Source organism: Stappia sp. 28M-7, from assembly GCF_014252955.1.
Classification (GTDB): domain Bacteria; phylum Pseudomonadota; class Alphaproteobacteria; order Rhizobiales; family Stappiaceae; genus Stappia.
On record NZ_JACMIA010000001.1, the window covers coordinates 1,584,283 to 1,638,979 of the forward strand.

A 54,697-nucleotide genomic window follows, 5' to 3' on the forward strand; every position below is an offset into this window, starting at 1 on the left:
GCTTGTGGAAGGTGACGGTGCAGTCTGCCGGGAGCTTTGCTTCCACATAGGCGCGGAAGGCGGCCCGCACCTTCTCCGGATCCTGGTCGCCGACCAGTCGGAACGAGATCTTGGCATGGGCCTGTGAAGCGATGACGGTCTTGAAGCCGGCACCGTTGTAGCCGCCCCAAACGCCGTTGATCTCGCAGGTCGGGCGCGTCCAGATCTGCTCAAGAGCGGTGCGGTCCTGTTCGCCCGCCGGATACTTCAGATCGACGCCGCCGAGGAAGGCCTCGTGGTCGAAGCCGAGCTTGTCCCACAGCGCGCGCACGTCCTCGGGCATCTCGATGACGCCGTCATAGAAGCCGGGCAGGGTCACCTTGCCGGTTTCGTCGTGCAGGCCGGCGAGAATGTCGGCCAGCACATGCAGCGGGTTGCGGGCGGCACCGCCATACATGCCTGAATGCAGGTCCTTGTCGGCGGCGGTGATGGTGATCTCTTCCCCGACGAGACCGCGCAGCATGGTGGTGATGCCGGGGGTCTGGCGATCCCACATGCCGGTGTCGCAGACCAGCGCGAGGTCGCAGGCGAGCTCGTCCTTGTTGGCGGTCAGGAACGGATGGAGCGACGGCGAACCGGACTCCTCCTCGCCCTCCAGCAGCACGGAGACGGAGACCGGCAGCCCGCCGGTCTCGGCGATCCACGCGCGGGCGGCCTCGACGAAGGTCATCAACTGGCCCTTGTCGTCCGCGGAGCCGCGGGCAACGATCATCTTCGAGCCGTCCGGGCGGGTCACGACGGCCGGTTCGAACGGATCGCGCTCCCAAAGGTCGAGCGGATCGACCGGCTGGACGTCGTAATGGCCGTAGAACAGCACATGGGGGCCTGCCTTGCCGTCTTCCTTGCGGTGGCCGACGACCATCGGGTGACCGTTGGTGTCGCGCACGCTCGCCGGGATCCCGATGGCCGTCAGTTCGTTCGCCAGCCAATCCGCTGCCTGTCGGCAATCGTTCTTGAAGGCCGGGTCGGTGGAAATGCTCTTGATGCGAACGAGGTCGAAGAGACGGGCGAGCGAGTCGTCGAAATCGGAGTCGATTCGAGACAGGACCCGGTCGAGATCGGACATGGTAGGGCTCCGCTGCGAGAGGATGCCCGCGGGCCGACAGACCATGGCAAGGACTGCGGCCGGCGCGCTGGTGAGGGAACCCAGCATGGACACAGATCGGCGGTCAAGGCAAGGCGCGGCGCGGTCCCGGATCGGGACCCGCCGCGCCTTGGGGCCGGGGAGGGTCACGTCCGTCAAGCTGGTGTAAATTCCTGGATGGCCTGAGGGCATGATCAGGCGGCTTTCGTGGTTATGCTGAGAATGGGGTCGATCTCCTCCTTGTCGATCTCGGCGAAGGCCTCGACCATCATGTAGCGGCTCGAGGTCTGCCATTCGTCGTTGGCTTCGAAGAGCACGGCGCCGATCAGGCGCATGATTGAGGCCTCGTTGGGGAAGATCCCGACGACATCGGAGCGCCGCTTTACCTCCTTGTTCAGGCGCTCGATCGGGTTGGTGCTGTGCAGCTTGGTCCTGTGCTGGCGCGGGAAGGACATGTAGGCCAGCACGTCATGCTCGCTGGCGTCCATGAGATCGGCCAGCTTGGGCCAGCGCGGGCGCAGTTGTTCGGCAACCTTGCGCCAGGTTTCGCCCGCATGGGCGCGGTCGGGCTGGTCGAAAGCCTGGCGGATCGCGGCGGCGACAACGGTGTGTTGGCCGCGCGAGACGTGGGCGAGAGCATTCCTGATCCAGTGAACGCGGCATCGCTGCCAGGTCGCTTCGAACACCCGGGCAATGGCTGCCTTGAGGCCGGTGTGGGCATCGCTGATCACCAGCTTGACCCCACTCAGCCCCCGGGCGCGGAGGGAACGCAGAAACTCGGTCCAGAAGGTCTCGGCCTCTGAGGGCCCAATGCCCAAGCCGATGATTTCCCTTCGGCCCTCGGTGTTGGCCGCCACCGCAATTATGGCCGCGACCGGCACGATGCGCCCGCCTTGGCGGACCTTGAGATAGGTGGCGTCGAGCCAGACATAGGGCCAGTCGCCGGTGAGCGGCCGGTTCAGGAACTCCCCGACCCTGTCATCGATATCCTTGCAGAGCTTCGAGACCGTGCTCTTCGATATCCCGCTGAGCCCCATGGCCTGCACCAGCTCGTCGACGCGGCGGGTGGAGACGCCGCCGATCCAAGCCTCCTGGATCACCGCCACCAGCGCCTGCTCGGAGGTCTTGCGGGCCTCGAGGAAGCCCGGGAAATAGCTGCCCTGCCGCAGCTTCGGCACCCGCAGGTTCAGCGTGCCCAAACGGGTATCGAGAGCGCGCTCTCGATACCCGTTGCGCCAGGTCGTGCGTTCACCGCTGCGTTCATGCCGGCCGGCGCCGATGATGCCTTCCACATCGGTCTCCATGATCAGTTGCAGCACGGCTTCGGCAATGCCGCGCAAGAAGTCGCCCTGATCGTGCTTGGCCAGAAGCTCGGACAGGTCCATGTTCGTCTTGGTCATCGGGGTCTCCGTAGGGGCCGTGGTTGAAGTCGCCAAACTCCACCTCGAACATACACCTCGATGGCCACCTGGGATCACACCGCCGACGGCGATGAAATTACACCAGCTCCTCGGACGCTAACCCGGGGAGGCGGCCGCTTGTGGAAAGGCCGCCGCGCGGATGGCGCGGCGGCGTGTTGTCGGCGTCCTAGTAGTTGTTGACGGGCGCGCATGCTCCCGTGACATCGGCATTGGTGAGTGCCTCGCCATTCAGTACGAAAGCACTGCCGGGCGACTGCGTCAGGCTCGTCGGCATGAAGGGCGAGCGGCCGCAGGCCTCGGGCGTTCCGGTGACCGTTACGGAGCCGTTGAGGTTCTCGAAGTCGCCCATCATCCAGAAGCCTGCCCGGCCCGCCTGGTCGATCTCTACCTTGTCGAAGGTGAGTGCGTCGGAGGGGTTCAGCATCTGCATCAGCTGGATGCCGATGACATCGACATTGGAAATCGAGATGTCGGTGAAGCTGGAGTCGCGGATGCCCATGATCATCATGCCGCTGTTGGTGGCCCCATTGATGGTCAGGTTCTGGAAGTCGTAGCCGTGGTTGGACTCCGAGCCGACGATGATCGACCAGTCGCCGCTGAACGAGCTGATGTTGATGCCGCTGCGCACGCCGAGGCTCGGCAGCGCGCCGATGCCGGTCAGCACGGAGTTGCGGTAGCCGATCTCGCCGGAGGCGACGAAGGCGGCACCGTCCGCAGTGGTTTGGGCGATGTCGACCGCATCGAGATCGGCGCGGTGGACATAGTGGAACACCAGGCCTTCCTTCGCCGTGTTCGAGATGTCGACATTCGCGAAGGTGAGGTCCTGCGAGACATTCGCGAAGATGCCCATGCCCACCCGATCGGCGGTCACGTTCTCGACCGTGACGTGGCTCGCCCGGTTAAGGCGGATGCCGACGCCGACCTCGGTGTCTTCCGGGCTGAAGTTGCTGAAACCGTCCGCCGTGTCGAAGGCGATTTCCGACAGGGCGACGCGGGCCACAGTGAGGTCCGAACCGTTCTGGAAGTTGATGCCGGTGCCGGCCACGTTCGAGATGCGCAGGTCCGTAAGCGTCACTCGGCTGGCGCCGTCGGATGCAACCGCGGTGCGGCCGCCAGACAGCGAGAAGCCGGAGAGGACCGTATCGTCCGCCATCGCGAAGAGGTCGCGTGACGCGTCGATGCCGTGAAGGCGGGTGTCGCCCACCCGCAAGGTGCGGCCGGTGAGCGGATTGCGCACGTCGAACGCGCCGGCGATCCGCTGGTTGGCGGCAAGGGTGATGGTGTCGTCGATCTCGATGACCGTGCCGTTGCCGTTGACGAACACCTGCTGGCCGGGGGTAGCGGCCTCGATGGCCTGGCCGACATTGCCGTTCGCCGGGTCGATCACCACCAGGTTGTCGAGCGTCGCGCCCGTGCGGGCATCGACGCCCGTTACCTCGGCTCCAAACGCTCCGGCCTGGGTTACCACGTCCACGTCGCGAACCACCGTCTCGGTCATCCGCCGCTGAAGCGCGGTCAGGCGCGTGCCGCGCTCTTCCTCGCCGATCGCGCGCTGCAGGGGCAGGCGCAGCCGGGCGCCGAAGAAGCCCTGCGAGCCGCGCGGACTGTCGTACTGGTACTCGGCGAGCAGGCTGACGCGGCTGCCCTCGAACAGGACATCGTTCATCCGGTATTCGGCGCGCACACGCGGCCCCCAGACGGTTTCCGCCTTGTCTTCCCAGAAGGCGTAGCCGCCGCCATGCAGCCAGAATTCGTCGCGCCCGTCGCCCAGCAGGTTGAGGCCGGTGAGGACGCCCGCCTCGATATCGAGGCCGCGCATGGCGCGTTCCTCACCGCCGCGCACGGTGATCGAGCTCGGGCCGACCCGCGCAGTGTCATGGGAGGCGAGCTGGTGTGTCGTCTTGCCGACCGGCAGATAGGCATTGGCGCGCAGGTTGAAATGCTCGGTCATCAGCTCGGCGCCGAGCGTCACCTGCAGGAAATGGTTGTTGTACTGGGATCGGCGGTAGTCGAGGAAACCGTAAGCACCGACGATCCAGCGATTGTCGATGATCTGGCGGATGCCGAGACCGGCATTGACCTCCTGCGAGCCGGAGGCGCCGAACGTGCCGCGAATGTCGGTGTAGATCAGCCGATCGAAGGTCTGGTACAGCGGGACGAAGAGGGTCGTCTCTCCGGTGCTGGAGCGACCAGTCGTGCCCGCCTTGCCGCCGACTTCCAGATGCGGCCCCCACAAGGGCGCGCCCACCCCTGCAGGATCAACCTGCTGGGCATCGGCAATCGCCGGGGCGAGAAGAAGACCGCAAAGCGCAGTGGACAGCGCAGTGGCGCGCAGGAGCTTCGATCTGCTTGACGTCATGCCTAACCTTTTCCCGGACAGGCGGACGCGCGGCGCCGGACGCGCATGCCCGGTCGCAGCGCGAAATGTCCGCGCGGTCTCTTGTTGGATATTTGGGGACGGGTTCAGCCTGGCTGCGTGTGCTTGCTCGGGCGAACCGGATCTCGGGAGCCGCCTGTCGGGTGGCTCGATGGGGCAGGCATAGGACCTGCAAAAACATGAGTCAATTATTCATATTATGCCAACAAAGGCCTCCGGCTTTTTACCGAAGGCAAGCCGCTGATTGCCGTCGCGGCGAGGCCGGCCCCGCCGCCGGCGGGCCGAAAAAGGATCTGTGGAGAGTTCCGGGCCCGGACCGGAGCGAGGGCCTAGAAGCCCCGCTTGATCGAGCCCAGGACGCCGCGTGCCAGCGCCCGGCCGAGTGCCGAGCCCAGCGAACGCACGACCGATTTCACGGCAGCGTCTGCCACGCTGTCGGAGCGCGAGCGGCTGGACCGGGTCCGGCTGCGGCTGGGTGCCGGGGTGGGCGAGGTGCCGAAGTCGGGGATCTCGAAGCCGGAACGGGTGCGACGGGGCGAGCCGCGCCGCTCGATCTCCTGCTCCTCGCGCGCCTTCTGGCGCTCTTCCATCCGGGCTGCCTCTTCGGCCCGGCGCTTGAGCACTTCGAAGGCGGAATCGCGATCCACGGTCTCGTCGTAGAGATGGCCGACAGGGCTCATCGTGATGATCTCGCGGCGCTCGCTCGCGGTGAGCGGCCCAAGCCGCGAGGAGGGCGGCCGCACCAGAGTGCGCTGGACGATGGAAGGAACGCCTTTGCCTTCCAGCACCGAGACCAGCGCCTCGCCGACGCCCAGCTCCATGATGGTGCGCTCGGTGTCGAGATCCGGGTTGGGGCGGAAGGTTTCCGCCGCCGCGCGAACGGCCTTCTGTTCGCGCGGGGTGTAGGCTCGCAGGGCATGCTGCACCCGGTTGCCGAGCTGTGCCAGAACCGTGTCCGGCACGTCGAGCGGGTTCTGGGTGACGAAATAGACACCGACGCCCTTGGAGCGGATCAGCCGTACCACCTGCTCGACCTTTTCCAGCAGCGCCTTGGGCGCCTCGGAAAACAGCAGATGTGCCTCGTCGAAGAAGAAGACCAGCCGCGGCTTTTCCGGGTCGCCCACCTCGGGCAGTTCCTCGAACAGCTCGGACAGCAGCCACAGAAGGAAGGTGGCGTAGAGGCGCGGCGCGCCCATCAGCTTATCGGCGGCCAGCACCGAGACGACGCCGCGCCCGTCGCGCGTGGTGCGCATCATGTCGCGGATATCGAGCGCTGGTTCGCCGAAGAAGGCATCGCCGCCCTGGCGCTCGAGCATCAGCAACTGACGCTGGATCGCACCGACCGAGGCCTTCGAGACGTTGCCGTAGACGCGCGACAGCTCCGAAGCCCGCTCGGAGACATGCGCCAGAAGCGCCTGGAGGTCCTTCAGGTCGAGCAGCAGCAGGCCCTCGTCGTCCGCCAGTTCGAAGGCAACGTTGAGGACGCCTTCCTGCGTCGGATTGAGGTCCATCAGGCGGGCGAGGAGCAGCGGCCCCATCTCGGAGACTGTGGCGCGGATCGGATGTCCCTGTTCGCCGAACAGGTCCCAGAAGATCGTGGGGAAGTCTTCGTAGATGTAATCGCCCGTGAAGCCGATCTGTGCGGCACGCTTTTCCAGGAAGTCCTTCCTCTCGCCGCTGGCGGCGATACCGGACAGGTCGCCCTTCACATCGGCACAGAAAACCGGGACGCCTGCATTGGAAAAGCCCTCGGCGAGGATCTGCAGCGAGACGGTCTTGCCGGTGCCCGTGGCGCCGGTGATCAGGCCGTGCCGGTTGGCAAGCTTCAGCGTCAGATATTCCGGCTTGCCCGATCCGCCGATGAAGATCTTGTCTGCGTCCTGCACTGCGTGCGCCTCCGCTGCCGCCGTCGGCCCCTCCGACGCTTCGAAAAACCATGTAACCCGCAGATCGCGCTGTGTATAGCGGTTGTCGCGGTGCGCGCTCTCGTGCCAAATTACCGGCCAGACGCCCGATGATTCCTCTGGGGGGACACATGGACGAACTTGTCAGCCGGATTGCTGCGGCTGCTGGCATCAGCGAAGACCTCGCCCGTCAGGCGATCGGTATCATCCTCAACTTTCTCGATCGCGACGGCCCGCAGGATGCGGTGGCCCGGATCGTCGATGCCCTGCCGGGCGCTTCTCAGCTGATGGCCGAGCAGGGCGGCGGCGGTGGCGGCGGGCTGCTCGGCAGCCTTGCCGGAAAGCTCGGTGGCAGCATCGGCGGCGGAATGGGAGCGATGGCGGCCCTCAACGAGCTGACCAATGCGGGGCTCGACATGGGCGAGGTGCAGACCGTCACCCGCGAACTGGTGCAGGCCGCGCGCGAACACGCAGGCGCCGATGTGGTCGATCGTGTGGTTTCCTCGATCCCCGGCCTCGGCCAGGTGCTCTGAGCTGGCCGTGCTGTGCCGCGACCGGTTGTCTTGAAGCCCGGCTGCTGGTGCCGGGCAAGTCTGGAGGTGCGAGATGTCCTATTCCATTGACGAGATTGAGGGTATCGGCCCGGTTTATGCGGAGAAGCTGCAGGCGGTCGGTATCAAGACTACCGATGCTTATCTGGAGCGGGCGAAGGATCCCAAGGGCCGCAAGGCGCTGGCCGAAGAGACCGGGATCGATGACAAGCGCATTCTCAAGTGGGCCAACATGGCCGACCTGATGCGCATCAGCGGCGTTGGCGAGGAATATTCCGAGCTTCTCGAGGCCGCTGGCGTCGACACGGTCAAGGAGCTCAAGCACCGGGTCCCGGCCAATCTCCATGCCAAGATGAAGGAAGTGAACGAGGCCAAGAAGCTCGTTCGTCAGCTTCCCAGCGAGTCCGGCGTGGAGAAGTGGGTGGCGCAGGCTAAGGAACTGCCGGCGATCATGACCTACTGACGGACCTCGATCCGGCAGATTTCAAACGCTCCGGTCCTTCGTGGGCCGGAGCGTTTTTCGTTTCCGCCAAGGAGCGGCTCTGCTGAGCCCGCCCAGGGCGCTCAGGCCAGGGCCAGCAGGCCCTGCAGATCGGCCAGAACGGCCACCGGCGGCAGGTCGGAATACTCGTCGGCGGCACCGGTGCGGTTGATCCACACGCCGCGGAACCCGAAGGCGGTGGCGCCTGCGATGTCCCAGCGGTTGGACGACTGGAACGACACCGCCTCGGGATAGATGCGGAAGTGGTTGGTCACCAGCTCGTAGACGTCCTGCCTGGTCTTGTAGGTCTTCAGCAGGTCGGTGGAGAACACTTCGTCGAGCAGGTCCTCGATCCCAGCGGCCCGAACGGCAGCCTCCAGCATCGCCGGCGAGCCGTTGGACAGGATCGCCAGCCGGTTGCCGTCGTCCTTGAGGCGCTTCAGAACGGTGGGGACTTCCTGGTAGCAGTCGAGCTTCCAATAGGCGTCGAGCAGCCGCTGGCGCAGGTCCGCATCGCTCTTTCCCGTCATCGCCATCGCCGTGTCCAGCGCCTGCTCGGTCAATGACCAGAAATCCAGGTAGCGGCCCATCAGAGCGCGTGTCCAGGAATATTCGAGCTGCTTCTGCCGCCACAGCGTCGACAGGCTTACAGCCTCCGGGCCGAGATCGCCGGCATGGCGGCGCACCGCCGCGTGCACGTCGAACAGCGTGCCGTAGGCGTCGAAGACATAGGCGGAGACAGGGCGAGTCGCGGAATGGGACATGGGCTTGGGGCCTTGGCGGGTGGGGCGCCCGGCATCGGGAGCCCTCTGGCGGCGCTGCCGCAATTTTGTTCAGCTGCCAAGCAAACAGCCAACCCGGCCCGAGGTCAAGGCTTCTTGTGCGCCGCACAAGAAGCCGGCTCAGGACGTCTCATGGGTTCGTCGGGGTGGTCCGTGCGGAAGCGAGCGAAAGGCAGCCCGCTGCGCAACATCATTCCCTAAATTTGGCGTAGCTGGATCGATTTGGACGGTGGCGCGGTGTGTGCGGAACATTTCGGTCCTTTTCCCGCGCGCGTGCGGGAGGGCCTTGACCTTCGCCGGCGAAGGGCGTTCGATCCCCACCAATCGCGCCAAGACGGATCGGGAGCAGAAGATGAGCGAATGGTCGCAAACCTGGAACTGGATCGACGGTAACTGGATCGAGGGCAATGCCCCGATCATGGGTACGCGTACCCACGCTTCATGGCTGGGCTCGTCGGTGTTCGACGGCGCGCGCGCCTTTGAAGGCGTGACGCCGGACCTCGATCTCCACTGTCAGCGCCTCAACGATTCCGCGGTTGCCCTTGGCCTCAACCCGGTGATGAAGGCCGGCGAGATGATGGAGCTGACGCAGGACGGCCTGTCCCGTTTCGCCCCCAATACGCCGGTCTATGTGAAGCCGATGTACTGGGCGGAAGGCGACGGCATCGGCACCATCGCCGGCGATGCGGCCTCCACCCGCTTCGCGCTCTGCCTGTTCGAGGCGGCTCTCGCGCCGAAGGATGCGGCGATCTCGCTGACCCTGTCGCCGTTCCGCCGCCCGACGCTGGAGACCATGCCGGTCAATGCGAAGGCCGGCTGCCTTTACCCGAACAACGCACGGGCCATCGTCGAGGCCAAGTCCCGCGGCTTCGACAATGCCATCGTGCTGGACATGCTCGGCAACGTCGCGGAGCTGACCACGGCCAACGTGTTCATGGTCAAGGACGGCGCCGTCCATACGCCGGCCTGGAACGGTACGTTCCTCAATGGCATCACCCGCCAGCGTATCATCAAGCTGCTGCGCGACGCCGGCACCGAGGTCTACGAGCGTACGCTCGGCTATGGCGACTTCCTGGATGCCGACGAGATCTTCTCGACCGGTAACTACAACAAGGTGGTTCCGGTCAAGCGGATCGAGGATCGCGAGCTGCAGCCGGGCCCGGTCGCTCAGCGCGCTCGCGACCTCTATTGGGAATTCGCCCACGGCTGAGCGGTTCGTGTGAACCGGACGGAATGATTGGAGCGGCGGTACGGCGAGGGTTGTGCCGCCGTTTCATTTTGCCTGGACGCGCGCCGGTCGCGGTCCCGACAGCGGGCCGACCAGCAGCGCTGCCAGCACCAGAAGGGCGGCGGCGGCCATCGACGGCCAGTAGAAGCTGCCCGTGGCATCGGCGATCAGGCCCGCCAGCGTCGGGCCGACCATCTGGCCGGTGCCGAAGCAGGCAGTCATCAGCGCCATCACCTTGCGCGGGTCCCCGCCGGCAAGGCGCCGTCCCTCGATCAGTCCCAGCGACGTGATGCCCATGAACGTGCCGCCGAGCAGGACGGCGGCCAGCGCCATGCCGGCGAGGCCGGAGAATGTCACGCTGGCGGCAACGCCGATGGCCTCTGCCAGGCAGGCGAGCGAGAAGGCCCAGGCCCCTCCCAGCCAGGCCGAGACCCGGCCCCAGACCCAGACGGATCCGGCCGCGGCCAGCCCCACCGCTGCCCAGGCGGGCGCCTCGAACGGGGCCAGCGTTTCCGACTGGCGCAGGATCGAGGTCAGGAAGGTGGCGGTTACCACATAGCCGATGCCGAACAGCGCATAGGCGATGGCGAGGCGCACAAGGGCAGGCGAGATGCGGGCGCGTGCAGGCGCTGCACTTGCCGCGGGCGAGGCGGTCATGCGCGGCGCCCGCGCCACCACGAAGAGAATGGCGCCCATGCTCAGCACTGCCGACACCAGGCCGCAGGCGGCCCACAGGCCCTGCCAGCCCGCGCCTTCGCGGGCCAGCCAGCCGACTGTCGCCGCCGACAGGGCGATGCCGATGCCGACGCCGGAGAAGAAGAACTGGGCGAGTTCGCCGCGCCCGGCCGCTGCCAGCCGGTCCAGCACCAGTGTGGAGCTGAACACCAGCACGCCGGCACTGGCGATGCCGCCGAAAAACCGCACCAGCGCGAGCCAGACGAGGCCGCCGTCGACCGCCATCAAGGCGGACGTCGCCGCGCTGCCGGCCAGGCTGAGCAGGAAGCCCGTGCCGATCTTGTCCTTGCTGACCGCCATCACGGCCAATGCGCCGATCAGATAGCCGAGATAATTGGCCGAAGCGATGAGTCCCGCCTGCGAGGCAGACAGCGGGATGGCTTCGCTCATGAAGGGCAGCACCGGCGTCAGCGCGAAGCGGCCGATGCCCATGGCGGCCGCCAAGGCGCAGAAACCGCCGAACGCGAGCAACACGGGGGAGGGGGCGGTGGTGCGTGGCTTGGCAATCATGCGGGGAAGAGCCTTGCGAAGCTTGGCAGGGAGGCGGGAGGCAAACCTAGCGCGTGAGACGCCGGGCCGGGAGGGGAAATCTGTCTGAGCGGCGAGAAAGCGGTGAGCGGGCGGTAACCGTGGAGGGCCCTGCGGCAACTGACGATGGAGAGGTCGGGAGGTGTCAGGGCTTTGGGAAAAAGGCGCATATGCCCGTTGCCGATTGAAGGTCGGGTGCCTATTTTGCCTTGTGTGACAGGCAGCCGACGCGATTTGCGGAAGGTTGCCCGCAACCCGGACCGACCGTCATCCGGCTGTCGGACCGAATGTCTTACAACCCACGCAGGCCGTCGCGGCAACGGCGCCCCGGCTTCCGCCTGCGAGTGTCGGCCGTCTGGCCGGCATCATTCTTTCGCCCCCGCCCTGAGGAGGTTTCCATGGCTTTTGAACTCCCGGACCTGCCCTATGCCTACGACGCGCTTGGCCCCTATATGTCGGCCGAGACGCTCGAGTATCACCACGACAAGCACCACATGGCCTATGTGACCAACGGCAACAACCTGCTGAAGGATTCCGGCCTTGAGGGCAAGTCGCTGGAGGACGTGGTCAAGGAGAGCTTCGGCAAGAACGCCGGTCTCTTCAACAATGCGGGCCAGCACTACAACCACATCCATTTCTGGAAGTGGATGAAGCCGAATGGCGGCGGCAACAAGCTGCCGGGCGGCCTGGCTTCGCGCATCGACTCCGACCTCGGCGGCTTCGACAAGTTCCGCGCGGACTTCATTGCCGCCGGCACCACGCAGTTCGGCTCCGGCTGGGCCTGGCTGGTGTTGAAGGACGGCAAGCTGGCCGTCACGAAGACCCCGAACGGCGAGAACCCGCTGGTGCACGGCGCAGTGCCGCTGCTGGGCGTCGATGTATGGGAGCACTCCTACTATATCGACTACCGCAACGCGCGCCCGAAGTACCTCGAGGCCTTCGTCGACAACCTGGTCAACTGGGACTATGTCGACGAGCTGTTCCAGGCCGCGTCGTAAGGCTTTACGCTCCGGCTCAAACGAAGAAGGCGGGTCCTCGCGGACCCGCCTTTTTTGTATCCCGGCCGGAACTTGCGGCTGTCGGCTGGTTCAGCGCCGGCTGCACTGGGCAGTGAAGACCAGCGTGAGATACCCGGAAATGTGGTTCAGGAACGCCCGGCACTCGGCCTCCGTCTGGAAGCAGCCTTCGCGCGAGAACTGGATGGTCCTCAGGTCGACGCTCTTGCGGCCGCCGACGATGCCGCGCCACGGTCCGGCGGACGGATTGCGGCAGTCGGCGCGCGACCCATAGGTGCTCGGCACATAGTCTTCGTCATAGGTGGGGGCAAAGAGCAGGTCGCCGATGAAGCCGGCCTGTGCGGGCACAGCCTGGGACAGCGCGAGCGTCGCGGCCAGCGTCAGCGCGGCGGCGCGGCCGGCCATGGATCCGGTCTTGCGGAACGAGGCACTTGAAGCGGACATGAGGCTCCTCGACGGGTTGTTCTGTTGGTTTTCGGGCAGTTGGCGCGTGGCCTGGACAGGTCCCGGATTGCCCGCCATCTGGCGGAAGGACTGGGGCGGAATCATGGTAGCTCGGCCACGAACGCGAGCCTGTGAAGGCCGTTCTAGCCACTTTTCGTTTAAGGCGGGTTACGCGCCAGCGCCCAAACCAAGCCCCTGATCGGCATGGCCATCGAGCCCAGCGAGGAAGCCAGCGATCATTGCGACGGTCTGTGCTTCGGCCTCGCGGTGGGGATTGTGACCGATGCCGGGCAGCAGCACGGCGCGCCCGCGTCCCTCGGCGATGCGGCCGGGATGGGCGGGCGAGCCGAACTCATCCGCATCCCCGTGGATGGCGAGCAGCGGGCAGGCGACCTTGTCCAGCGCCTTGTCCTGCGTCCAGCCGGCGAAATCCGGCGACAGCCAGGTTTCGGTCCAGGCGTCCACCACCCAGCGCGCCTTGTCGTCGTGGTAGCGAGCAAGCCGCGCCAGTTCTTCCGGCTGTTGAAACGTAGCGCGCGCGACGCGGATGCCGTCCAGCGTGCGATCCTCAATGAAGGCCTGCGCGCCCATCGTGATGACGGCAAGGCAGGTCTCGCGATATCGGCCGGCGGTCTCCACAGCCATTCCGCCGCCGACGCTGTGACCGCAGGCGATGAACTGCGTAAAGCCGAAAGCCTCGCGCAGGAGCGGGAGGGTGTCGCGTCCCTCCGCCTCGATGAAGTCCGCGGGCAGCGCTCCGGGGAAGGCGTCCGAGCGTCCGAAGCCGAGCCGGTCATAGGCGATCACCGGACGACCTGTCGCCACGGCAAGCGCTCGCGGAAAGCTGCGCCACAGATCGACGGCGCCGAGGGAGTCGTGAAACAGCACGATCGGCGGCGGCGCATCGTGGAGAGAGGCCTTTTCCCACCACATCCGGGCGAAGATCGCGCCGCGGCCGGTCTCGATCCGCAGGTCGTGGGCAAGAGTTGGATCTGTCATGGCAGGCATCGCAGTGGGGGAGGGGGAACGGAGCGTGCCCCGCACATAGCCGAGGTGTGTGAACCTGTCCACGCCTTGCCTCTGGGTTCCTGCTCCAGGACCGCCAACCTGTCGCAGGCCGGCACCTTGCCGGATGTAGATGCGATCCATTATATTCGGATAATAGAAATTAAAAGGGTTTGACTGTCGGGGGCGTGGACGCCTTCCGGTCCGAGCATGAGAAAAGGGGTCGCTTATGTCGATGATCACCACCAATGTCGGCAGTGCCGACCGGATCGCCCGCATCGTCGTCGGCGTGGCGCTGATTGCCTTCGCCCTGTTCGGTCCGGCGGAGATCACCTGGAAGTGGATCGGCTGGATCGGCGTCGTGCCGCTGCTGACCGCATTTCTGAAATGGTGCCCGGCCTATACGCTGTTCGGCGTCAACACCTGCGGCCGCTAGGGCTGTCGGGCCTCAAGGTCTGCCCGCAGCCGCACCACCCAGTCCCGGCTCTTCGCATCGGCCAGCCGGGCGACGTCCGGCACGGCAGTGTTTGCCGGAGACGGGTCGAGGCCGAGGGCATCGAGCACAAGACGCAGCGTTGCCGGCGGGTCGGCCGAAAGGGCCTCATAGGTAAGTCGCAGCGGCGCGATGCCCTGGTCCGCGAACCAGTTTTCCCAGTCGCGATCCGCCGTTGCCATTGTGTCGTGAGTGCTGCGCAGCAGCTCCGTGTCGTAGACCGGTTCGCGCGGCGGCGACAGGCGTTCCAGCTCCGTACCGTCCGAGGCCCTGTGCCACAGGCCGCTCTGCTGCGCCTTCACGTAGGACACCGCCTGCGCCGCCTTGTCCAGACGGGTCAGGTGAATGAACAGCGTACGGCCGAAGGCCGCTTCGAGGCGCGCATGGTCGCTCGGGCGGCTAGGGTGCAGGATCGCGAGCTTGTCGCGGAAGAAGGTGAAGCTGTGCCGCTGCAGACGGACCCCGAAGACGTCGGTCCCGCCGCGCCCCTCGTCGAGGGCGGCGGCGAATATCTCGGCGAGAACCTCGTGTTCGTCGCGGTCGGTATCGGCGGAAAGCTCGAAGCGCTCCAGCCAGTCGTCCAGCGATGGCTCATGGAAGAGCGAACTCGGCCGACCGGCGATGCCTGTCGCGGCCAGAAGCCGGCACAGCAGCGTGCTGCCGCTGCGCGGCGAGGTACAGATCACGTAGGACTGGAAAGGCGTCATCTGGCGAAAGGCAGGTCGAATGCGGGAGAAGGACTTTTGCCGCCTTTCGTGACCGCAGTGTGACGTGCCGTGCTCGCACCCCCGTCTATCTGCGGAAAGTGAGATCGACGGTGCCGACGGTGATGCCGTATTTGCGCACATCGGCGGTGTTGCGCACGGTGCGCGCGTCGACCCGTGTAAGCGTGTCGCAGAAGCGCACGGCCACCGGTCCATCCGCGGTGGTCAGTTCCGCGGCATAGTCGAAGCGGATGCTTGCTCCGCCGGCGGTGATCGTCACCGGGTTCAGCACGTCGGACCGCGTGCCGATATAGCGGTTTTCCGCCACCTTCTGGAAGAACCAGACCTTGGTATCGCGCTCGCCATCGGCGAAGCGGAAGTCTTCGCGCAGGCGCAAGGTAAAGGTCTTCGGGTTCCAACTGCCGTGGGTCACCACGGTGAAGGGGCGGCGGATACCGGCGATCCGGCTCTCGAACACGCCTTCTCCGACCGTGCGGCCTCGGAAATACTCTTCAAGAACCAGCGGTTTGTCGGCTGCGCGCGCAGAACCGGCAGCCAGCATCGGCAGCAGAAGCACTAAGGCAAGAACCGCCGCGACGGCGGAAATGTTGGCGCGAGCCGCCTCGCGGCAGAAGATCAGCGCGGGCATGGAAACCTCCGTAGTCGGCTGCAGGGCGGCAACCTGCCGCCCTTGATGCCGTTTACGGTGTCATGCCCGCGCCGGATCGCTGTTTAGCCTGTCGCGCCCGCCACCTTCAGCGCGAAGGCATAGACGAGGGCCACTTCCTTGAGCCGGTCGAACCGGCCCGAGGCGCCGCCGTGACCGGCTTCCATGTTGGTTTTGAGGAAGAGCGCTGCCTCGTTGCTGCGCCGCTCACGCAGACGCGCAACCCACTTGGCCGGCTCCCAATAGGTGACGCGCGGGTCGGTCAGTCCGCCGACCGCCAGGATCGGCGGATAGGCCTGCGCCGCGACATTGTCGTAAGGCGAGTAGGCGGCAATCGTCCGGTAATCGTCCGGCGAGGCGATCGGATTGCCCCATTCCGGCCATTCGGGCGGCGTCAGCGGCAGCGTGTCGTCGAGCATGGTGTTGAGCACGTCGACGAAGGGCACCTCGGCGATGATGCCGCCGAAGGCCTCTGGCGCCATGTTGACCACCGCGCCCATCAGCATGCCGCCGGCCGAACCGCCCTGCGCGACGATCCGGTCGGGCGAGGTGAACCCCTCGTCGGCCAGATGGCGGGCGGCGGCGATGAAGTCGGTGAATGTGTTCATCTTGGCCTGCCGGCGGCCATCCCGGTACCAGCGGAAGCCCTTGTCCTTGCCGCCGCGGACATGCGCGATGGCATAGACGAAGCCGCGATCGACGAGCGACAGGCAGTTGGTGTTGAAGCTCGCCGGGATGGTGATGCCGTAGGAGCCGTAGCCGTAGAGCAGGCAGGGCGCGCTGCCGTCCAGCGGCGTGTCCTTGCGGTAGAGCAGCGACACCGGCACCGTCTCGCCGTCGCCGGCCGGCACCTGCAGGCGCCGCGTCACATAGGCATCCGGGTCATGGCCGGACGGCACTTCCTGCGTCTTGCGCAGCGTGCGCTCGCGCGTCTCCATGTCGTAGTCGAACACCTGCGCCGGCGTCGTCATCGACGAGTAGGAAAAGCGGATGCGGTTGGTATTGAACTCGTAGCCGTCGGTGAGGCCGAGCGAATAGGCCTCCTCGTCGAAGGCGATGGCATGCTCCAAACCGTCGGCGACGCGGCGCACGACGATGCGCGGCAGCCCGTCTTCCCGCTCCAGCCGCACCATGTGCTTGGCATAGCAGGTGAAGGAGAGGATCAGCCGGCCCTCGCGATGCGGCACCACATCCTGCCAGGCTTCCGGGCCGGCGCCCGCGCGCAAGGCGGCGAGCGGCAGGCTCATGATGCGGAAGTCTTCGGCGCCGCCATGATTGGTCAGCAGCAGCAGCGTGTCGCCGCCGTCGTCTTCCACCGAATACTCGGTGCCGGTTGCGCGCGGGGCGACCGTGAGGGGGGCTTCCAGCGGGGCATCGGCCGGGATCAGGCGGACCTCGGACGTCTCGTGGTCGTGAATGTCGATGGTCAGGAAGCGGCCTGACTGGGTCTTGCCGATGCCCATGAAGAAGCCCGGATCGGCCTCCTCGTAGACCAGCACGTCACCAGCCGGATCCGTCCCGACCTCATGGCGGAACAGCCTGGAGGGCCGGTGATTGTCGTCGAGGCGCACATAGAAGAGATAGCGGCCGCAGGCGGACCAGACGCCGCCGCCGCCCGTGTCCTCGATCCGCTGGTCGAGATCGCGCCCGCTGGCGAGATCCCGCACGAGCAGGGTGTAGAACTCCGAGCCCTTGTCGTCGAAGGCCCAGGCAAGGCGCGAATGATCGGGCGAGTGCGACGCGCCGCCGAGGCGGAAATAGGCCTTGCCGCTCGCTTCCTTGTCGCCGTCGATCAGGATTTCCTCGGCCTCGCCGCCGCGCTCGGCTGTCTCGCGCGCCATCCGGACGAGGCGCGGATGCTGTCCGCCGGCCACATAGGCAAAGCCGTAGGCATAGGGCCCGTCGGCCATCGGCACGCTGCTGTCGTCTTCCTTGATCCGCCCCTTCATCTCGGAGAACAGCGTCTCCTGCAGGCCCTTCGTGTCGGCCATGCCGGCTTCCAGGTGGGCGTTCTCCGCTTCCAGATAGGCGCGGATGGCGGGGTCGAGCGTGTCGGGTGCCCGCATCACCTCCTGCCAGTTCTCCGCCCGGAGCCAGTGGTAGGGGTCCTCCCTGACGATGCCGTGGGTGGTCAGGGTGAGGGGGCGCTGTTCCGCGCGCGGCGCCGGCGCAGCCGCGGCATCGGAAAGGGGGCTATTGGGTGTCTTCAACATGGAGCGGAGGTAGGCGCTTTCATGGGTCTTGGCAAGGTGGCAGCGTGCTGCGAAACGGGGGCGCGCGTCATTCCGAGTGACCGGTGCACAAGCGTGCCCATGTGTGATAAAAGCGCGCCCATGAGCGACAGGTCCACAACGCTGCAGCCGTCCGCGAAGACGCGGACGGAGCGCCCGCGCCTTTACAAGGTGCTGCTTCTCAACGACGACTTCACGCCGCGCGAATTCGTCGTGGCGGTGCTCGCCTCCGAATTCCGGATGAGCGAGGACGAGGCGGTGCGGGTGATGATCACCGCCCATCAGCAGGGCGTGTGCGTCGTTGCCGTCTTCCCGCGCGATGTCGCCGAGACCAAGGCGACCCGTGCGACCGAGGCCGGGCGTGCTAACGGCTTTCCGCTGCGCTTCGAGACCGAGCCGGAGACCTGACCCGTCAGTTGGAGCGCAGGTAGAGCCGGTCGCTGGACAGGTCGAGCACCATCCGGTAGCCCAGTTCCTCCAGCCGGCGATGAGTCTCGCGGCCGTCCGGCGCACCGGCGAAATAGCCCTTGCTGAATTCCATGTAGATCAGCGTCGGCCGCGCGGAGCCAAGGCTCGACAGCACGGCGGCTTCCGCACCTTCGATATCCATGTGCAGCAGGTCGATGGCGGCGATGCCGAGCCCGGCGCACAGCGTGTCGAAGCGACGTCCCTCCACCTGCGTCGCCGCCTGCTGCGCCACATGCGAAAAGCGGCTGCGATAGGTGTCGGTATGGGCGTAGATCGAACCCTGGCCGAACACTTCACCGTCGATGGTCGCCGGGTGCCAGTCGACCGGCCCGTCCGTGGCACAGGCGGCGTAATTCAGCACTTCCACCCGTTCGCCGGCGAGATTGCCGCTGACCAGCGCGAAACGCTGCGGGTCGGCCTCCACCGTCACCACCCGGCAATCGGGAAAGGCGCGGGAAAAGCGGAAGGCATCGCCGCCGTCGAAAGAGCCGAGATCGATGATCGCCTTCGGCGAGATGCCGAGTTCGCCGAACCAGGCCGGGTTGAACCGCGAGTGGTAGAGTGTACGGGCGCCGCCGGCAGCCATCACCTCGTCATGCCCGTCTATCAGCGGCGGAGACATCAGTCCGGCACGGCGGGCGCGGAAGCGATTGGCAAGTTTGCGAAGGCTCACGCAGCGGACTCCTGACAAGGGGTTCCTGCGTTCTATAGCGCATGTGGCCGGGCGGCGACATGATGAATCGGCCCGCGCCAGTACCGCATGCGTCGGATTCTGAAAGGATTTTCGGCTCCCGCACGCCGCCTGGTCATTGCGGCGGGCAGACGACGTCCCCTGCGCGCACTGCCCCCACGCCGTCGATGGTCACGTCTGACGAGCCCACGACAACGCATCCTTCTGCCGGTGCGACGAACCGCACGGCCGGCTCGCCTTCCACGAAGACGCCCGGGACCGGCTCGAACAGACCCGGCGGGCACGCGGCCACGTCCGACAGGCGCAGTGCCGGGCGGCCGTTGATCATCACCGACGAGGCACCCGTTACGGCACAGGCCGGCATGTCCTGCGCCACGGCTGGCAGGGCGGGGGGTAGCAGTGCGAGAGCCAACGCGATCCGTATCGTCATGTGGCGACTTTGTGGTGCCCCCTTACGATGGTCGAACATACCGCTGTCCTCGAAAGTGCCATGTGCGCGTCGCGTGACGATCAGCCCTGTGAGGCTGCCGCGACGACGCCGCTCCCCGCGCAATCATCGATCCACGGCCTAGGGTTCAGACTCAATCATAGCCAGAATGCGACGAGTGTTGCGAGTGCGACAGCGGACAGGAAGTTCCTGGCGAGTTTGTCGTAGCGGGTTGCGACGCGGCGGAAGTCTTTCAGGCGGCAGAAGGCGTTTTTGATGAGATGGCGGCTCTTGTAACGCTTGGCGTCGTAGCGGAGCTTACGTTTGCGATTTGAGCGGCCTGAGATCACACGGCGGTCATCGACGCGCCGCGCGCCACCCTTGTTCCTCGGCAACAACGGCTCGATTACCGCCCATTGCTCATCGAAAAGCCAAAACAAGCGATCTCCAAACCTCCAATCCCGTGATTGGAAGCCTTGATTCTGATTTGCTACATCAAATCAACCAGATCAATGGGTTTTGACCCTAGTCGCTTTGATTGTTTTGGTTCAATTGAATCGCGTATTGGCGACTACCTGTCGGTCGTGCGCTCGGTGACCTCGCACCTGTCCGGGTTGCGGGCGTTCTTGCGGCACTTGTCCATCGCGACCTTATCGGCGCGGGCCTGCGTACGCTCGCCGACGCTCCAGCCGCAGCCCCTCATGCCGGTAATGGAGAAGGCACGGCCCTTCGCAAAGGCCGAATATTTTACCTGCTTGTACTTCATGCGGAAGCGCTTGAGACTGAAGGTGCAGCCGTAAAGGGCGCGCTGGGTCGGGTCGACGCCCGGAAAGTCGGGGTCGTTCCAAGATTTGGCAGAGGACGAATTCTGCGCCATGGCGCTGCCCGTCGAAATCGGCGTCATGAACGGCCCGCAGGCAACGACAAGTGCCGCAATGACGAGCGTCGGGATGGTCCTTGATGTCTGCTTCATGGAAGTCTCTTGTGAATTCAATGATATGAATGGAAGAGAGTTTCAATGCAAACGGCCCTGCAAGTAAAGCGGGAAAATGAGCCGCATTCAGTCAGGCGAGACGGTCCAAGGCCCTTGCCGGCCTGAAAGTCGCCTTTGCAGGCTGAAAGGGGGGGGCGGGCGCTTCGTGCGCCCACACGCCTTAGCGCCCCGGGCGACCGCTCTTTTTCGGGCGGCCGCGGCGCTGGCGCTCTTCCGCTGGGTCTTCGTAGGAACCGGCGCCGATCTTGCCGCGGACGACCGGCTTGACGTCGTCTTCGGGGGAACTGCCCGGCTTCTTCGGCAGCGCGCCCTTGGACAACGGCACCTCGGTGCGTCCGACGGTCATCTCGTCCAGCGTGTTCTTCCGCACTTTCGAAGCGCTCGGCATGTTGGCGCTGGCGCCGTATTTCTTCTCGCCCCGGAAACCGCCGCTGCGATCCTCCACCGCTGACTGGCGGGCCAGCGGATCGTCGGCCAGCGCCAGCTCCGTCTCCTGCAGCCGCTTGATCTCGTCGCGCAGGCGCGCCGCGGTTTCGAACTCCAGGTCCGCGGCGGCCTCGCGCATCTTCTTCTCGAGGTCCTCGATATGCGCCTTGAGATTGTGGCCGACCAGGTTGCCGCTCTCGGCGAAGCCGGCATCGACCGTGACGTGATCCTGCTCGTAGACTGACTGCAGGATATCGCCGATGGACCGGCGCACGGTCTCCGGCGTGATGCCGTGTTCGGCGTTGTAGGCCTCCTGCTTCTCGCGACGACGGTTGGTCTCCGCAATTGCTCGTTCCATCGAGCCGGTCATCCGGTCGGCATAGAGCACGACCCGGCCGTCGACGTTTCGCGCCGCGCGGCCGATGGTCTGGACCAGCGAGGTCTCGGAGCGCAGGAAGCCTTCCTTGTCCGCGTCGAGAATGGCGACCAGCCCGCATTCGGGAATGTCGAGGCCCTCGCGCAGCAGGTTGATGCCGACCAGCACGTCGAAGGCGCCGAGCCGCAGGTCGCGGATGATCTCGATGCGCTCCAGCGTGTCGATGTCGGAATGCATGTAGCGCACGCGCACGCCGTTCTCGTGCAGGTATTCGGTGAGGTCCTCGGCCATCCGCTTGGTCAGCACGGTGACGAGCGTGCGATAGCCCTTGGCCGCCACCGCGCGCACCTCGCCCAGGAGGTCGTCGACCTGTGAGGAGGCAGGACGGATGTCGATCTGCGGATCGACGAGGCCGGTCGGACGAATGACCTGCTCGGCGAAGACGCCGCCGGATTCCTCCATCTCCCAGGAGCCGGGCGTCGCCGACACGCAGACCGTCTGCGGCCGCATCGCGTCCCATTCCTCGAAGCGCAGCGGCCGGTTGTCCATGCAGGAGGGCAGGCGGAAACCGTATTCCGCCAGCGTCGCCTTGCGGCGGAAGTCGCCGCGATACATCGCGCCGATCTGCGGAATGGTGACGTGGCTCTCGTCGGCGAAGACCAGCGCGTTGTCCGGCAGGTATTCGAACAGCGTCGGCGGCGGCTCGCCGGGATTGCGCCCCGTCAGGTAGCGCGAATAGTTCTCGATGCCGGCGCAGGAGCCGGTCGCCTCGAGCATCTCCAGGTCGAACAGCGTGCGCTGCTCCAGCCGCTGCGCTTCCAGTAGCCGGCCATGCGCGTTCAGCTCTTCCAGCCGATGCACCAGCTCCGATTTGATCGACTTGACCGCCTGCGCCAGCGTCGGCTTCGGCGTCACATAGTGCGAGTTGGCGTAGATCTTGACGCTTTTCATCTCCGCCGACTTCTGCCCCGTCAGCGGGTCGAACTCGGTGATCGCCTCGATCTCGTCGCCAAACATCGAGATGCGCCAGGCCCGGTCTTCATAGTGAGCCGGGAAGATCTCGACCGTGTCGCCGCGCACCCGGAACGTGCCGCGCTGGAAGGCCGCGTCGTTGCGCTTGTATTGCAGCGCCACCAGATCGGCGAGCAGCTGGCGCTGGTCCATCCGCTCGCCCACCTCGATGGCGAAGGTCATCGCCGTATAGGTCTCGACCGAGCCGATACCGTAGATGCAGGACACCGAGGCGACGATGATCACGTCGTCGCGCTCCAGCAGCGCCCGGGTGGCCGAGTGGCGCATCCGGTCGATCTGCTCGTTCACCGAGCTTTCCTTCTCGATATAGGTGTCGGTGCGCGGGACGTAGGCTTCCGGCTGGTAGTAGTCGTAGTAGGAAACGAAATACTCGACCGCGTTGTCCGGGAAGAACGACTTGAATTCGCCGTAGAGCTGCGCGGCCAGCGTCTTGTTCGGCGCCAGAATCAGCGCCGGGCGCTGGGTGCGGGAGATCACCTGAGCCATCGTGTAGGTCTTGCCCGAGCCGGTGACGCCGAGCAGCACCTGCGTCTTGTCCTGGTTCTCCAGGCCTTCGACCAGATCGGCAATGGCGGTGGGCTGGTCGCCGCGCGGCTCGTATTCGGAGACGAGCTTGATCGGGATGCCGCCCTCGGACTTGGCCGGCCGCTCAGGGCGGTGCGGCACCCAGGCGACACCGTTCTTGTGCAGCGGGTTGCCGGAGGTGATCAGGTCGGTGAGCGCCTGCACGGTGGCGGTGTGCCCGGTGGTGCCGTCCGACATTTCCGGCGCCGGCTTCTTGCCTTTGCGCGCCTTCTTCGTCTCCGCCACCTGCTTGGCCAGCAGCGCCTCGGCTTCCTCCAGGCTCATGTCCAGCCCGGCGACGGGGTTGAGTCCGCCGGCCGCGCGCTCGCGCGGATTGCTGCTCGAGCCCATGGAGGTGCCGCGCGCCGAGCGTGCCGGCTTGGCCTGTTTCGCGGCGGGGCGCTCCTTGCTCTTCTCAGCCGGCGCCGGTTCGTCCTCGGTCAGCTGCCGCGCCCAGTCCGAAACCGGACCTGTCAGCGGCGCGCCCTCGAAGGCGGCCTGCGGCGCTTCGCCGAAGCCTTGCGGCGCGGCATCGTCTCGCGCGTCTTCGGCGCGGGCCTTGCCGGAGGAAGACGCGGAAGAGGGAGAGGAGGAAGTGGGTCGCTTGGCCATGGCGGCAATATGGTCCCAAAGCCGCGTTTGGGAAACCCCGTGTTCCGGCTTTGTCCGCCGGAAACCCGCACCATGCTGACACAACGGTGTCAGGAGCGCGGAGCGGCTGGGGGAGATCTCAGCGCTTGGGCGCGGTCAGCGAGACCATGGCACCTTGCGGGTCGAGGCAATTGATGATCCAGGAGCCGCCGGGCACCTCTATCGGGCCGTTGACCACCTGGCCGCCAGCGGCCTTGATCCGCTCGGCGGCCGCGTCGATCGCCTCGACGTTGATATAGTAGTTCCAGAAGGGCATCGGCATGTGGGGCATCTTGGTCATGATGCCGCCGGTGCTGCGGCCGTCGACAGCGAAGCACTGGTAGGTGCCCATGGCGCCCATGTCGACCGCCATGTCCTTCTCCCAGCCGAACATTTTTGAGTAGAAGGCGAAGGCCGAGTCGCCGTCGCCGGCATAGAGCTCGCTCCAACTGAATGTGCCTGGCGAGCCGGCGGGGGGCGCTGGCGGCATCGAGCCGTCCATTGGGTTGGGCTTGAACAGGCAGACTACCGCACCCTGCGGATCCGCCAGGACGGCAAAGCGGCCGATATTGGGGATGTTCTGAGGCTCGACGATGACCGATCCGCCTTCGGCGGTGAAGGCGCGCGCCTTGGCGTCGATATCCTCGACCGCGATATAGCCCGACCAGTTCGGCGGCACCTTGCGGTCGAGCATTTCCTGGGTGAGCTGTATCATGCCCGCCACGCCCATGTCGAAGCCGGGGACCTTGAACAGGATGTAGTCGAACCCGGCGGCGCCGGTGACCTCGGCTTCCCAGCCCGCTACCGCGCCGTAGAAGGCCTTGGCGGCTTCGATGTCGGTGGTCAGCAGCTCGTACCAGACGAAATTGCCCTGCATCGTCCTGTCCTCCGTCGTTCGAGTCGGGCTTGTTGTGCTCCTTAATTAGGTTGATATCAACATTGATGTGTCGCGACAAGGCCTGCCCTCACGGCCGGTTTGCATGTCACGGTTCACTGCCGTTCATTGTCCCTCCCTATTGTGTCCGTCATTGTGGCCGAGGTTCATGTCCGGCCAGACGAGGTCGCGCACGCGCGCCTTCAGGACCTTCGCTTCCGGAAAGCCGCCATCGGCCTTGCGGTCCCAGACGGTCGCCCCGTCGCAGGTGATAGTGAAGGTTCCGCCGGTGCCGGGCACCAGCGTCACGGAGCCGACCTCCTCGGAGAAGGTCGAGAGCAGTTCCTGCGCCATCCATGCGGCACGCAGCATCCAGTTGCACTGGCGGCAATAGGTGATCGTCAGGGCGGGCTTTGGCGTGTCGGTCATATGTGTCCGGTGAGGTTCAGGGATGGGAGAGGGGCGGCGGGATAGGCTCCGCCGGCTCGTGCGGCGGTCCCTTTGGCCGCGGCTCTGGCTGGCGCAATTATCGCTCTGGGCGAAGCGGGAGCAAGCCCGACCTGTCCGGAACTGTCCCACAACTGGAGCGGCGCGCGCCCTTCAGCCTTCCAGATCCCGCTTCAGCCAGGCGAGGAAGTCGCGGATCGCCGCCTCGTCGCGGCGGCAATAGGACCATTTTCCCTGCCGCCGGACGGTGAGGAACCCCGCCTGCCGCAACAGGTCGAGATGCCGGCTGGCGGTCGGCTGGGCGATCCCTAGAGCCTCCGCGATCAGCGTCATGCAGACGCCGAAAGCGACCGGATCCGCCGAAGCCTGACCGGAGAAATGCGCCGCCGGATCCTGCAACAGGCGCAGGATCGTCATGCGCACGTCGCTGGAAATCGCCCGCAACTGGGCCTCGCGCAAGGCATCTGCCGGGGCAGGGGTTGCATCATTCATGCGCCTTATCATATAGTCATTTCGCTAAATGTAAATATGATGCAATGACCAGGGAGGGCCGGTTGATGCGTCTCGATCTGCCGAACACCACCATCGTCGATGGCTCCGCGATCCGCTGGGGACGTGCGGGCGAGGGGCCGCCGCTCGTCGCCATCCACGGCACGCCGTTCTCGTCTCAGGTCTGGCGGCGCATCGTGCCGCATCTGGCGCCGCATTGGACGGTGTACTGGTTCGACCTTGCCGGCTATGGCCGCTCGGAGATGCGCGAGGGACAGGATGTCTCGCTCGGCGTGCAGAACCTGGTTCTCGCCGCGCTTCTGCAGGAGTGGGGGCTGGAGCGGCCGCATGTGCTGGCCCATGATTTCGGCGGCGCGACGGCTCTGCGCGGACACTTTCTCGACGGACTTTCCTACGCCTCTCTGACCATCTTCGATGCGGTGGCGCTGGCCCCCTGGGGTTCGCCCTTCGTCCGTCATGTGCGCCAGCACGAGGCCGCCTTTGCCGGCATGCCGGCCTACATGCACGAGGCGCTCGTCGCCGCCTATCTGCAGACCTCGGCCCACCGGGGGCTCTATGAGGAGGCGATGCGCATCTATGCAGAACCCTGGACGGGAGAGCGGGGCCAGCCGGCCTTCTACCGGCAGATCGCCCAGATGGACCAGTGCTACACCGACGAGGTGGAGAGCCTCTATCGTCCGCTCGACTGCCCCGTCACGGTGCTGTGGGGCGAAGAGGACGGCTGGATCCCGCTGGACAAGGGGCGCGACCTTGCCGGGCGCATCTCCGACCGGCCTCTGGTCGTGATACCCGAGGCCGGCCATCTGGTGCAGGAGGACTGTCCGGAAGCCATCGTTGCGGCGATGCTGCGACAGCTGCCGGCCGCCTGACGCGCGTCAGGCCTCGTCTTCGTCGAGATGCAGCGCCGTGCCGTTCATGCAATAGCGCAAGCCCGTCGGCGGCGGGCCGTCCGGAAAGACGTGACCGAGATGGCCGTCGCAGGTACCGCAGCGCACTTCCGTGCGCACCATGAAATGCGAGCGATCCTCGTATTCGCGCACCGCGTCCGGCGTCACCGGCTCGAAGAAGCTCGGCCAGCCGCAGCCTGCGTCGAACTTGGTGTCGGAGCGGAAGAGGGGCGTGCCGCATCCCGCGCAGGAATAGAGCCCGCCGCGAAACACATTCCAGTAAGGGCCGGTGAAGGGGCGCTCGGTGCCGGCCCTTCGCAGCACATGAAACTGTTCCGGTGTCAGTTCGGCCTGCCACTCCTCGTCGCTCTTCTCGAGTTTCTTGTGCTCTGTCGCGTTCGACATGTGCGGACTCCGTTAATGAAGTGACAACCCCGACAAGCAGAAATAGGAACCGCCAGCCCCTGCGACAATAGGCTTTGTGATCGGGTCCGAAAACTGTAAGGCCCCGGCCCTAAATCGCTTGCCCGGCCTGTTGTGCTGGTTATATGTGAGGCAAATCTTCATGAACACTGGCGTAGCATGGGCTGATTCGTCAGATCACCCGGCTGTTGGGCCCGTTTCATATCTTTGGGGAGGAACATGTCGATCACAGGCCCTGAGGCGACCTTCGCCGCCGTCCTCGCTCCCTTCGCCGCGGCGGCGATTGCTCCTTTCGCGACGCGATTGCTGGGAGCCAATGCGGCCTGGCCGCTGGCTGTCGTGCCGGCGGCGATCTTCCTGTTCTTCGCCGGCCTCGTGCCGGAGGTCGCAGGCGGCGCCAGTTTCACCCCCGCCGTCGACTGGGTGCCGGCCTATGGCGTCAGCTTCTCCTTCTATGTCGATGGCCTGTCGACGCTTTTCGCCCTGCTGATCTCAGGCATCGGCACGTTCATCATCCTGTATGCCGGCGGTTATCTGAAGGGCCATCCGCATCAGGGCCGCTTTCTCTCCTTCCTGTTCCTGTTCATGGGCGCGATGCTCGGCCTGGTGCTCGGCAACGACCTGATCACGCTGTTCATCTTCTGGGAACTGACCTCCATCACCTCCTTCCTGCTGATCGGTTTCGATCATCTGCGCGCCGCCTCGCGCCGTGCTGCGCTGCAGGCGCTGGTGGTGACGGGCGGCGGCGGCCTGCTGCTGCTGGCCGGTTTCCTGATGATCATCGCGCTGACCGGCGTTTCCGACATGGCCACGCTGGTTGCCGGCGGCGATATCCTGCGCGAGCAGGCGCTCTATCCGCTGGTGCTGCTGCTGGTGCTGGGCGGTGCCTTCACCAAGTCGGCGCAGTTCCCGTTCCATTTCTGGCTGCCCAATGCCATGGAGGCGCCGACCCCGGTCTCCGCCTTCCTGCACTCGGCGACCATGGTCAAGGCCGGCGTCTACCTCCTGATGCGCATGCATCCGGTGCTCGGCGATACGGCGATGTGGACGACGATCCTGCCGATCTTCGGCGGAACCACGCTGCTGGTCGGCACGCTGCTCGCCGTGCGCCAGACCGACCTGAAGCTGATGCTCGCCTACACCACCGTCGCCTCGCTCGGCCTGCTGGTCATGCTGACCGGCACCAGCTGGGACAAGGCGATCGAGGGTGCGGTGCTCTACCTGCTCGCCCACTCGCTGTTCAAGGGCGCACTGTTCATGGTCGCCGGCACGATCGACCACGAGGCCGGCACCCGCGACGTGACGAAGCTCGGCGGCCTGCGCAGCGCCATGCCGATCACCTTTGCCGCCGCCTGCCTTGCGGCGCTGTCCATGTCGGGCCTGCCGCCCTTCGTCGGCTTCATCGCCAAGGAATACCTGTATGCCGGCACCTGGGGTGCGACCGGCGCGCATCAGGCGGTTACCGCCGTTGCGGTGATCGGCAACGCCCTCATGCTGGTGATCGCCGCTGCCGTGGCGCTGAAGCCGTTCCTCGGGCCGAAGGTCGAGACCCCCAAGCATGCGCATGAAGGGCCGGTCCTGCTCTTCGCGGGGCCCGTGGCGCTGTCGCTGGCCGGTCTTGCTGCGGCCGTGATGGCGCATGCGACCGGCGTCTACTTCATCTCGCCGGTGGTGTCCTCCGTGCTCGGCACGGCAACCGAGGTCGAGGTCCACCTCATCCCCGGCTATATCGGCGCGGCGCTCATCCTGTCACTGGTGACCGTCGCGCTGGGCATCGTCTTCTATCTCAAGCTCGACACGCTGCGCGCCGCCATGGCCCGCACGCTCGCTGCGATCGGCTGGGGCCCGGACAAGGGCTTCGATCAGGTGATCGCCGGCATCGTGTCCTTCTCCGGCGGGTTCACGCGGATCGTCCAGGGCGGGCGGATGGACGTCTACATGACGCTCACCTTCCTGGTCACTGCGCTGGCCCTCCTGGTGCCGCTTACGCTGACCGGCAACTGGCCTTCGGTCGCGTCGATGCCGGACTTCCGCTTCTACGAATGGGGCATTCTGGCGATCGCCGCGAGCGGCCTGGTCGCGGTTCTGGTGGCCAAAACCCGCCTGACCGCCATCGTCTCGCTCGGCATCCAGGGCTTTGCGGTCGCCGTCATCTTCATGCTGTTCGGCGCGCCCGACTTGTCGTTCACCCAGTTCATGGTCGAGACCCTGTCGGTGGTGATCCTGGCCCTGGTGATGACGCGCCTGAACCTGCGCCCGCGGGACCATCGGCCGATGGTGCCCAGGATCGTGCAGGGTGCCATTGCCCTCGGCGTCGGCGTCGGTCTGGCCGGTCTATTGATGCGGATCACCGAGCTGTCCTTCGATCGGTCCTTGTCGGACTTCTTCGAGGCCTACAGCCGCACCATCGCCCACGGGCGCAACATCGTGAACGTGATCCTCGTCGACTTCCGCGGCTTCGACACGTTCGGTGAGATCGCCGTGGTCATGCTCGCCGGCCTGTGCGTGCTGGCCCTGATCCGGGTGCGACCGAAACACGCGCGGGAGGAGGCGCTCGACCGCGCCGCCGGTGACGAGGCGCTGCAGAAGAGCGGGGAGGCACGCCTGTGAAGACGGTCATCTTCCGCACCATTGCTCCCTATCTGGCGGCGCTGATGGTGCTTTTCTCCATATTCGTGCTGTTGCGGGGCCACAATGAGCCCGGCGGCGGCTTCATCGGCGGGCTGATCGCCGCCTCGGCCTTTGCGATCTACGGCATTGCCTGCGGCGTCGCTGCCGTGCGCCGGGCCATCACGTTCCACCCGATGAGCATCTCCGCCTCCGGCCTCTTCCTCGCCGGTCTGTCGGGCCTGCCCTCGCTGTTCACGGGCCAGCCCTTCATGACCAGCCAGTGGTGGTATGTCCACATGCTCGGCGTCGAGGTGCCGCTGTCCACGCCGCTGTTCTTCGACATCGGTGTCTATCTCGTGGTCGTCGGCTCGATCTCCTCGATTGCCCTGGCCCTCGAAGAACGGGAGAGCGACTGATGGAAGCCGCCTTTGCCATCCTTATCGGCTTGTTCTTCACGGTTGCAGTCTATCTGCTGATGTCGCGTCAGCTGGTGCGCGTGCTGCTTGGCATCGCCATCCTCGGCAATGCGGTGAACTTGTTGATCTTTACCTCCGGCCGCTTGCTGCGCGAAGTGCCGCCGGTCATCCCGGAGGCCCTCCAGGTTCCGGAGGGAACGATCGCCAATCCGCTGCCCCAGGCGCTGATCCTGACGGCGATCGTGATCTCCTTCTCCTTCTTCGCCTTCCTGCTGGTGCTGTCCTTCCGCGCCTACCAGGAACTCGGCACCGACGACGCGGTCGAAATGCGCGTCGCCGAGCCGACCGGTGAAACCGCCCCGCCGCAGGGATACTGAGCATGGCCGCTTCCGACTACTCCGTTGATATTTCGCAGGCCATGCGGATGGATGCGGTCCCGCCGGGCGACTGGCTGATGATCGCGCCGCTGGTGATCACCATTCTCGGCGGCGCGCTCTGCCTGATGACGCGCAAGAACACTGCCTCCCAGCCGAAGATCGCGATCATCTTCCTGACGCTGCTGGTCCTTGCCTGCGCAGGCTTGCTCGCCCGCGTTCTCGACAAGGGCGTGCTGACCATGGTCGCCGGCAACTGGCTGCCACCCTTCGGCATCGCCTTCACCGTGGACGCGATGGGAGCGACGCTTGCGCTGACTTCGTCGATCGTTGCGCTCGCCGCGGCTGTCTTCGGCATCAACGATATCGACAGTTCCGGGCGGCGCTACGGCTTCTATCCGTTCCTGCTGCTGATGATGACCGGCGTCTGCGGCGCCTTCCTGACCGGCGACATCTTCAACCTCTATGTCTGGTTCGAGGTGCTGCTGATCTCGTCCTTCGGGCTCCTGGTGCTCGGCAACGAGCGCGCCCAGCTGGACGGTGCGGTCAAGTATGCCCTGCTGAACATCATCGCAACGACGCTGTTCCTGATCGCCACGGGCCTTCTGTACGGCATTCTCGGCACGCTCAACATGGCCGACATCGCCCGCAAGGCGGCGGCCGGCGGCGTCGATGGCCCGCTTATGACGGTCGCGGTGCTCTACTTCCTGGCCTTCGCCATGAAGGCGGCCGCCTTCCCGGTCAATTTTTGGCTGCCGGCCTCCTACCACACGCCGCGCATCGTCGTGGCGGCGGTCTTCGCCGGCCTTCTGACCAAGGTCGGTGTCTATGCGCTGCTGCGCATTTTCGGTCTGCTGCTGCCGGATGCCCGGCTCATGCTGGCGGACCTGATCGCCGTGGTCGCCATCGCCACCATGCTGACCGGCGTGATCGGCGCGCTGGCCCAGACCGACCTACGCCGCCTGCTCGGCTACCTTGTCATCTCCGGCATCGGGTCCATGCTGGCGGGGCTTGCCATGGGAACCGGCCCGGCCATGGCAGGCGCGATCTTCTATGCCGTCCATTCGATCCTGGTGATGACCGCGCTCTACATGACTGCGGGTGTCATGCGGGCACTCGGGGGCTCCTATTCGCTGCGCGAGCTGGGAGGACTTTACCGGGCGAGCCCGCTGCTCGGGGCCGTGTTCCTGATGCTTGCCTTCGCCGTTTCCGGCCTGCCGCCGTTCTCCGGCTTCTGGCCCAAGGTCCTGCTGGTCGACGCGGCGCTGCGCGACGGGCACGGCTGGATCGCCGGCGCGATCCTGCTCACCGGCCTGCTGACGACCATCGCTGTCGGCCGGGTGTGGATCTACGCCTTCTGGCGCGGCGGTGCGGAGGGTACGGCCGACGGCCAGCTCACCGCCTCGCTCGTCGTTCCGCGTGAGGTTGGCGGTGCGGCCGTGTGGCTGCCCATCGCCCTGCTGCTCGGCTTGGTGGTGGTGATCGGCCTGCAGCCCGAGTTCATGATGCAGGTGGCGCAGCGCGGCGCCACGACCCTTGTCGAGCCGCTCGGCTACCTGCGGTCCGTCTTCGGAGACATCGTCCAATGACCGGCCTTTTCCTCATCAACATTCTGCTGGCTCTCGCCTGGGGTGCCGTGACCGGCAGCTTTGCCGAGGTCAACCTGTTCTTCGGCTTCGTGCTCGGCATGATGGCGCTTTACATCATCCGGGAGCAGGTCGGGTCCGACCGGTACTTGCGCCGCTTCTGGCAGATCGGCACGCTGGCGCTGCTGTTCATCTATGAGCTGGTGCTGTCCGCGCTGCGCGTCGCCGCCATCGTGCTGCGGCCCAAGATCGACCTGAAGCCGGGCATCATCGCCTATCCGCTCACCGTGGACCGGGATTTCGAGATCACCATGCTCGCAAACCTGATCACGCTGACGCCCGGAACCCTGTCCGTCGACGTCTCCGACGACCGCCGCACGCTTTATGTCCATTGCATCGATGTGCCGGACAAGCAGGCGACCATCGACGACATCAAGAACGGTTTCGAACGCAAGATCCTGGAGGCCTTCCGATGAGCGGCCTTGGCAATTTCTCTTCCGACTTCCTGGACGTCTGCGTCAGCATCTCGCTTGCGATCCTGACCGTGTCCTTCGTCCTGATCGTGCTGCGCATCGTCAAGGGACCGACCTTGCCGGACCGGGTGGTGGCGCTCGACATGCTGGTCGCCGTCGGCATCGGCTTCATCGCCGCCATCGGCGTGCAGACCGATTACTACCTCTATGTCGATATCGCGATCGCACTCGGCCTTGTCGGCTTCCTGGCGACCGTCGCTTTCGCACGGTTCGTGCTGAACCGGGGCCTTGCCAAGGATCCGACGATCGTCGACGAGATCCGCGATGTCCGGACCAAGACCGCGCAAGGGGAGGCGGGCCGATGACCCCGGTTTATGAGATTGCCGTCGGCGTCGTCCTCGTTGTCGGCTCGATCTTTTCCCTGATCGCCACCATCGGCCTGCTGCGGCTGAAGGACGTCTACATGCGCATGCATGCCGGTTCGAAGGCCGGCACGCTCGGCTCCGGCCTGATGCTGATCGCGCTGGCTGTCCATGCCGGCGAGGTCGATGTGCTGACCCGTGCGCTGGCCGGTGTGGTGTTCTTCCTGCTGACGGCTCCCGTCGCCGCGCATCTGCTGGCCAAGGCCGCCTACCAGGCCGGTTACAAGCCCTGTGCCGATACGCATATCGATGAGATGGCGGACGACCGCAAATGACGTTACGGCCCGCGCCGCTCTACCGGCGCGGGCTTTTTCTTGGCAGGGCAACTGCCCAGATTTCGCCTTTATATTCGGGATCTGCTTTTCGTGTTTTTGCGAATTCTAAACCGGCCTTGGCAATCGTTTGGCATTTGGGCCAAGCTACATGGGTTTCATTGAAAAATTTCTCTTGTGGTCGCCATTTTGTCGATATATACGACACTCATGGGTTTCGGTCGGCAGAATCGAAGTCAGATATTATCTCGCGTCAGTATCCCAACAGTACGCTGAGCTTGTCTGGTCGTAATTTTTGTCGGTCTATTTCGCAAAGTCCCGAATAAACTGATGGGTGGAATAATGACTGATACGGTCGCCGACGACAATCTTATCGACCTGACCGCCGACATCGTCTCGGCCTATGTCTCCAACAACACTGTCGCTTCGTCCGACCTCGCCGGTCTGATCAACGAGGTGTACGGTGCCCTCCAGCGCACCAGCGGTTCGACCGTAGAGCCGGAGCCGGAGCCGCTTCGCCCGGCCGTGCCGGTGAAGAAGTCGGTGACCCCCGACTACATCATCTGTCTTGAGGACGGAAAGAAGTTCAAGTCGCTGAAGCGCCACCTGCGCACGCATTACGACATGTCGCCGGAAGAGTACCGCGAGAAGTGGGGTCTGCCGACCGACTATCCGATGGTGGCGCCGAACTATGCGGCTGCCCGTTCGGAACTGGCGAAGAAGATGGGCCTCGGCCAGCAGCGCAAGCGCGGCAAGTAAGCCCGATCCGGGAGCTTCGAGCGGCTGCAGGGCCGTGCCGAAGGTTCCAGCGATCAAGGTCTTCGGAAGTTCAGACCGCTGCGGAGCAATCCGCGGCGGTCTTTCTTTTTTGAAACTGTCTGCAGAGAAGAAGGCAGGGGCGCTCAGCCGCTTTGCGGCAGCAACCAGCCGCCCGCGATCCGTACCGGAACCGTGTCGCCGGGGGCGACCTTCCGGGCAAGATGCAGGACCAGCGGCTCGTCGATACCGGGCAACTCGGCAGTGGCCTCGAAGAATCCGCCGCGATAGCTCGCATGCAGGATCGTCGCGCTCAGCGCGCCGTCGCCGGCCTCGGCCCGGATGTCTTCCGGGCGCAGCATCACCTTGCCGGCTCCCGGGCGCGCATCGGCGGGTGCGCGCACCTCGAGCACCTGGCCGCCCGCTCGCACCCGTGCCGTACCGTTTTCCGCCGCTTCCACGCTCACCTTTGTCAGGGCCGAACGGCCGATGAAGCGGGCGACCCGCTCGCCGGCGGGGCGCAGATATACTGTCTCGGGACTTGCGGCCTGCAATAGCCGTCCTTCCCAGAGGATCGCGATGCGGTCGGCCAGTGCCATTGCCTCGCGCTGGTCGTGCGTGATGTAGAGCGTCGTCGCGCCCGTCTGGCGGTGGAACAGTGCGAGTTCCTCCTCCATCGACTGGCGCAGGTGCGGATCGAGATTGGCCAGCGGTTCGTCCATCAAGATGGTGCCGGCCTGCTGGGCAAGGCAGCGGGCGAGGGCGACGCGCTGGCGCTGGCCGCCCGACAGCGAGGCGGGCTTGCGCGCGGCGAAAGCCGACAGGCCCACCTTGTCGAGGCTGGTCTCCACCCGCGCCTTTCGCTCGCTGGTGGCAAGGCCGGCGCTCTCCACCGGAAAGGCGACGTTGTCGCGCACGCTCATATGCGGCCACAGCGCGTAGGACTGGAACACCACGCCGACATTGCGCGCTTCCGGCGGCACATGGCGGGAGGCAGAGGCGACCGTCTCGCCGCCGATGGCGATCTCGCCGCCGTCGGGTGTCTCAAGGCCGGCGATCAGCCGCAGCAAGGTGGACTTGCCGCAGCCGGACGGTCCCAGAATGGCGAAGAAGCTGCCTGCCTCCACGTCCAGCGTGATGTCGGAAACGGCCGTCTGCGGGCCGAAGCGCTTGGTCAGCGCGCGAAGGGAAACCGACATGGGGCTCCGGTGCTGTGCTCAGGGAAGGAGGGCGGCGTGGCGATCTGCTTAACCGTGCAGGCGCCCGCCCGCAAGCGCGCCCCATCGCATGCTTGTGTGAGGATTGCGTGACAGCGTGCCGCCTTGCGGCTCACTTTTGCGGCGCCGGCCGCTCCGTGCCCCAGTTGGAATAGATGCGCGAGCGCCGCGTCTCCTCTTCCTGGCCGTAGCGATTGATCGCCTCGCAGCCCTTTTCAAGCAGCACCACCTCGGCGGCGAGCTTCTTCCAGGCGACATTGGCGTCCCACACCTTGTTGTGCGAGGGCGTTTCGATCTCCAGCGCGTCGATGGCGTTGCGGTAGGAGACGAGACGGTAGCGCAGCGCCTGGCTGGCCCAGTCGATATAGCGGCGGTTCTCCCAGACCCGCGCCTGCGCGCCAGCCAGTTCTTCCTTGGTGGAGATGTCGCGGCGGCCGAGTGCGCGCAGCCGCTCCTCGTCGGCGGCCATCACCCGCGTCGCCACTTCGCAGAAGGGCGGCACCAGCGCCGCATCGGCCAGGGCATCGGCGGCCACCTTGTCGTAGCGCACCTCGCTGGAGCGGTACTTGTCCGAGCGCAGATAGGAATAGTAGCGGTCGGGATCGAGCTTGTTGGCGGTCTCCGGCAGGATCCGTGTGCGGATCAGCTCGGTGCGCGTGCCCTCGATCCAGTCTTCGCTCGCCGGCGGGCGGATCAGCGTCCAGCCGCGGTCGCGCAGCTCGCGTTCGTCGTCCGTGAGGTTGAAGCGCGACATCGGTTCGCCGCGCGCCACCGCCAGCTCCGAGCCGACCTGCGGCATCAGGCGGTCGTGGATGATCGACGGGGCAGGGCGACCGAAATCGCCCGTCGGCCGCTGGCAGGCGCCAAGCACGAGAAGGGACAGGCTGGCCGAGGCAAGCAGCAGCGTACGCCAAGACGCAGGGCGCACTGCGTTCTGTCGCCTCGCGGACCCCGGCTTCCTTGCCGTGGCCGCTAGCACTGTCGGACGGCGGATCGTCACGCTTTGCTCTTTCCCGTCGTGGCCTGCACGCCCCGGACGGGGCGGGCGGTCCGGCTCAGTGAGCCTTGCCGGGATCTCGCTCCGGACCCGGATGCCCAAGGCTATCCTGTTTGCGCCCGATTCGCGCGCCGATATCAAGCGCTTCGACGTCGTCGTGGCGCTCGATCCTCACGCCAGGAAAGATGACGATTTCGGCCGAGACATGGCGGCCGCGCGGCATGGCCCGACGGGCGAGGCGCCCCGACCGATAGCCGCAATGAAAGTTCAGCACGGTGCCCATAGCATCCTCCATGAGCCAACCCGGTGCGCATTGGCGCTCCGGCCCCAGACCCCTGGCAGGTCACGCGAAACCAACTGCCGTAAGGTTAGTAGGAGCGAGTCAGGGTTAACAACTCGCTAACGCTTTTCTGGCAGTTTTACGCAGTTCGCTACCGGAAGGTTCATCTCGTAAAGGACCGATGGCGGCGGGCGCGTGTAAATGCGTAGCGCAGGCAGTCCCGGCCCGTGTCCAGTTCTTTCGACGTTTCAGCCAAGTCCTTGTCCCCTGGCGCTGTCCCCGAGGAGAGCGTGCAGGATCGCCGTCGCCCGCATCACAGGGCGATGGAGGGCGTGCTCGACCTGCCGATGGAGCCGGGCGAGGCCCGCAAGGCGGGGCTTCTGCTGGCCGCCACCGAGCTCTATGTCGCCCGCCAGGGGCATGACACCTCGCAGCGCCGCATCTTCGCCGAGCTTTTCCGCCAGCTGCTGCCCGAGACCCCGGCCGAGCATCGCCTGACCATCGCGCATCTGCTTGCCGCGGCGCCCGAGGCGCCGTCCGAATGCCTCAGCCTGCTGACCGCGGATCCCGACAGCGAGATCGCCGCGGCGGCGCTGGCCGGCGAGACCGCCTTGCCCGAAACCGATCTGATCGCCCGTGCTGCCAGCGGCGATACCGCCGTGCACCGGGCCATTGCCGCGCGCTCGCAGATGCCGGCGAGCGTTGCCGGCGTCCTGCTGCGCCATGCCGATGCGCCGACGCTGAAGGTGCTGCTCGCCCGTCCCGACTGCCCGCCGGACGAGCATGTTCTGGAGCTGCTGTCAGCACGCGAGGACATGTTGCGCGCATTGGCGGCCGACCTTGCGCGTCGCCATGCTCTGCCCGCGCCGCTGCTCTTTGCCCTGTTTCTGGATCTCGACAGCGCCGGCCGGATGGAGGCGATCGCGGCGGCGGAAGCACGCGCGCTTGCCGAGCTCGCCCGTCGCGGCGACCCGAAGCTGCTCAACGTCGCCTTCAAGCCCGCCGTGCTGGAAGCGCTTGTCGAGGCGGCGCTCTCCGGCGGCCTTGCCGTTTTTGCAGCTCGGCTCGCCCATGCGCTCGCGCTGCCGGCGGAAACCGCCGCCCGCATCGTCGACGACCCCGGCGGGGAGGCCCTGGTGCTGGCGTTGCGCGCGCTTGGCACCGGCGACAGCGAAAGCGGCCGCATCCTGGTGCGGGTGCTCGGCCAGACCGCCGCGCTGGAGCATTTGCGCGGCCTCGTCGCCCTGCATGACCGTGTTACCCCGCGTGCCGCGATGATGGTGATGGAGGGGCTGCATGCCGGCCCGGCCGCCACCGTGGAACAGCTGGTAGCAGCCCGCGAGGAGGCGCCGCGCGCCGCGCTCTCCCGGGGGCGCGCTGCCGGTCTCGCATCGCCCTATGGCGGTCTGTCCCATGCCGAGCGCCGCGATGGACAAGGCGGCAGGCCGATCGCCCCGTCTGCCTCTCCCCTGGCGTCCCCCTCGCGCCGCGATGCCGGTTGAGGCAGGCGAGCCTCGTAAAAAATCCCGTGCGTCTGGGCCGGGGCACAAGAAACTGTTACATGCGCCTGCTATGGCCCCTGTTCGCCCGCTCGCGACGAACGGGACATCACGCCATTCACGGGGTTTCGCATGATCAAGACCAAGCTGCTCGCAGCCCTCATGACGGTTTCGCTCGCAACGCCGGCCTTCGCCGAGTTGTCCGGCAAGCTGGTGCTGTACACGTCCCAGCCCAATGCCGATGCGCAGCAGACGGTCGACGCCTTCAAGGCCAAGCATCCCGGCCTCGAGATCGAGTGGGTTCGCGATGGCACGTCCAAGGTGATGGCCAAGCTCCAGGCCGAGTTCGCCGCCGGCGAGCCGCAGCCGGACCTGCTGCTGATCGCCGACACGGTGACCATGGAGAGCCTGAAGAAGGAAGGCCGCCTGCTCGCCCACGAGGGCGCGGACGTCTCCGCCTACGATCCGGCGATCATGGACAAGGACCGCACCTACTTCTCCACCAAGCTGATCACCACCGGCATCGTCTACAACACCGGAGCCTCGATGGTTCCCGCATCCTACAAGGACCTGTTGAAGCCGGAGGCCAAGGACAGCTTCGCAATGCCCTCGCCGCTGACCTCGGGCGCGGCGACCATCCACATGGTTTCGGTGACCAGCCATCCGGATCTCGGCTGGGCCTTCTACGAGGGACTGGCGGACCAGGGCGCGCTTGCCCAGGGCGGCAATGGCGGCGTCTACAAGGCGGTTGCCGGCGGTGAGAAGCTCTACGGCTTCCTGGTCGACTTCATGGCGATCCGCGGCGCGGCGGAAGGTGCGCCGGTGGCCTTCGTGTTCCCGGAAGAGGGCGTGTCCGCCGTCACCGAGCCGGTCGCGATCCTCAAGACCGCGAAGAATGTCGAGGCTGCCAAGGCCTTCGTCGATTTCCTCATCTCGGAAGAGGGCCAGGCCCTTGCCGCCTCGCAGGGCTACCTGCCGGCGCATCCGGGCGTGCCCGCGCCGGAGGGCTTCCCCTCCCGCGACAAGATCAAGCTGCTGAACTTCGATCCGGCTGCCGCGCTCGAGGGCGATGCCGCCAACAAGATGAAGTTCGAAGAGATCTTCGGCGGGTAATCCAGGCTTGCGCAGGTCGTCCGCCTTCACGATTCCCGGCGGCGAGGGGCTCTCCCTCGCCGCCGTTGCCTTTCTGGTCACGCTGCTGTGCGGCGTGCCGCTGGCGTTGCTCTTTGCCATCGGCCTGACGGGTGAGGGCGGGTTGTCGCTCGGCCCGCTTGCCGACACGCTCGCCTCGCGCTCCGTGCAGCGGGCGCTGTGGAACTCGCTGGAAAGCAGCTTTCTCTCCGCCTGCCTTGCCACCGTGCTCGGCACCGTGCTGGCGCTGGCCCTCGGCCTGACCAACGTGCGGGCCAAGGCACCTCTCGTCTTCCTTATCCTGCTGCCGATGATGATCCCGCCGCATGTGACGGCGATCGCCTGGAGCCAGGCGCTGGGACCCGCATCCCCGGTGCTGCAGGCGCTGGGGCTGGCGCCGGCGGCTGGCGCGCCGCATCCGGTCTACTCGCTGACGGGCCTCGTGGCGCTGCTTTCCTTCCAGCACATGCCCATCGTCTTCCTGGTGGTGCGGGCGGGCCTGCGCGCCTTCCCGCGCGAACTCAGCGATGCCGCCCGCGTCTCCGGTGCCCGTACCCCGCGGCTGTTGTGGCGCATCACACTGCCGTTGCTCGCGCCCTCGCTTTTGGCCGGATTTGTCCTCGCCTTCGTCAGCGCGCTCGGCAATTTCGGCATCAACGCGCTGATCGGCATTCCCGCCCGCTACACCACGCTGCCGGTGCTGATCTGGCGCCGGCTCGCCGGCTACGGCCCCTCGGTGATCGGCGATGTCGCGCTCATCTCCATGCTGCTCGGCATCGTCACCCTCGGTCTGGTCGCTATCCAGGTCCTGCTGCAGCGGCGCATGCGCAACGCGCTCGTCGGATTGCCGCAACAGCCGCTGGCCGTTGATCTCGGCCGTGCCCGTCTTCCCGTCGAGGCCTCCGTCTGGATGCTGCTGGCGGCCACCTTGTTGCTGCCGGCGCTCTCGCTCTTTGCCACCTCGTTGATGCGCACCTACGGCCTGCCGCTGGTCGCAAGCAGCCTGACGCTGGAGAATTACGCCGAGATCCTGTTCCGTCAGGCGGTAACGCTGCGCGCCTTCGCCAACTCGACGGTGGCGGCCGCGCTGGCGGCGCTCCTGATCGCCGGTCTGTCGATTGTGCTCGGCTATTTCCTGGCCATGCGCCGCGGCATGGCGCGCCGGCTGGCCGGACTGGTCGCTGCCCAGGCCGATGTCGCCTATGCGGTGCCGGGCCTCGTCATGTCCATCGCCTTCATCCTGATGTTCCTGCGCCCGCTGCCGGTGCTCGGCGTCAGCCTTTACGGCACAATGGCGATCATCCTGCTCGCCTATGTGGCGGTGTTCCTGGCCATCGGGCTGAACTCGGTGATGGCCGCCTACATGCAGGTGGATGCCAGCCTCGACGATGCGGCGCGCGTTTCGGGTGCCGGCTTCTTCCGCCGCCTGGCGCGGGTGCATGCGCCGCTGGTCGCCCCGGCTGCCGCCTCCGGTGCGATCCTCGTCTTCCTCACCTCCTACAACGAGGTGACGGTCTCCGCGCTCTTGTGGTCGAGCGGCAACGAGACCATCGGCACGACGATCTTCAACTACGAGGATGGCGGCTACACGACGCTTGCCGCCGCCATGTCGAGCGTCACCGTGGTGGCGACCGTGCTGGTGATGCTGGCGGTCAACGCGCTCGCCCGCCATGTGCCGGCAGGCGCCATTCCCTGGAAGGACTGAGGCGGGACTATCGTGGCGGCAGCGAGCCGCGCGCCTGCGCTTCGGCAAGAGCTGCACCGAGCGCACGGGCTTGCCGCAAGGCCAGAAGCCGGTTCGGGTCATGGGCCCAGGAGCCGGCAAGGCCGAGCTGGCGCTCCGCCGCTGCTGCCCGCTCCAGCCAGCGGATCTGTTCGGTGGGAGATATCCCCGCCGGCACGCCGAGCCGCCCCGTCACCCTCGCATGGATATCGCAAAGCGGGATATCCCCATCGCTGCGGCTAGCTGTATATTTCGTCCCCATCGGCCCCGCTCTCGTCGTTCGCAAGCCAGTATGCGGTCGGCGGGCAGGGGTGGGGATAGAGTTCGGGGGCAGGGGCCGGCGCTCAGTCCGGGGCAACGTCCCAGAAGGTGCGGCCGTTGCGCTCCTCGATCTCGACCACCCAGATATCGGGATCCATGCGCCGCTCGGAGGCAAGCCGCGCCTCGACCTTTTCCCGCTCCGCGCGCTCGGCCAGGCGCTCGAACAGCCGGTCGCCGACGGGCGCGTCCATGAACAGGCTTTGCGGGGCAGGGCCGTAGAGATCGCAGGTGCCGTCGCGCCGGTCGACCACCAGATAGATGGCGCCGGCTTCCTCCGCGCCCCTGGAGACCACGCCGGCCCAGGCGTTCTCGCCGAAGCAGCGACGGATCAGGGCCGAGACCCAGAAACCGGAAGTCAGGCGCATGGCAGTCCTTTCACAGGCGCAGCCGGGCGGTCAGCCCGGCCCGCCCTGGCCTTACAGCGGCCGGCCGAGCACCTTTTCCACCTCCTGCTCGACCATCGGGCCGAGCGCGCCGGTGATGGCGAGGCCCCGGTCGAGCTCGAACCGGCGGATGGCATTGGCGGTCTGTTCGCCGGCGAATCCGTCGACGCTGATCGGACCATAGCCCATTTCCGACAGCGCCGCCTGCAGGCGGGCGATGCGGGCGCGGTCGCCCGACAGCGCGCCGGCGCCGACCGAGGCGGGCGGCACGGGGCCTGTGGTTGCCGGTGCCGAGACGGTCTGCGCGCGCGGCGCAGACGGGGCCGGCATCGGCGGCGTGACCCGGGTGGTGCGCACCGACCCGGTCGTCGGGTTCGAGGCCTGGGAGGCGGCCGGCGCGGAACGACCGGATGACGAGTGACCCGGCGCCGTTTCCGGCGGCAGCGGAGGAAGCGGCGGCAGGTTGTCCACGGCCCCGCCGGTATCCATGGCAAGGCGCGCCAGCAGCGCGGTATCGATATCGCCGGTCTCGGCAAGGCCGCGCGCACGCTGGTAGGCGCGCACGCCGCGTTCCGTCGCCGGGCCGTTCAGCCCGTCGAGCAGGCCGCCATACATGCCAAGGCGCCGCAGCTCCATTTGCACGTCGCGCACCAGCCGCTGCCGCTCCAGCTGCGCCTCGGTGACGACCGGTGCGGCCGGCGCGCTGACAGGCGCATCGCGGGTCGCGAACAGCGGCGCCGGGTGACGGCCAGACTGGAAGGCGAGGGCATTGGCGACGATGAGACCGCCGGTCAGCGCCATGACCAGCCAGCCGCCGGTTGCGACCGGATTGTCGAGCGCCACCGCACCGAGGCCCTGCGAGGCCGGACGCGCGGGAGGCAGCGGTTCGTGCCGTCGTCCACGCCGGGCGGCGGGAGCGGGCTGGTTTCGGGGCGAACGGCTCATTCTCTCAGTCTTCTTCCTGGCGCTCATGCGCTGCGCTTGATGTCATGTCCCGTGCTGCGGACGGCCTCCCCCCGGGGCGCCGCAAGTCTTTGCGAAAGTGTCGGCCGCGGGGCGGGGGCCCCGGTGTCCGTGGCCAGCGTGGGCAGGGCGATGCTGACGCAGGTGCCTTCTCCCTCGCGGCTGTCCAGCGTCATGCGGCCGCCGCTCAAGGTGGTCAAGCCCTTGACCACGGCAAGGCCGAGGCCTGCGCCATCATGCAGCCGGGCGAGGCCGGCGCTTGCCTGCACGAAAGGCTCGGTGATCCGCTCGTGGTCGGCGGGTGCGATGCCGATGCCGCTGTCGCGCACGCCGAAGACGAAGCCCTGCGGCTCGCTGCGGGCGAACAGCACGACGCGGCCGCCCTCCGGCGTGAACTTCAGCGCATTCGACAGCAGATTCAATGCGATCTGGCGGCAGGCGCGCGGGTCGGCACTGACCTCGCCGAGCGTCAACGGCAGGTCGGACGACAGCCGCAGGCCGAGACGCGCGGCCTCTGGCTCCATCATCCGGCGGCAGCTGTCGAGGCAGGTCCGCAGGTCGAAGCGCTCGGCGACGAGATCGTAATGCCCGGTCTCGATCCGCGCCATGTTGAGCATGTCGTTGACCAGCTGCAGCAGATGGCTGCCCGATTGGTGGATCGTGCCGGCATAGTCGCGCACCCGCTGCGGCTCGGTGGCGGCGCCGTTCGGGGTATCCGCCCGCAGAATGTCGGAGAACCCAAGGATCGCGTTGAGCGGCGTCCGCAATTCGTGGCTGACGGTGGCCAGGAACCGGGAGTGGGCCTCGCGGGCCTTGCCGGCCTCGGCGAGCGCGGTGTCGCGCTCGTTGGCGAGCGTCGTCTCGGCCGTGACGTCGCGCAGGACGCTGAACACGTCCCCGCCGCCGTCCGGCGCCGGATGCACGGTCAGCTCGGCAACGACATAGGCGGGCCGTCCGGCCTCGCCCGGCTGGTTGATGCCCCGGCGCAGACGCAGGCGCAAGCTTTGGACCGCCCCTTCCGAGGCAGCGTCGCTGAGGGCCTTGAGATAGGCGGGGCGGTCGCCGACATGGACGCGGGCGAACAGTCCGTCGCCGGCCAATTCCCGCGTGGCGGCGGCCGGATGGCCGAGCGCAAGGATGCGCGCGGCGGCCTCGTTCGCCTCCTCGACGCGCCCGCCGGTGCCGTGCCGCAGCACGGCTTCGCCGGTCAGTCGTGCGGCAAGCTCGGTGCGCACCTCGCGCAGGACAAGTTCGCTCTCGCGCCGGCGGGTGGCCGCTCCGACGCGCAGTGCCAGCAGGGCTGCGTGAAGCACGGCGAGCGTTGCCGCTAGCAGGGAAACGGGCAGGAAACCGCCGATCGGGGCAGCGGCAGCGGGCATCGCCAATCCGGCGAGCGAGGGGCCGATGGCCATGGCCAGCGTCACGGCGGCGACGAGGGCAATGCCGCGCCGGCGGCCGGCCAGCGCGGCTTCGACGGGGGCGAGCACGAGCAGGGGCAGCACCGGCGATTCGCTGCCGCCCGTCAGCGCGGCGAGCACGCCGAAGCTCACCGCGAAGAGCAGCGCCGAGGCGATCTGTCCCCGGGCAAGCTGCCCCGTGCGCGAGACATACATGGCCAGCGGCAGGTGCGCCGTCAGCCAGCCGAGAATCAGGGCAACTGCAAGGGTGGTGATTCCGTTGAAGGCGAGCATGAGCGGCAGCAGGGCGAGCGCCAGCGCGCCGCAGGCGAGATGGCCGCGGATGAAGGCGCCGTGGCTGGCGCGGGCGGCCGCTTCATGGGCCGCATCCGGGTGAACCAGGGTATCGACATGGCTTGCCGCAAGCCTCAGCCGATCCTGCAATGCTGGCATCATTCTTGTCTTTCCGGCGCGCGGCCGTTCGCTCGACGTGTCTTGCCTTGATGGTCACAGGAACGGCTTAAGGAACCATGAAACCTCAAGTTTTCGCGGTGGAGCGGCAGGGCCGGACGGCCCGCCAGAGGCCCCTTGGAAAATCGATAAAATTTGAGACAAATTTTGCGAAAACTCGTCTCGAACTTGCCGAAAATTGAGACGGGCGACTCAACCCGGCGTTGGAGGATGCGTGCTACATTGCGGGCATAACGGATCCGGCGACCGCATGTCGGCGACCGGCCCCGAAGCAGAAATGACAGCCAAGGGCGGCAACCATGTTCTTTCTTCTCAGATGCGCATTCTGGATCGCGCTCGTGCTGCTGATCTTGCCGATCGACACCGGCGAGGACGGCAAGGAGAGCGCCGGCATCAACCCCGTGACCGCGTTCTTCGCGGCCCAGTCGACGATCAGCGACCTGTCGGGCTTCTGCGAGCGCAATCCGCAGACCTGCGAAACCGGCGGCCAGGCGATCTCGCAGATCGGCGCCAAGGCCAAGGTCAGCGCGCGGATGATCTACGAATACCTCGACGAGAACGGCGAACTGACCACCGGCACGACCGGCACGCTGACCGCGACCGACCTGGAGCCGGTCTGGAGCCTGCCGGGTGGCGCGCCTGCGACCACCGGTACGGCCGGCAGCCCGGCGACCGCCGAAGCCGCAGCGCCCGCACCCGTTCAGCAGCGCTCGGCCCAGGTTGCGCCGATCCCGGCGCCCGGCCATGGCCCGGTCCCGCTGCCCCGTCCCAAGGGCGCGGACCGTCCGGTCTGATCCGAAGCTCTTTCCCGGCGACCCTCTCTGGCAGGGGACCCGCCGACGACGACCCAGGGCCCGGCGACCCGTTTCGCCGGCCGTCAATCCCCGGTCCGGCGGGAGCGCCCGCCGCCTGGGATTGCCGCAAGCCTTTTGACGTTTTGCGCAAACTGAAGGCGGACCCTACCGCCGCCCGCGGGTGAACTGCTGCCCTGTTCGCCCGCGGGCTTTTCTTTGTCTTTTGCCCTTTGCCCGAAACGTCGCTGCTCCGCCCGGTTTCCATCTCCGGCCCGGCGGACTATATAGCGGGTCACGAAAGTCCGACCCGCTCCGCGCTCCGTTCAAAGACCGCCCAAAGACCAATGGCTGCCCATGATCCCGCCGCTCGACGACATTCTTGAGAACTTCGACTTCCTCGAAGACTGGGACGACCGCTACCGCTATGTGATCGAACTGGGGCGGATGCTGCCGGAGTTTCCCGAGGAGGAGCGCACCGACGCCAACAAGGTGCGCGGCTGCGCCTCGCAGGTCTGGCTGGTGAAGTCGGTGGAACAGGGCGAGGACGGCGCGCCCCTTCTGGTGTTCCAGGGCGACAGCGACGCCCATATCGTCAAGGGGCTGGTCGCCATCGTGCTCGCCACCTATTCCGGGCGCAGCGCGGCGGAGATCGCCAAGACCGATATCGACGAGATCTTTTCGCGCATCGGCCTCAAGGAGCACCTGTCGGCGCAGCGGGCGAACGGCCTGAAGTCGATGGTCGAGCGCATCCGCGCGGACGCCCGCGCAGCGCTTGCCGAGGCCTGAGGCGGGCCGTTTTCTGACATCCGCCACCGTTGTGCCTCTCCGGTCCCGGGTCGCGGCTGCGCCTTGCCCGGGATGACGCGGGGAGGGGGCGGTGCAAGGGGGCTGAACGGTGAGCACGCCGGCCGAGCCCCACCCTCCGATGTCGTCCCGGTTTCGGCGAAGCCGAAGACCGGGATCCAGTAACCCCAAGGGTCGCGCGGCTCGAGCCGTGACGCTGCCACAGGATCGCCGGGGAACTGTCGGCTTCGCGCCATCGCGTGCTCCGGCGGATACTGGATACCTGCCTTCGCAGGTATGACAGGGATGTGGGAGGCGATGCCGTCCCGCCTCACACCCGCTCAAGTTCCCAATGGGCCCCGGATCTCGCGATTCTCGTCCGGGGTGACGTCCTGAGAAAGTGAGGCATCCCGTGCGCGGAGGGACGGTCGCAAGGCGACAAGGGGCGAAGCTCAGGGCGCCGGCTCAGCCGTAGCCGTAGTGGCGGGCGAGCCGCGTCAGCCCGAGCAGCAAGACCACCTTGGCGGAGCGCGGCGGCCAGCGCCGCTCCCGCTCGACTTGCTCCAGCCCCTTGAGCTCGCAGCACACGTCGATCAGCACGCCGGCAAGCTCCGGCCCGACTTCCCGCATCGCCCGTTCAAGACGCTCGCGCGCGGCCAGCGTGGTGTCGGTCAGCTCGACAAGGCCGCCGCGCGGATCGCGTCCGCCGCTGCCGCCGGCGCCGCTCCCCAGTGCCGACCAGGCCATGCCGCGCAGTCCCGGAACGATGGCGCCGTAGGTGTGATCGGCGCGCAGCCGCTCGCCGGCCGCGAACTGCCCGTCGTCCAGGATCGGCTCGCCGCTGCGCGCGCGCCGCCGGCGCAGCCAGGCGAGCGGGCTTTCCGCGTGATTGACGGTGACGATCTCGTCGCCCGCCCCGGCAATGGCGATGCGGCGGGTGCCGGTCTCCCGGTGCTGGGCGGCGAAATCCTCCTCGCCTGCGGCAAGGCGCCTGAGCCGGGCACGGCCGGCCTGCGACAGGACGAGCCGGCCGGCACTGCCCCGTTCCACCAGCCCGGCGGCAAAGGCGGCGCGCAGCTGCGCCGGATCGACGGTGAGCGAGGTGGGGCAGGAGGGGGACGTCGGAGCGGAAGAGACGGGGGAGCGGGAAGTCGCGGGAGAGCCGGGCGGTGGCGGTGTGGGAGGGGCGGAGCCGCCCTTTCGGAGGTTCGCGGGGCCGGGCAGGGGCGTGAGCTGCAGGGCGCCGTTCGGGCCGTCCTGCGGGCGCCAGGCGTGTGCGGCGGCAAGGCGGACGAGCAGGCGGTCGAGCGCGCGGCGGGAAGCGGCCATCTCAGGCAGCCGCCCGGCTGCGCGGCAGGGCCGCAAGACCCGCCTGAAGCGCGGTCTCCAGCCCGCCGATCATCGCGTCGAAGTCCGGCTCGTCGCGCCGGTCCTCGACCAGACGGCAGGCATGGGCGACAGTGGTGCGATCACGTCCGAACTCGCGGGCAATGTCGGTCAGCGTGCGCTCGAGGATGACATGATGCAGATACATGGCAATCTGACGGGCCAGGGCAACATGGGCCCGGCCGCGACTGGGCTGGGACAGGTCGGCTTCCTCCACCTCGAAGACCGACAGGACACAGGCGGTGACGAGTAACCCCGCCCCCCGCACCGGACGAGACCGAGGGGCCGCGGGCACACCGACGGTCAGGCCGCCGAGGTGTGAAACTCCGGACAATCCAGTCATTTCTGCCTCCACTTATCAATTTTAGGTTTATATTCCTATATCTTTACGGGAAAAATACCCGTCCGGGGATAAGTGCGGTTGTGTTGTCGTTTTTTGCGCGAAGCGTGCGGATCTTGCGCGAGCGCGGGAGGGGAGAGAGGGGCGCAAAGTGGCGCCCTGCCGCCGGCGCAGCATGTCGGGCGCCGGCGCGCTATCCACGGGCCGCGTGCGGGAAAGGAAAGGCGGGTGTGGTCGGCTGTGCGCCGGCCTATTTGCCGAGCAGGCGCTTTGCTTCCGGCACGGCGAAGTCGAGCAGGACCTTGATGGAGGTCTGCCAGCTCTCGGGATCGTTGTAGCGGCCGGCGAAGGAGGCGACGACGAGGCCGGGATCGGGCTGCACGGTCAGCCGCTGGCCGCCATTGCCGACCGCGACGGCGATGGTGCGATCCGGCGAGCCGGCGAGATACCAGAGATAGCCGTAGCGCGTGACCTCGTTGACCGTTGCCCTCGGCTCGAACGACCGGGCGAGCCAGTCGCGCGGGACGATCTGCTGCCCCTCATGGACGCCGTGATCGGCCACCAGCTGCCCGATGCGTGCAAGGTCCGGCAGCGTCAGCCGCAGGCCGGAGGCAGCCGAGGGCTCGCCATCGGCGCCCGCGATCCATTCGAAGGTCTCGATGCCGAGCGGCGCGAACAGTTTCTCGGCGGCGTAGCGGTCCAGCGGCAGGCCGGTGCCGGTCTCGATCAGCTTTCCCAGCAAGGCGACGGCGCCGCCGCTGTAGATCCACGTCTCGCCGGGCGCCTCGCGGATGGGCTGTTCCAGGATGAAGCGGTAGCGGTCCGGCGCGTTTTCCATCGCGATCTCGCTGTTGCGCGGGTCGCTGTAGGGCAGGTCCTCGTTCCACTCCGTGCCCATCTGCATCGACAGGGCATGCCGTACCAGAATGAGCTCGCGGCCCGGCTGTGCCAGGAGGTCGGGATATTGCGGGAACTGGGCGTAAAGCGGCGCATCGGGCTCCGGAACCTTGCCCTCGGCAAGGGCGATCCCGTAGAGCAGGCCGACCACCGATTTTGTGACGGAGCGCAGGTCGTGCAGCGAGGCGGCAGAGTGGTCCTGCAGGCCCTGCGGCAGGCCCCAGCGCTCGTCCTCGCCGGGAAAATAGACCTCGGCCAAGCGCTTGCCCTGAAAGTCGACGATCGCGCCGTGCAGGCCGGGCAGCTCGCCGGCCGCAAAGCTCTTGCGGAGCTGTTCGTTCAGCGATTGCGCATCAACGGGAAGCATGGTGCCGATCCAAAGGAGCGAGGCCGCGCACAGGCGGACGGTGGTGGTCTTGAACATGCGGGGTCTCGATATCCGTTGAGGGATGCGGGTGCGCCTCAAAGCCCACGGCAGCTCGCCTGAGCCATTGCCGCCTCGATCCGCTCGCGCTGCAAGGGCGCACCGTCGAAGGCGCGCAACAGAGCGTAGCCGTGCGTGGCATCGGTCTCGATGACGATGAGGTCCTCCAGGCCCTCCGGCGGGTTCTCGCGCAGGACGCTGAGCTGCTCGGTGGTGAGCACCAGCACTTCCAGCCGGCCGCCGGCACCGGAGGTGCGGTCGTTGAGGCTGTAGATCGCCCGCCCGCCCGCGTCGAACAGGGCGAAGGACCAGAAGGGGGGCGGCAGTGCCGCCTCGATCTTCAACGGGCCCTGGCCGAGATCGAACCGGCAGGCGGCATGGATCATCATCGGGTCGAGCATCGGCAGCGGCTCGGCGCCCGGCTCCACGGCCGGCAGGCGGTTGAACACCCCGTCCGGCCCGAAGGCGGCCACCCGCGCATAGGCGCTTTCCGGCACCTGGCCGGGCACGCCGAGCACGATGGCGATATGGATGATGCCGCCGAGAAACAGCCCGGCCAGCGTCAGCAGCAGCACGCGCACCACGACCATGCCGTCGGGCGCCCGCAGCGCGAAGCGGAACGGGGTCTTGCGGGAGCGCGCGCTCATCGGCACTGCCCCCTGCGGATCTCCGGCATCGGCACGTTGGCGACGCCCGTGCCGGTGGTCAGCGGTGTGTCGTAGAGGCGCAGCGCCAGCACCAGCCCGCGCGCCGTGTCCGAGGTCGGCAGCCAGTTGCCCGGCCGGGCGCGGGCGGCGGCGGTGATGGTGAACTCGCCGTTCGGGCGGCGCAGCAGGTGACGGCTGTCGACGCCGCTGCGCGGCGAGCCGTCGGCGACCAGCCGCAACTCGCTGTCGAGCGCAACCATGGTCCACAGCCGGGCCGGCGCGGCCTGGCCGGAAATCTCGTAGTCGCAACGCGGCGACAGCGCGTTGCCGGCGCTGTCGGTCTCGGCGAGGAACATCAGCCCCTCGCCGCTGGCCAGCGGCACGCGCCCCGTGCGGGCGTGAGTGGCGGTGGAATAGGGATCGGCCTCGCGGGTGCCCTGGCGCGGGCGGGCCTCCCACACGCCGAGCTGCAGCGCGCCGAAGGCCGGCGCCCGCTCCACCGCCAGATAGGCGGTGGAAAAGCCGGTGACCATGGCGATGGCCAGGACAATGGCGAGATCCAGCGCGAGGCTGCGCCGGCGCCGCCGCAGGATGGAGGGGACGCGATCGGGCCGCAGGCCGTCGGTCTCGGGATCGTGAAGCAGGGCGAGTGTCACCGGGCGACGGGCTCCGCCTGTCCGGGCAGCTGAAGCGGAGCGGGCGCCTCCGCCCGCTTGCCGATGGCATCCAGCCGCGCGCCGATCTCCTGCAACACGGCGATGGACTGCACGCGCAGGAGGCGCGGCCGGTCGGAGCCGGCGCCCTCGGCCACCGGAATCGCCCCGTCCTCGCGGGCCGGGCGGTCGACGCCGGGCATCGGCCGCAGCTCTATGCCCTTGTGCGCATAATCCATGATCGTCTGCCAGGCCATCGCCGGCAGGCTGCCGCCGGTCATCCGGGCGGTGGAGGTGAAGTCGTCATTGCCGAACCACACGGCCGCCGCGTAGTTGCCGGTGTAGCCGACGAACCAGGCATCGCGATAGGCCTGGGTGGTGCCGGTCTTGCCGGCGGCGGTGACGCCCTCCACCCGGGCGCGCCGGCCGGTGCCGTTCTCCACCACGTTGACCAACACGTCGTTCATCTCGGCGGCCTTTTCCTCCGGGAAGATGCGCTCGGGCGGGGCCCGGTCGTTGGCCTGTTCGTAGATGATGTCGCCGGCGGAATTGCGCACCTCGAGGATCGCGGTCGGGACCACCTTGAGCCCGCCGCTGGCGAAGCTGCCATAGGCGGCGGCCATGTCCAGCACCTTCACCTCGGCAACGCCGAGCGGCAACGGCCGGGTGATCTTGATCTCGGTGGTGATGCCCATCGCCTTGGCATAGTCGACGATCTTGTCGCGGCCGATGGCCTGGGCCAGGCGCACCGGCACGGTGTTGATCGACTTGGTCAGCGCGGTCTTCAGCGTCACCGGGCCGGCATAGCCGCGCGAATAGTTGCGCGGGCTCCAGCCGCCGATGGAAATCGGCGCGTCCGGCACCACGGAGGCGGGCGAGTAGCCGTTCATGAAGGCGGCGATGTAGACGAAGGGCTTGAACGAGGAGCCGGGCTGGCGCACCGCGTCGACCGCGCGGTTGAACTGGCTCTCGCCGTAGTCGCGCCCGCCGACCATGGCGCGCACGGCCCCGGTTTCCGGCACGACGACGGCGACGGCACCCTCGCGCACCCGGTAGCGCTCGCCATGCTGGCGCAGGTTCTCCAGAATGGCGCGCTCCGCCTGGCGCTGCAGGCCGGGATCAAGCGAAGTGCGCACCGTGACGATGCGGTCGTTGGCGAGCGCGGGATGGGTGCGCGCCAGCTCCTTCACCTCGTTGAACGCATAGTCGAGGAAGTGGTCCGGCGAGCGGTCCTTGCTGCGGTCGATGGCGACGGCCGGATTGCGCCGGGCGCCGATCACTTGGCCCTCGGTCATGAACCCGGCCTGGACCATGTTGGTCAGCACGTCGTTGGCGCGGGCGCGCGCCGCCGGCAGGTTGATATGCGGGGCGTATTTGGTCGGCGCCTTGAACAGGCCCGCGAGCATGGCCGATTCCGCAAGGCTGAGCTCGCGCACGTTCTTGCCGAAATAGAACTCGGACGCGGCGGCGACGCCGAACGTGCCGCCGCCCATATAGGCGCGGTCGAGATAGAGCTTGAGGATCTCGCGCTTGGACAGGTTCATCTCCAGCCACAGCGCCAGGAAGGCCTCGTTGATCTTGCGCTCCAGCGTGCGCTCGTTCGACAGGAACAGGTTCTTGGCCAGCTGCTGGGTGATCGAGGAGCCGCCCTGCACGACGGTGCGCGCGCGCATGTTCTCCACGATGGCCCGCATCGTGCCCATCACGTCGATGCCGAAATGGTAGAAGAAGCGCCGGTCCTCGGTCGCCAGCGCCGCCTTGATCAGGTGGTCGGGGATCTCCTCCAGCGGCACCGTGTCGTTGAGCAGGATGCCGCGCTTGCCGATCTCGTTGCCGAAGCGGTCGAGGAAGGTGACGGAGAAGTCCTCGGTGGTGCGCCAGTCGGCGCGCTCGGTCTGCTGGAAGGCGTCCTGGGCGAGCGCCAGCATCAGGATCAGGCCGAGCAGGCCGAAGGTCACGCCGTCGGAGGCAAGCTCGGCGGCGACACGACCCGCGCCGCGGGCGCGGAACCGGCGCAGCCAGGCCGAATAGCCCTCGACCCCGGCGCGCAGGCCCGAAAACGACCGCCACAGCGCGGTGTCGACCCAGGCGTCGACCGACAGCATGGCCGAGCGCAGGCGCGCGCCGAACGGGCGCCGCCCCGATGGCTGCTCCCCGGCCGGCTGCCCGGAGACGGGCGCGGGCTGCGGGCTGTCCTGCGGGTCGGCATCGCCGGATCGCTGGTTCACCTTGGTCATCCGTTCTGCTATGGCCGTGGACAGGCTCCCGCTGCGGGAGCGATCCGGCGCGTTTCGTTTTACCCCCGATCCGCCGGGCCTTTCAAGGATGTGCCGGTGACAGAGCGATCACGAAAGCCAGAGGATGGCCCGCAGGGCGAGGATGCGCTCGCGGCGGGCGAGCCGTTCTGGAAGGGCAGGCGGCTCGACGAGCTGAACCCGGCCGAGTGGGAGGCCCTGTGCGACGGCTGCGGGCGCTGCTGCCTCAACAAGCTGGAGGACTGGGACACCGGCGAGATCGTCTGGACCTCGCTCGCCTGCACCCTGCTCGACGGCGAAAGCTGCCGCTGCTCGGACTACGACAACCGCTTCGCCACCGTGCCCGACTGCCTGCAGCTCACCGCCGAGCTGGTGCCGACGCTCTCCTGGCTGCCGCCGACCTGTGCCTACCGGCTGGTGGCGGAAGGGCGCGACCTCTACTGGTGGCACCCGCTGGTCTCCGGCGACCCGGAAACGGTGCATGCCGCCGGCATCTCGGTGCGCGGGCAGACCTTTCCCGAAGACGGCATCCCGCTGGAAGACTACGAGAACTTCCTCGCCGACTGGCCGGGCGAGAACCCGATGGACGAGACGGTGCGCGTGGGGTTTGTTAAGTGAGGGGGCGGAATGGCTGCTGCTGCTGATTATCCTATTTGCGGAGGCAAGGTCTCGGTTGGTTAAGTGTGGGAGGTCGGCGCCCATCAACGCGCTTTTTCCAATTCCTCGCGGAGTAGGATTTTCGTTGGAAAAAGCCATACTGCGCTAGTGTGAACGGTTGGACGATGCTTTTCTGGGGCCGCTGTTATATTATTTTGATCTTTAGAAATTAGGCGCCGCTTGCCACGACAGGCAAACCGCCCACAAACGGTGGGAGCCCTTCTGGGCACCATCTAATCAGGTTCTTTAGGTTCTCTACGACCATTGGATCATTCTTGTGATCCTCATACCACTTGCGCGCCGCACCTATCATCGCTTGGCAGAATAGCTCCAAGTCGAACATGGCAGCTCTCTTGTCCTCTACAACGAGGGTAAGCGCATGAATATGCCCGCGAGACTCTGGTACTGTGAAAATAACGTGTGTGTTATCGAAGTATGCATGGCCTCGTAGATCTGCGCGATGAACCAAGCCGCCTCTCAGTTGATAGCATGATGTCCCATCAAGACCCAATGATTGTTCCGTCGTATATCGATTAATAAATTCGATATAATGGTTTTTTTTCACAAAATCAGATTTATTGAGCGTCAAGCCCATACAGATATCAGGTATCGTCAGGGCTACTAGAAGAGCAGGGTAATACAGCTTCACTTTGATCGCCTGCTGTATATCCCGAACGATCCTCTCCAGTGGGGAGCTTGGATCGTATGGCACCACAATCCATGCCCAACACAAGCCCTGGGTGAGAAAGCCAGTCCAAGCGGTCGAGTACTTCATCTTCGGGTCTAGGGAATTGTGGATCATTACATCACTCTCAGTGAAAGTTGCCCATTTTCGAGTAACTTAATAATACCGGCTGATGCTCAGAGTATTCGCAATGCCATCGGGTTTGGTAACCTTTAGAGTCGACATGAGGATTTTCCTAGAATCGCTGGATGTCAGCTCGTCAGAGGACAAACCCTACCTGCATTCGAAGCCGATGACGCAAGTTGTTTAATTGGGAAAAAATCTTTGACACCGTAACGGTGGTCGGGTGAATTTAGGCATGACTGCACAGTTGCGGCCTGGCGATGGTGGCGGACCGATTGGTTCGGCCGCCATTTGTGTTTCTGGCGGGTGTCGCTCCGGCCTCTCCTTTGCGTCTTCCCGGGCAAGCGCAAGCGCGACCCGGGACCGGGGAGGCAGGGTGTTTGCCCCTTTTGTCTGAGCGCTGCCGCGAGGCTATCGGCTCTCCGATCCCGGCTCTTCGGCCGGGATGACGAGGGGAGAGGGCGGCGCGCCGTCGCTGCCTCTGCTCACCCCCCTTTGTCGGCTGCGCCGACATCTCCCCCTCATCTCTTCTTCTTGGGGGGAAAGAATGGCGCCTGGGGCTCGGTCCGGGTGTCCTCGCTGCCGCTCTGGAAGCCAATAGGCCCCGGCGCGCGCTTCGCACGGCCGAGGGGAGGCAAGCGCCCTACGTCCCGCCCCGGTCGGGGCTGCCATTGGCTCCCGGGTCGCGGCTTTGCCTGCGCCCCGGACGACGGCCTGTGAGGCAAGGGAGGAACGGAGCGGGTGCAATGATCCGCGCCATCAGACAACTTTCCGCAGCGTGAATTTAAAAGTGTTCACAAGGCCTTGGCTCTTGTGGGGAGACACGGAACCGTCACACGGCTGAGATGTGTCCCTGAAATGAGACGGGCTCACGCAAGTCCGCGAGAGGTCTCCCGATGACATCCTTCACCCGTCGCTATTTCCTGTCTTCCGCCGCGAGCCTTGGCGCGCTGGTCGCCCTGTCGCCGGTGCTGGTGCGCCGCGCCGATGCCACGCCCGGAGCGGGCGAGCTGCAGATGGTCGCCGTCACGCCCAATCCCGCCGGTGCTGCCGAGCGCGTCTTCCTGCTCAAGGGCGATCCGCTCGCCGGTCCGGTGACCACCATCGTGGCGCAGGACGGCGCTCCGGTGCCCGAGCGCCGGCTCGCCGACGGCGAGCGCCATGTGCTGCGGCTGATGCATTTCAACGATATGCACAACCACATGACCGACATGCACGCGAAGCGCGGCGACACCCACCGCATGGCGCAGATGGTCAAGCGGGTGAAGGAGGCGCGGGCCAGCGCCGCCGCCAACGAAACCGTGCTGCTGCTGTCGGGGGGCG

The 54,697-nt window shown here is 66.7% G+C and carries 54 protein-coding genes and 3 pseudogenes (2 of these 57 running past the window's edge); 22 read left to right on the top strand and 35 right to left on the bottom strand.

From position 1 onward, the window contains the following. The 4 genes from H7H34_RS07010 to H7H34_RS07025 all read right to left on the bottom strand — a co-directional run. On the bottom strand, positions 1-1,105 hold the 5' portion of the coding sequence (locus H7H34_RS07010) for a dipeptidase (protein ID WP_185924718.1). Its footprint begins 287 nt before the window's first position; 1,105 of the gene's 1,392 nt are visible here — the first part of the coding sequence; it begins with the start codon at positions 1,103-1,105; the stop codon falls past the left edge of the window. 212 nt (positions 1,106-1,317) lie between these two features. Then, the gene (locus tag H7H34_RS07015) at positions 1,318-2,523 is read right to left on the bottom strand and encodes an IS256 family transposase (protein WP_013654810.1); all 1,206 of its coding nucleotides are present in this window, start codon (positions 2,521-2,523) and stop codon (positions 1,318-1,320) included. Between the two features lie 187 nt (positions 2,524-2,710). Continuing rightward, positions 2,711-4,903, bottom strand: coding sequence for an inverse autotransporter beta domain-containing protein (locus H7H34_RS07020; RefSeq protein ID WP_185924719.1), 2,193 nt, complete (start codon positions 4,901-4,903; stop codon positions 2,711-2,713). 347 nt (positions 4,904-5,250) lie between these two features. Next, positions 5,251-6,807, bottom strand: a complete 1,557-nt coding sequence (locus H7H34_RS07025) for a helicase HerA-like domain-containing protein (RefSeq protein WP_185924720.1) — start codon at positions 6,805-6,807, stop codon at positions 5,251-5,253. A 149-nt stretch (positions 6,808-6,956) separates the two neighbouring features. On the opposite strand from H7H34_RS07025, the gene H7H34_RS07030 reads away from it, so the two are divergent. Together H7H34_RS07030 and H7H34_RS07035 are read left to right on the top strand one after the other, a co-directional pair. Next, positions 6,957-7,358, top strand: a complete 402-nt coding sequence (locus H7H34_RS07030) for a DUF2267 domain-containing protein (RefSeq protein ID WP_120269075.1) — start codon at positions 6,957-6,959, stop codon at positions 7,356-7,358. Between the two features lie 73 nt (positions 7,359-7,431). Continuing rightward, positions 7,432-7,839, top strand: coding sequence for a DUF4332 domain-containing protein (locus H7H34_RS07035; protein ID WP_120269076.1), 408 nt, complete (start codon positions 7,432-7,434; stop codon positions 7,837-7,839). A 101-nt stretch (positions 7,840-7,940) separates the two neighbouring features. Here H7H34_RS07035 and H7H34_RS07040 read toward each other — a convergent pair whose 3' ends face one another. Next, positions 7,941-8,621: a haloacid dehalogenase type II gene (locus H7H34_RS07040; protein ID WP_120269077.1), complete on the bottom strand. Its 681-nt coding sequence runs from the start codon at positions 8,619-8,621 to the stop codon at positions 7,941-7,943. 370 nt (positions 8,622-8,991) lie between these two features. Between H7H34_RS07040 and H7H34_RS07045 the strand changes: the two genes are divergently transcribed. Continuing rightward, the gene (locus tag H7H34_RS07045) at positions 8,992-9,849 is read left to right on the top strand and encodes a branched-chain amino acid aminotransferase (RefSeq protein WP_185926464.1); all 858 of its coding nucleotides are present in this window, start codon (positions 8,992-8,994) and stop codon (positions 9,847-9,849) included. A 63-nt stretch (positions 9,850-9,912) separates the two neighbouring features. Here H7H34_RS07045 and H7H34_RS07050 read toward each other — a convergent pair whose 3' ends face one another. Then, the gene (locus tag H7H34_RS07050; RefSeq protein WP_209006168.1) at positions 9,913-11,112 is read right to left on the bottom strand and encodes a YbfB/YjiJ family MFS transporter; all 1,200 of its coding nucleotides are present in this window, start codon (positions 11,110-11,112) and stop codon (positions 9,913-9,915) included. A gap of 416 nt (positions 11,113-11,528) precedes the next feature. On the opposite strand from H7H34_RS07050, the gene H7H34_RS07055 reads away from it, so the two are divergent. Beyond that, positions 11,529-12,128, top strand: a complete 600-nt coding sequence (locus H7H34_RS07055) for a superoxide dismutase (RefSeq protein ID WP_120269078.1) — start codon at positions 11,529-11,531, stop codon at positions 12,126-12,128. Between the two features lie 90 nt (positions 12,129-12,218). Here the strand turns inward: H7H34_RS07055 and H7H34_RS07060 are convergent, their stop codons facing one another. Together H7H34_RS07060 and H7H34_RS07065 are read right to left on the bottom strand one after the other, a co-directional pair. Next, complete coding sequence (locus H7H34_RS07060; RefSeq protein WP_185924721.1) at positions 12,219-12,590, bottom strand: hypothetical protein; 372 nt, start codon at positions 12,588-12,590, stop codon at positions 12,219-12,221. Between the two features lie 168 nt (positions 12,591-12,758). Further along, positions 12,759-13,589, bottom strand: a complete 831-nt coding sequence (locus H7H34_RS07065; RefSeq protein WP_185924722.1) for an alpha/beta fold hydrolase — start codon at positions 13,587-13,589, stop codon at positions 12,759-12,761. 235 nt (positions 13,590-13,824) lie between these two features. Here H7H34_RS07065 and H7H34_RS07070 point away from each other — a divergent pair, with 235 nt between their 5' ends. Beyond that, positions 13,825-14,031, top strand: a complete 207-nt coding sequence (locus tag H7H34_RS07070; RefSeq protein ID WP_245164999.1) for a YgaP family membrane protein — start codon at positions 13,825-13,827, stop codon at positions 14,029-14,031. Here H7H34_RS07070 and H7H34_RS07075 read toward each other — a convergent pair. From H7H34_RS07075 to H7H34_RS07085, 3 genes are all read right to left on the bottom strand, one after another. Further along, a complete protein-coding gene (locus H7H34_RS07075; protein WP_185924723.1) occupies positions 14,028-14,795 on the bottom strand; it encodes a Stf0 family sulfotransferase in 768 nt (255 codons plus the stop codon). The genes H7H34_RS07070 and H7H34_RS07075 overlap by 4 nt on opposite strands. An 85-nt stretch (positions 14,796-14,880) precedes the next feature. Then, positions 14,881-15,441, bottom strand: a complete 561-nt coding sequence (locus H7H34_RS07080; RefSeq protein WP_209006169.1) for a DUF3833 family protein — start codon at positions 15,439-15,441, stop codon at positions 14,881-14,883. 83 nt (positions 15,442-15,524) lie between these two features. Next, complete coding sequence (locus H7H34_RS07085; protein WP_185924724.1) at positions 15,525-17,672, bottom strand: S9 family peptidase; 2,148 nt, start codon at positions 17,670-17,672, stop codon at positions 15,525-15,527. Between the two features lie 120 nt (positions 17,673-17,792). On the opposite strand from H7H34_RS07085, the gene clpS reads away from it, so the two are divergent. Further along, a complete protein-coding gene (clpS, locus tag H7H34_RS07090; RefSeq protein ID WP_067221889.1) occupies positions 17,793-18,098 on the top strand; it encodes an ATP-dependent Clp protease adapter ClpS in 306 nt (101 codons plus the stop codon). Positions 18,099-18,102: 4 nt separating this feature from the next. Here clpS and H7H34_RS07095 read toward each other — a convergent pair whose 3' ends face one another. The 9 genes and pseudogenes from H7H34_RS07095 to H7H34_RS07130 form a co-directional block, all read right to left on the bottom strand. Next, positions 18,103-18,831, bottom strand: coding sequence for an FkbM family methyltransferase (locus H7H34_RS07095; protein WP_185924725.1), 729 nt, complete (start codon positions 18,829-18,831; stop codon positions 18,103-18,105). 133 nt (positions 18,832-18,964) lie between these two features. Continuing rightward, positions 18,965-19,318, bottom strand: a complete 354-nt coding sequence (locus H7H34_RS07100) for a PAAR domain-containing protein (protein ID WP_120269084.1) — start codon at positions 19,316-19,318, stop codon at positions 18,965-18,967. 116 nt (positions 19,319-19,434) lie between these two features. Beyond that, positions 19,435-19,626 (bottom strand): annotated as a pseudogene (locus H7H34_RS23280) (IS5/IS1182 family transposase); the annotation flags it as partial. Continuing rightward, positions 19,615-19,716, bottom strand: a pseudogene (locus H7H34_RS23705) (IS5/IS1182 family transposase); the annotation flags it as partial. The pseudogenes H7H34_RS23280 and H7H34_RS23705, both read right to left, overlap by 12 nt. A 131-nt stretch (positions 19,717-19,847) precedes the next feature. Then, entirely contained in the window at positions 19,848-20,249 is a 402-nt protein-coding gene (locus H7H34_RS07110; protein ID WP_185924726.1) for a hypothetical protein, read from the bottom strand. Between the two features lie 339 nt (positions 20,250-20,588). Continuing rightward, positions 20,589-23,280: pseudogene (uvrB, locus tag H7H34_RS07115) on the bottom strand (excinuclease ABC subunit UvrB); the annotation flags it as partial. A 118-nt stretch (positions 23,281-23,398) separates the two neighbouring features. Continuing rightward, positions 23,399-24,175 (bottom strand): VOC family protein, encoded by a 777-nt coding sequence (locus H7H34_RS07120; protein ID WP_185924728.1) that lies wholly within the window; start codon positions 24,173-24,175, stop codon positions 23,399-23,401. Positions 24,176-24,298: 123 nt separating this feature from the next. Next, positions 24,299-24,601, bottom strand: coding sequence for an Rdx family protein (locus H7H34_RS07125; RefSeq protein ID WP_185924729.1), 303 nt, complete (start codon positions 24,599-24,601; stop codon positions 24,299-24,301). 171 nt (positions 24,602-24,772) lie between these two features. Beyond that, complete coding sequence (locus H7H34_RS07130) at positions 24,773-25,111, bottom strand: ArsR/SmtB family transcription factor (protein WP_185924730.1); 339 nt, start codon at positions 25,109-25,111, stop codon at positions 24,773-24,775. 65 nt (positions 25,112-25,176) lie between these two features. On the opposite strand from H7H34_RS07130, the gene H7H34_RS07135 reads away from it, so the two are divergent. Further along, positions 25,177-25,998, top strand: a complete 822-nt coding sequence (locus tag H7H34_RS07135; RefSeq protein ID WP_185924731.1) for an alpha/beta fold hydrolase — start codon at positions 25,177-25,179, stop codon at positions 25,996-25,998. 6 nt (positions 25,999-26,004) lie between these two features. Here the strand turns inward: H7H34_RS07135 and msrB are convergent, their stop codons facing one another. Further along, on the bottom strand, positions 26,005-26,421 hold the full coding sequence (gene msrB / locus H7H34_RS07140; RefSeq protein WP_067338948.1) for a peptide-methionine (R)-S-oxide reductase MsrB: 417 nt from the start codon (positions 26,419-26,421) through the stop codon (positions 26,005-26,007). A 237-nt stretch (positions 26,422-26,658) separates the two neighbouring features. Between msrB and H7H34_RS07145 the strand changes: the two genes are divergently transcribed. The 8 genes from H7H34_RS07145 (at position 26,659) to H7H34_RS07180 (ending at position 33,351) form a co-directional block, all read left to right on the top strand. Continuing rightward, entirely contained in the window at positions 26,659-29,049 is a 2,391-nt protein-coding gene (locus H7H34_RS07145) for a putative monovalent cation/H+ antiporter subunit A (RefSeq protein ID WP_120269091.1), read from the top strand. Then, positions 29,046-29,465, top strand: a complete 420-nt coding sequence (locus H7H34_RS07150) for a Na+/H+ antiporter subunit B (RefSeq protein ID WP_120269092.1) — start codon at positions 29,046-29,048, stop codon at positions 29,463-29,465. The genes H7H34_RS07145 and H7H34_RS07150 overlap by 4 nt, the downstream gene beginning before the upstream one ends. After that, positions 29,465-29,842, top strand: coding sequence for a Na+/H+ antiporter subunit C (locus H7H34_RS07155; RefSeq protein ID WP_185924732.1), 378 nt, complete (start codon positions 29,465-29,467; stop codon positions 29,840-29,842). The genes H7H34_RS07150 and H7H34_RS07155 overlap by 1 nt, the downstream gene beginning before the upstream one ends. Before the next feature lie 2 nt (positions 29,843-29,844). After that, positions 29,845-31,428, top strand: coding sequence for a Na+/H+ antiporter subunit D (locus tag H7H34_RS07160; protein WP_185924733.1), 1,584 nt, complete (start codon positions 29,845-29,847; stop codon positions 31,426-31,428). Continuing rightward, entirely contained in the window at positions 31,425-31,901 is a 477-nt protein-coding gene (locus H7H34_RS07165; RefSeq protein ID WP_067221908.1) for a Na+/H+ antiporter subunit E, read from the top strand. Before H7H34_RS07160 ends, H7H34_RS07165 begins: the two co-directional genes overlap by 4 nt. Next, on the top strand, positions 31,898-32,263 hold the full coding sequence (locus H7H34_RS07170; protein WP_120269096.1) for a cation:proton antiporter: 366 nt from the start codon (positions 31,898-31,900) through the stop codon (positions 32,261-32,263). The genes H7H34_RS07165 and H7H34_RS07170 overlap by 4 nt, the downstream gene beginning before the upstream one ends. Further along, positions 32,260-32,595: a monovalent cation/H(+) antiporter subunit G gene (mnhG, locus tag H7H34_RS07175; protein ID WP_120269097.1), complete on the top strand. Its 336-nt coding sequence runs from the start codon at positions 32,260-32,262 to the stop codon at positions 32,593-32,595. The genes H7H34_RS07170 and mnhG overlap by 4 nt, the downstream gene beginning before the upstream one ends. Before the next feature lie 339 nt (positions 32,596-32,934). Further along, the gene (locus H7H34_RS07180; protein WP_120269098.1) at positions 32,935-33,351 is read left to right on the top strand and encodes a Ros/MucR family transcriptional regulator; all 417 of its coding nucleotides are present in this window, start codon (positions 32,935-32,937) and stop codon (positions 33,349-33,351) included. Positions 33,352-33,494: 143 nt separating this feature from the next. Here the strand turns inward: H7H34_RS07180 and H7H34_RS07185 are convergent, their stop codons facing one another. The 3 genes from H7H34_RS07185 to H7H34_RS07195 all read right to left on the bottom strand — a co-directional run bounded on the left by H7H34_RS07185 (position 33,495) and on the right by H7H34_RS07195 (position 35,845). Beyond that, positions 33,495-34,547, bottom strand: a complete 1,053-nt coding sequence (locus H7H34_RS07185) for an ABC transporter ATP-binding protein (RefSeq protein WP_185924734.1) — start codon at positions 34,545-34,547, stop codon at positions 33,495-33,497. A gap of 130 nt (positions 34,548-34,677) precedes the next feature. Beyond that, positions 34,678-35,493, bottom strand: coding sequence for a hypothetical protein (locus tag H7H34_RS07190; protein WP_209006170.1), 816 nt, complete (start codon positions 35,491-35,493; stop codon positions 34,678-34,680). Positions 35,494-35,620: 127 nt separating this feature from the next. Next, positions 35,621-35,845 (bottom strand): hypothetical protein, encoded by a 225-nt coding sequence (locus H7H34_RS07195; protein ID WP_120269100.1) that lies wholly within the window; start codon positions 35,843-35,845, stop codon positions 35,621-35,623. Positions 35,846-36,132: 287 nt separating this feature from the next. On the opposite strand from H7H34_RS07195, the gene H7H34_RS07200 reads away from it, so the two are divergent. The 3 genes from H7H34_RS07200 (at position 36,133) to H7H34_RS07210 (ending at position 40,177) form a co-directional block, all read left to right on the top strand. After that, the gene (locus H7H34_RS07200; RefSeq protein ID WP_185924735.1) at positions 36,133-37,344 is read left to right on the top strand and encodes a DUF2336 domain-containing protein; all 1,212 of its coding nucleotides are present in this window, start codon (positions 36,133-36,135) and stop codon (positions 37,342-37,344) included. 132 nt (positions 37,345-37,476) lie between these two features. Then, positions 37,477-38,454 carry an ABC transporter substrate-binding protein gene (locus H7H34_RS07205; protein WP_371811451.1) on the top strand — a complete coding sequence of 326 codons (978 nt, stop codon included), beginning with the start codon at positions 37,477-37,479 and terminating at the stop codon, positions 38,452-38,454. 7 nt (positions 38,455-38,461) lie between these two features. Continuing rightward, positions 38,462-40,177, top strand: coding sequence for an ABC transporter permease (locus H7H34_RS07210; RefSeq protein ID WP_209006171.1), 1,716 nt, complete (start codon positions 38,462-38,464; stop codon positions 40,175-40,177). 7 nt (positions 40,178-40,184) lie between these two features. On the opposite strand, the gene H7H34_RS07215 is transcribed toward H7H34_RS07210, so the two are convergent. From H7H34_RS07215 to H7H34_RS07230, 4 genes are all read right to left on the bottom strand, one after another. Further along, on the bottom strand, positions 40,185-40,457 hold the full coding sequence (locus H7H34_RS07215) for a hypothetical protein (protein WP_185924737.1): 273 nt from the start codon (positions 40,455-40,457) through the stop codon (positions 40,185-40,187). 82 nt (positions 40,458-40,539) lie between these two features. Beyond that, entirely contained in the window at positions 40,540-40,881 is a 342-nt protein-coding gene (locus tag H7H34_RS07220) for a DUF1491 family protein (protein ID WP_120269105.1), read from the bottom strand. Between the two features lie 51 nt (positions 40,882-40,932). Continuing rightward, a complete protein-coding gene (locus tag H7H34_RS07225; protein ID WP_208996701.1) occupies positions 40,933-41,844 on the bottom strand; it encodes a peptidoglycan-binding domain-containing protein in 912 nt (303 codons plus the stop codon). Positions 41,845-41,867: 23 nt separating this feature from the next. Beyond that, on the bottom strand, positions 41,868-43,715 hold the full coding sequence (locus H7H34_RS07230) for a sensor histidine kinase (protein WP_185924738.1): 1,848 nt from the start codon (positions 43,713-43,715) through the stop codon (positions 41,868-41,870). 314 nt (positions 43,716-44,029) lie between these two features. On the opposite strand from H7H34_RS07230, the gene H7H34_RS07235 reads away from it, so the two are divergent. After that, a complete protein-coding gene (locus H7H34_RS07235) occupies positions 44,030-44,524 on the top strand; it encodes a DUF5330 domain-containing protein (RefSeq protein WP_185924739.1) in 495 nt (164 codons plus the stop codon). 354 nt (positions 44,525-44,878) lie between these two features. Beyond that, positions 44,879-45,310 carry a SufE family protein gene (locus H7H34_RS07240; protein WP_120269110.1) on the top strand — a complete coding sequence of 144 codons (432 nt, stop codon included), beginning with the start codon at positions 44,879-44,881 and terminating at the stop codon, positions 45,308-45,310. A 462-nt stretch (positions 45,311-45,772) separates the two neighbouring features. On the opposite strand, the gene H7H34_RS07245 is transcribed toward H7H34_RS07240, so the two are convergent. The 6 genes from H7H34_RS07245 to H7H34_RS07270 all read right to left on the bottom strand — a co-directional run bounded on the left by H7H34_RS07245 (position 45,773) and on the right by H7H34_RS07270 (position 51,891). After that, positions 45,773-46,636, bottom strand: coding sequence for a DUF6456 domain-containing protein (locus H7H34_RS07245; protein ID WP_185924740.1), 864 nt, complete (start codon positions 46,634-46,636; stop codon positions 45,773-45,775). Between the two features lies 1 nt (position 46,637). Beyond that, on the bottom strand, positions 46,638-47,036 hold the full coding sequence (locus H7H34_RS07250; protein ID WP_120269112.1) for a helix-turn-helix domain-containing protein: 399 nt from the start codon (positions 47,034-47,036) through the stop codon (positions 46,638-46,640). 247 nt (positions 47,037-47,283) lie between these two features. Then, positions 47,284-48,354 carry a serine hydrolase domain-containing protein gene (locus H7H34_RS07255; RefSeq protein WP_209006172.1) on the bottom strand — a complete coding sequence of 357 codons (1,071 nt, stop codon included), beginning with the start codon at positions 48,352-48,354 and terminating at the stop codon, positions 47,284-47,286. A 38-nt stretch (positions 48,355-48,392) separates the two neighbouring features. After that, complete coding sequence (locus H7H34_RS07260; protein WP_208996703.1) at positions 48,393-49,001, bottom strand: DUF1254 domain-containing protein; 609 nt, start codon at positions 48,999-49,001, stop codon at positions 48,393-48,395. Then, complete coding sequence (locus tag H7H34_RS23710) at positions 48,998-49,657, bottom strand: DUF1214 domain-containing protein (protein ID WP_120269113.1); 660 nt, start codon at positions 49,655-49,657, stop codon at positions 48,998-49,000. The genes H7H34_RS07260 and H7H34_RS23710 overlap by 4 nt, the downstream gene beginning before the upstream one ends. Then, positions 49,654-51,891 carry a transglycosylase domain-containing protein gene (locus H7H34_RS07270; protein WP_120269114.1) on the bottom strand — a complete coding sequence of 746 codons (2,238 nt, stop codon included), beginning with the start codon at positions 51,889-51,891 and terminating at the stop codon, positions 49,654-49,656. Before H7H34_RS07270 ends, H7H34_RS23710 begins: the two co-directional genes overlap by 4 nt. Before the next feature lie 96 nt (positions 51,892-51,987). Here H7H34_RS07270 and H7H34_RS07275 point away from each other — a divergent pair, with 96 nt between their 5' ends. Next, the gene (locus H7H34_RS07275; protein WP_185924741.1) at positions 51,988-52,527 is read left to right on the top strand and encodes a YcgN family cysteine cluster protein; all 540 of its coding nucleotides are present in this window, start codon (positions 51,988-51,990) and stop codon (positions 52,525-52,527) included. Between the two features lie 208 nt (positions 52,528-52,735). On the opposite strand, the gene H7H34_RS07280 is transcribed toward H7H34_RS07275, so the two are convergent. Next, complete coding sequence (locus H7H34_RS07280; protein WP_185924742.1) at positions 52,736-53,368, bottom strand: hypothetical protein; 633 nt, start codon at positions 53,366-53,368, stop codon at positions 52,736-52,738. 902 nt (positions 53,369-54,270) lie between these two features. Between H7H34_RS07280 and H7H34_RS07285 the strand changes: the two genes are divergently transcribed. Continuing rightward, positions 54,271-54,697, top strand: partial view of a bifunctional metallophosphatase/5'-nucleotidase gene (locus H7H34_RS07285; protein ID WP_185924743.1) — the 5' end (the start) only. The gene runs 1,577 nt beyond the window's last position; the window shows 427 of its 2,004 coding nt (coding positions 1-427); the start codon lies at positions 54,271-54,273; the stop codon falls past the right edge of the window.

What these genes read in the sequence shown, in the direction of transcription:
- H7H34_RS07270 (WP_120269114.1), bottom strand. Translation starts at nt 51,891, where the DNA reads ATGACCAAGGTGAACCAGCGATCCGGCGATGCCGACCCGCAGGACAGC.
- H7H34_RS07245 (WP_185924740.1), bottom strand. Translation starts at nt 46,636, where the DNA reads ATGGCCGCTTCCCGCCGCGCGCTCGACCGCCTGCTCGTCCGCCTTGCC.
- H7H34_RS07225 (WP_208996701.1), bottom strand. Translation starts at nt 41,844, where the DNA reads ATGAGCCGTTCGCCCCGAAACCAGCCCGCTCCCGCCGCCCGGCGTGGA.
- H7H34_RS07075 (WP_185924723.1), bottom strand. Translation starts at nt 14,795, where the DNA reads ATGACGCCTTTCCAGTCCTACGTGATCTGTACCTCGCCGCGCAGCGGC.
- H7H34_RS07145 (WP_120269091.1), top strand. Translation starts at nt 26,659, where the DNA reads ATGTCGATCACAGGCCCTGAGGCGACCTTCGCCGCCGTCCTCGCTCCC.
- H7H34_RS07085 (WP_185924724.1), bottom strand. Translation starts at nt 17,672, where the DNA reads ATGTTGAAGACACCCAATAGCCCCCTTTCCGATGCCGCGGCTGCGCCG.
- H7H34_RS07045 (WP_185926464.1), top strand. Translation starts at nt 8,992, where the DNA reads ATGAGCGAATGGTCGCAAACCTGGAACTGGATCGACGGTAACTGGATC.
- H7H34_RS07060 (WP_185924721.1), bottom strand. Translation starts at nt 12,590, where the DNA reads ATGTCCGCTTCAAGTGCCTCGTTCCGCAAGACCGGATCCATGGCCGGC.
- H7H34_RS07070 (WP_245164999.1), top strand. Translation starts at nt 13,825, where the DNA reads ATGTCGATGATCACCACCAATGTCGGCAGTGCCGACCGGATCGCCCGC.
- H7H34_RS07195 (WP_120269100.1), bottom strand. Translation starts at nt 35,845, where the DNA reads ATGGGCACCGTGCTGAACTTTCATTGCGGCTATCGGTCGGGGCGCCTC.
- H7H34_RS07260 (WP_208996703.1), bottom strand. Translation starts at nt 49,001, where the DNA reads ATGAGCGCGCGCTCCCGCAAGACCCCGTTCCGCTTCGCGCTGCGGGCG.
- H7H34_RS07255 (WP_209006172.1), bottom strand. Translation starts at nt 48,354, where the DNA reads ATGTTCAAGACCACCACCGTCCGCCTGTGCGCGGCCTCGCTCCTTTGG.
- H7H34_RS07110 (WP_185924726.1), bottom strand. Translation starts at nt 20,249, where the DNA reads ATGAAGCAGACATCAAGGACCATCCCGACGCTCGTCATTGCGGCACTT.
- H7H34_RS07055 (WP_120269078.1), top strand. Translation starts at nt 11,529, where the DNA reads ATGGCTTTTGAACTCCCGGACCTGCCCTATGCCTACGACGCGCTTGGC.
- H7H34_RS07155 (WP_185924732.1), top strand. Translation starts at nt 29,465, where the DNA reads ATGGAAGCCGCCTTTGCCATCCTTATCGGCTTGTTCTTCACGGTTGCA.
- H7H34_RS07030 (WP_120269075.1), top strand. Translation starts at nt 6,957, where the DNA reads ATGGACGAACTTGTCAGCCGGATTGCTGCGGCTGCTGGCATCAGCGAA.
- H7H34_RS07050 (WP_209006168.1), bottom strand. Translation starts at nt 11,112, where the DNA reads ATGATTGCCAAGCCACGCACCACCGCCCCCTCCCCCGTGTTGCTCGCG.
- H7H34_RS07065 (WP_185924722.1), bottom strand. Translation starts at nt 13,589, where the DNA reads ATGACAGATCCAACTCTTGCCCACGACCTGCGGATCGAGACCGGCCGC.
- clpS (WP_067221889.1), top strand. Translation starts at nt 17,793, where the DNA reads ATGAGCGACAGGTCCACAACGCTGCAGCCGTCCGCGAAGACGCGGACG.
- H7H34_RS07040 (WP_120269077.1), bottom strand. Translation starts at nt 8,621, where the DNA reads ATGTCCCATTCCGCGACTCGCCCTGTCTCCGCCTATGTCTTCGACGCC.
- H7H34_RS07170 (WP_120269096.1), top strand. Translation starts at nt 31,898, where the DNA reads ATGAGCGGCCTTGGCAATTTCTCTTCCGACTTCCTGGACGTCTGCGTC.
- mnhG (WP_120269097.1), top strand. Translation starts at nt 32,260, where the DNA reads ATGACCCCGGTTTATGAGATTGCCGTCGGCGTCGTCCTCGTTGTCGGC.
- H7H34_RS07185 (WP_185924734.1), bottom strand. Translation starts at nt 34,547, where the DNA reads ATGTCGGTTTCCCTTCGCGCGCTGACCAAGCGCTTCGGCCCGCAGACG.
- H7H34_RS07080 (WP_209006169.1), bottom strand. Translation starts at nt 15,441, where the DNA reads ATGCCCGCGCTGATCTTCTGCCGCGAGGCGGCTCGCGCCAACATTTCC.
- H7H34_RS07215 (WP_185924737.1), bottom strand. Translation starts at nt 40,457, where the DNA reads ATGGGGACGAAATATACAGCTAGCCGCAGCGATGGGGATATCCCGCTT.
- H7H34_RS07180 (WP_120269098.1), top strand. Translation starts at nt 32,935, where the DNA reads ATGACTGATACGGTCGCCGACGACAATCTTATCGACCTGACCGCCGAC.
- H7H34_RS07235 (WP_185924739.1), top strand. Translation starts at nt 44,030, where the DNA reads ATGTTCTTTCTTCTCAGATGCGCATTCTGGATCGCGCTCGTGCTGCTG.
- H7H34_RS07100 (WP_120269084.1), bottom strand. Translation starts at nt 19,318, where the DNA reads ATGTTCGACCATCGTAAGGGGGCACCACAAAGTCGCCACATGACGATA.
- H7H34_RS07280 (WP_185924742.1), bottom strand. Translation starts at nt 53,368, where the DNA reads ATGATCCACAATTCCCTAGACCCGAAGATGAAGTACTCGACCGCTTGG.
- H7H34_RS07020 (WP_185924719.1), bottom strand. Translation starts at nt 4,903, where the DNA reads ATGACGTCAAGCAGATCGAAGCTCCTGCGCGCCACTGCGCTGTCCACT.
- H7H34_RS07015 (WP_013654810.1), bottom strand. Translation starts at nt 2,523, where the DNA reads ATGACCAAGACGAACATGGACCTGTCCGAGCTTCTGGCCAAGCACGAT.
- H7H34_RS07130 (WP_185924730.1), bottom strand. Translation starts at nt 25,111, where the DNA reads ATGAATGATGCAACCCCTGCCCCGGCAGATGCCTTGCGCGAGGCCCAG.
- H7H34_RS07160 (WP_185924733.1), top strand. Translation starts at nt 29,845, where the DNA reads ATGGCCGCTTCCGACTACTCCGTTGATATTTCGCAGGCCATGCGGATG.
- H7H34_RS07120 (WP_185924728.1), bottom strand. Translation starts at nt 24,175, where the DNA reads ATGCAGGGCAATTTCGTCTGGTACGAGCTGCTGACCACCGACATCGAA.
- H7H34_RS07125 (WP_185924729.1), bottom strand. Translation starts at nt 24,601, where the DNA reads ATGACCGACACGCCAAAGCCCGCCCTGACGATCACCTATTGCCGCCAG.
- msrB (WP_067338948.1), bottom strand. Translation starts at nt 26,421, where the DNA reads ATGTCGAACGCGACAGAGCACAAGAAACTCGAGAAGAGCGACGAGGAG.
- H7H34_RS07220 (WP_120269105.1), bottom strand. Translation starts at nt 40,881, where the DNA reads ATGCGCCTGACTTCCGGTTTCTGGGTCTCGGCCCTGATCCGTCGCTGC.
- H7H34_RS07165 (WP_067221908.1), top strand. Translation starts at nt 31,425, where the DNA reads ATGACCGGCCTTTTCCTCATCAACATTCTGCTGGCTCTCGCCTGGGGT.
- H7H34_RS07230 (WP_185924738.1), bottom strand. Translation starts at nt 43,715, where the DNA reads ATGATGCCAGCATTGCAGGATCGGCTGAGGCTTGCGGCAAGCCATGTC.
- H7H34_RS07250 (WP_120269112.1), bottom strand. Translation starts at nt 47,036, where the DNA reads ATGACTGGATTGTCCGGAGTTTCACACCTCGGCGGCCTGACCGTCGGT.
- H7H34_RS07035 (WP_120269076.1), top strand. Translation starts at nt 7,432, where the DNA reads ATGTCCTATTCCATTGACGAGATTGAGGGTATCGGCCCGGTTTATGCG.
- H7H34_RS07135 (WP_185924731.1), top strand. Translation starts at nt 25,177, where the DNA reads ATGCGTCTCGATCTGCCGAACACCACCATCGTCGATGGCTCCGCGATC.
- H7H34_RS07240 (WP_120269110.1), top strand. Translation starts at nt 44,879, where the DNA reads ATGATCCCGCCGCTCGACGACATTCTTGAGAACTTCGACTTCCTCGAA.